Consider the following 56,060-nt stretch of genomic DNA (forward strand, 5'->3'; position numbering starts at 1 on the left):
GCGGTCTGACATTCAGCATTGATGCAAGCTGACCCGGCGCCATCGCGAGCAAGCTCGGCTCCCACAGTGGATCTTCAGTGGATATAAGTCTTGTGCCCGGCCGCAGCTCCCACAGGGGGTGTGTAACTTGAGGGTATAAAAAAGCCCCGCCAAGCATGACCAGGCGGGGCTTTTTACTGGGCGGTGGAATCAGGCGTGAGGTTTAGGCTCGTGCTCTTTTTCCAGGGCTTCAGTGTGGCGAGGTGCGACTTCTTCAGCGGAGTGCTGAGGTTCATCGATCGCCGGAGCCGATTCAACGGTAGCTGGTTCATCTGTGGTTTCAGCGGCCGGGGCAGGGGCTGCCTCGACTGCTTCCTCCACGGGTGCCGGTTCGGCGGCAGGCGCTTGAGCAGCGGCAGCGGCGGCCTGTTCGGCTTCCTTCTGCAGGCGCTCGGCTTCACGCTTGCGGCGACGCACTTCACGTGGGTCGTTCGGCGCGCGGCCGTTCGCGGTCAGGGCGCTGGCAGGTGCAGGCTCATCCACCGGTGCAGGTGCTTCGGCGGCCACAGGCGCCTCGACCACTGGAGCCGACTCGATCACTTCTGGTTCGGCTGCTTTCACCGGTTCTGGTGTCGGCTCTGCCTCAACGACGGGTGTCGGTGCGGTTGGCTCGGCGTGCCAGTTGAACGCGGTCTGCTCTTCGCGCACCGGCTCCGGTGCTTGTTCCTCGGCCGCCGTCTCGACCACAGGGTCAGCGACAACAACGGGTTGCTCGACGACCGGAGCAGGCTCGGCCTCGGCTTGAGGTTCGGCTTCACGAACCGGTGCAACTTCCACTTCTGGCGAAGCAGTCATTTCAACCGGGGTAGTGGCTTCGACCACAGGTGCTTCAACCGGCGTGTTTTCCACCGCAGTGGTGGCACGTTCGGCCTGTTCGTGAGCCTCGGCTTCGGCGGGAGCGCTGATCGAGCTGCTGGCAACCGCAGCGGTGACGGCCAGGCCGGCGGCCAGGTCGGCAGCGCTTGGCGCTTCGGCGTTCTCGGTGGATTCGGATGCTTCCGACCCTTCGATCACATTGCCGTTGGCGTCGCGTTGACGCTCACGACGGTTGCTGCGACGACGCTGGCCACGGGAGCGGCGGCGTGGACGATCGCCTTCGGCATTGTCCTGACCGTCTTCCTGCAGTTGCTCTTCGCTGTTCAGTACTTCGTCTTCGCTGGCAGCGGCGGCCTGCTCGGCGCGTGGCTGACGCTCTTCACGTGGTGGACGCGGTGCGCGCTCTTCGCGAGGTTGACGGGCCGGACGCTCTTCAGCGGTGGCGGCGGCAACGGCGGGGGCGGCATCCAGCGGTTCGCGCAGTTCACGAACACGTTCTTCACGCTCGCCACGTGGCTTGCGATCTTCACGAGGTGCGCGAGGCTGGCGTTCTTCACGCGGTGGACGCGCTGCGCGCTCTTCGCGGGCTACGGCTGGCGCTTCCTCACGGGCTTCGCGCGGCTGGCGTTCTTCACGTGGCTCACGTGGCGCGCGCTCTTCACGCGGTGCGCGTTCTTCGCGTGGCTTGCGCTCTTCGTCACGACGGCCGTTGCGGTTGCGGGTCTGTTGACGACCGTTGCGGCGCTCTTCGTTGCGGGCAGGGCGCTCGGTAGCAGCTGGCTTGCTGACAACGGTCGGCGCGGCCGGCTCTTCCTTGGTGGCGAACAGGCTGACCAGGGACTTCACCAGGCCTTTGAACAGGCTTGGTTCCGGCGCGGTGACAGGTGCCGGTGCCGGCGCGGCTGCTTCGGTCGGAACCGGTGCGTTGGCGCGGGCTGGAGCAGTCTTGACCGCGGCTTCCTGGCGAACCAGGGTGCGAGTGGCGGCAGCCGGCTGGACTTCTTCCACTTCGGCAGCGGCAGCAGCGATTTCGTAGCTGGTCTGATTGGTGTGGGCTTCCGGGCTGTCATCACGCAGACGCTGCACTTCGAAGTGTGGCGTCTCAAGGTGATCGTTCGGCAGGATGACGATGCGGGCACGGGTGCGCAGTTCGATCTTGGTGATCGAGTTGCGTTTTTCGTTAAGCAGGAACGCAGCCACCGGGATCGGCACCTGGGCACGCACTTCGGCGGTGCGGTCTTTCAGCGCTTCTTCTTCGATCAGGCGCAGGATCGCCAGGGACAGCGACTCGACGTCACGGATGATACCGGTGCCGTTGCAACGCGGGCAGACGATGCCGCTGCTCTCGCCCAGGGAAGGACGCAGGCGCTGACGGGACATTTCCAGCAGGCCAAAGCGCGAGATGCGACCGACCTGTACGCGAGCACGGTCGGCTTCCAGGCACTCACGGACCTTTTCTTCCACGGCGCGTTGGTTCTTGGCCGGGGTCATGTCGATGAAGTCGATGACGATCAGGCCGCCGATGTCGCGCAGGCGCAACTGACGGGCGATTTCTTCGGCGGCTTCAAGGTTGGTCTGCAGGGCGGTTTCTTCGATGTCGCTGCCTTTGGTGGCGCGCGCCGAGTTGATGTCGATGGACACCAGGGCTTCGGTCGGATCGATGACGATGGAGCCGCCAGATGGCAGTTCGACGACGCGCTGGAACGCAGTCTCGATCTGGCTTTCGATCTGGAAACGGTTGAACAGCGGAACGCTGTCTTCATAGAGCTTGATCTTGCTGGCGTACTGCGGCATCACCTGGCGAATGAAGGTCAGGGCTTCGTCCTGGGCTTCAACGCTGTCGATCAGCACTTCACCGATGTCCTGGCGCAGGTAATCGCGGATCGCGCGGATGATCACGTTGCTTTCCTGGTAGATCAGGAACGGCGCGGAGCGATCCAGCGAGGCTTCCTTGATGGCGGTCCACAGTTGCAGCAGGTAATCGAGGTCCCACTGCATTTCTTCGCTGCTGCGGCCCAGGCCGGCAGTGCGAACGATCAGGCCCATGTCGGCCGGGGCAACCAGGCCGTTGAGGGCCTCGCGCAGTTCATTGCGCTCTTCGCCTTCGATGCGGCGGGAGATGCCGCCGGCGCGAGGGTTGTTCGGCATCAGGACCAGATAACGGCCAGCCAGGCTGATGAAGGTGGTCAGGGCCGCGCCCTTGTTGCCACGTTCTTCTTTTTCGACCTGAACGATGACTTCCTGGCCTTCGCTCAGGACGTCCTTGATGTTGACGCGGCCTTCTGGGGCCTTCTTGAAGTATTCGCGGGAGATTTCTTTGAGGGGCAGGAAGCCGTGGCGCTCGGAGCCGAAATCGACAAAGGCAGCCTCAAGGCTTGGTTCGATGCGAGTAATCCGGCCTTTATAGATGTTGGCCTTCTTCTGCTCGCGTGCACCGGATTCGATATCCAGGTCGTAGAGGCGCTGGCCGTCTACCAGTGCAACACGCAACTCTTCGGGTTGAGTTGCGTTAATCAGCATTCTTTTCATGTAGTACCGTCGGTTTCCGGGCTGCCGGAAACGGCGTTCGGCACACACGACTTCTCACGGTCGGTGTCAGGTGCGTCATGGAAGTGGCCGGGCCATTCCAGTGTCCAGCGAGTTCGACCCAATGATGGCGAAGTCGCGACGGACGCGTCCTGCTTGCTGGCTGTTCAAGCACTCAGTCAGGAGGAGGAATCAACCGGCGCCTGTGGACGAGATGAAGCGTCTAAATATAAGCCTAGTGCTACACAGTCCGACGGTTGTACATCTCCACCCTACACGTATCCCTGATAATCGGGTGCTGCCGCGCGCAGAATCCGCAGCGGGTTGGCATTTACCGTGAGCTCCGAAAGGGGAGGTCACGCATCATGGCTAATTTAGGCGTTGTTTCCGAAGCTCTCGCTCGGGGTCGTTAGCGGGTGACTGCACTTTGTGAACTGGCCGTGAATGTGGCGTGCAAGGCGAGTCAAAACTCTGCTTTGCCGCGTATTTCAGGCCTCATGTCACCTGCGCTCGTTGCACCTGCGAACTCTGCCGTTATCTAGCAAAAGCCCCGTAGGACGGCCTCTCGTCCTCGTGAATTGCGTTGGTCAGGGCCGGTTTTTGACCGTTAGTCCGCTGTCCAGCCGCTTTTGGCGGCGTTCGCGACTATAGCAGCAATGATTAAGTGCTTCAATTCCATAAAAAATTGTTATCATCGCCGCCATGACGACTACTGCCCCTTCGACCCCTGGCGTTCAACTGCTCGAGGTCTCGCCGGAATATGCCGGCCAACGAATCGATAACTTCCTTCTAGCCCGACTCAAAGGCGTGCCCAAGACCTTGATCTATCGCATTTTGCGCAAGGGTGAAGTGCGGGTGAACAAAGGTCGGATCAAGCCCGAATACAAGCTTCAGGCGGGCGATATCGTGCGCGTGCCGCCGGTTCGCGTGCCCGAGCGCGATGAGCCTGTGCCCCTGGCCCAAGGGCTGTTGCAGCGCCTGGAAGCCTCGATCGTCTTCGAAGACAAAGCGCTGATCGTGCTCAACAAGCCTGCGGGCATTGCGGTTCACGGCGGCAGCGGCCTGAATTTCGGCGTGATCGAGGCCTTTCGTCAGTTGCGTCCCGACACCAAGGAGCTGGAACTGGTCCATCGCCTGGATCGCGACACCTCCGGCCTGCTGATGATCGCCAAGAAGCGCAGCATGTTGCGGCACTTGCATGAGCAACTGCGCGGCGATGGCGTCGACAAGCGCTACATGGCGCTGGTGCGCGGGCGCTGGGAGACATCCATCAAACAAGTCCGCGCGCCGTTGCTCAAGAGCAACCTGCGTTCCGGCGAGCGCATGGTGGAAGTCAACGAAGAAGGCAAGGAAGCGCTAACGGTGTTCAAGGTGCTGCGCCGCTTCGGCGATTTCGCCACCATGGTCGAGGCCAAGCCGGTGACTGGCCGCACCCACCAGATTCGCGTCCATACCCTGCATGCCGGGCATTGCATCGCCGGAGACAGCAAGTACGGTGACGACGATTTCAGCAGGGAAATCCGCGAGTTGGGTGGCAAGCGCCTGTTTCTCCATGCCTACATGCTGACCGTGCCGTTGCCCGATGGTGGCGAGCTGAAATTGCAGGCCCCGGTGGATGAAATGTGGGCCAAGACCGTGGAGCGGTTGAGTGCATCCTGAGTACAAGCTACTGATCTTCGATTGGGATGGCACTCTGGCGAACTCCATCGGTCGGATTGTGGAGGCAATGCATGTCGCCTCCGACCGGGCGGGGTTTGCCAGGTGTGATGATTTTGCCGTGAAAGGCATCATCGGCCTCGGCTTGCCGGAAGCGATTCGTAGCCTGTACCCGGAGATTGGCGACGATGAGCTGCTGGTTTTCCGTCAGTATTACGCCGACCACTACATTGCCTTGGAGGCCGAGCCTTCGCCGTTGTTTGACGGTGTGGTAGACACACTTGAGTCCCTGCGGGGTGAGGGGTATCGCCTGGCTGTCGCCACCGGCAAGGCCAGGCGTGGGCTGGATCGGGTATTGAAGTCCCATGGCTGGGAGGATTATTTCGATATCACCCGCGCCGCGGACGAGACCGCGAGCAAGCCGCATCCGTTGATGCTCGAACAGATCCTGGCCCACTGCGACATGCGGCCGGAACAGGCGTTGATGGTGGGCGATTCTTCGTTCGACCTGCAGATGGCGCGCAACGCCAGCATGGGATCGGTTGCTGTCAGTTACGGCGCGCAGACGATCGAGGCGCTGCGAGCATTCGAGCCGCGGCTGGCGATCGACCATTTTCCTGAATTGCACGCCTGGCTGAGCCAGCGGGCCAATTAAGTTTTTGCTGGGGATACAGGCATGACCGACGAATGGAAAGCACCGGCCAAGGCGAGCGCCGAGAGCGGTGACGATAAAAGCTGGAAGCTGTTGGAAAAGACCATGCTGGCCGGCGTGCAGGAGCAGCGTCGATCCCGCCGCTGGGGCATTTTCTTCAAGCTGCTGACGTTTGTTTATCTCTTTGTTGCGTTATTGCTGTTCACGCCACTGATGGATCTGGAAAAAAGTGCCGGGCGAGGTTCGGCATACACCGCGTTGATCGACATCGAAGGCATGATCGCCCATAAAGAGCCTGCCAGTGCGGACAATATCGTCGGTAGCTTGCGGGCTGCTTTCGAGGATCCCAAGGTCAAGGGCGTGGTGTTGCGCATCAACAGCCCGGGAGGCAGCCCGGTGCAGTCGGGGTATGTCTATGACGAGATCGTTCGGTTGCGCGCATTGCACCCGAACACCAAGGTCTACGCAGTCATTTCCGATCTGGGTGCTTCCGGTGCTTACTACATTGCCAGCGCGGCCGATCAGATCTATGCCGACAAAGCGAGCCTGGTGGGCTCCATTGGCGTGACGGCGGCCGGCTATGGTTTTGTCGGGACGATGGAAAAACTGGGCGTGGAGCGCCGGGTGTACACCTCTGGCGAGCACAAGTCGTTCCTTGATCCGTTCCAGCCGCAAAAGCCTGAAGAAACCGCGTTTTGGCAGGGCGTGCTCGATACGACTCACAAGCAATTCATCGCCAGCGTCAAGAAGGGGCGTGGTGAGCGCCTCAAAGACAAAGAGCATCCCGAGTTGTTCTCTGGTCTGGTTTGGTCTGGGGAGCAGGCCTTGCCGCTGGGTTTGATCGATGGCCTGGGCAGCGCCAGTTCGGTGGCGCGGGATGTGATCGGCGAAAAGGAGCTGGTGGACTTCACCATCGAGGAGTCGCCGTTTGATCGCTTCTCGAAGAAGCTGGGGGCGAGCATTGCCGAGCACCTGGCGATGTGGATGGGGTTCCAGGGGCCGACGTTGCGCTAGTTCGTTGGTTTGCGGCTAGAGGGCTTTATTTGTGGGGGCAGGGCTTGCTCCCACAAATAAATGCCCTCGCTACAAGTTGTCTGTTGGCTCAGGGAACCTGCACACCCTCTGCCAGCAACATATCCACAAGACGAATCAGCGGCAGGCCGATCAGGCTGGTGGCGTCCGGGCCTTCTGTGCTTTGGAACAGGCTCACGCCAAGCCCTTCGGCCTTGAAGCTGCCTGCGCAGTCATAAGGTTGCTCGGCCAGCAGGTAGCGTTCGACGCGTGCCGGGTCCAGCGTACGCATGTGGACGGTAAACGGAACGCAATCGACCTGACAGGTGCCGGTTTGGCTGTTGAGTAGCGCCAGACCGGTCAGAAAGGTAACCCTGGCGCCGCTGGCGGCCAGCAGTTGTTCGCGAGCGTTCTCGAAGGTATGGGGCTTGCCCAGAATGCGCTCACCGAGCACGGCCACCTGGTCCGAGCCGATGATCAGGTGCGTCGGGTGGCTGTCCGCCAGGGCCAAGGCTTTTTCCCGGGCCAGGCGTTTTACCAGGTCCAGTGCTGGCTCGCCAGGGCGATGGCTTTCGTCGATGTCCGGCGAGCTGCAGACGAACGGCAGTCCCAGACGGGCAAGCAATTGCCGGCGATACGCTGAGCTTGAGGCGAGTAATAAAGGCAGCATGGGCATCTCCAAAAAGCAGGGGCGAATTCTAGCGAGGCGCGCAAGTGACGGACAGGGCTGAATTTCCTTTGACATGGCCGGGTGCATCCCTATAATGCTGCGCCTATGTTGAATGACCCGATTCCACCTCACGTTGACCCGCGCAAATTGGCTGACCGTGGCACCACCCTTCAAGGTGAACTGCTGCTGGCCGATTTGAAGAGACTCTGCGACCCGCTTTCCGACGATGTCGGTACGGTCCAGGCCAAATTCGTTTTTGAACGAGATGAACGTAAATCTGTGGTAATTCACAGCTTTATCGACACTGAAGTCAAAATGGTTTGCCAGCGTTGTCTTGAGCTGGTCACCCTGCCGATCCACAGCGAATGCAGTTACGCCGTGGTGAAGGAGGGTGCGAATACCCAGTCGTTACCGAAAGGTTATGACGTGCTGGAACTGGGCGAAGATCCATTGGATCTGCAGTCACTGATCGAGGAGGAGCTTCTGCTCGCCTTGCCCATTGTGCCTGCTCATCATCCGGAAGAATGCCAGCAGCCGGCGGGAGCAGATGAGCCCGAACCGAGCGAGGACGAGGTAACGCGGTCCAACCCGTTCAGTGTATTGGCGCAGTTAAAGCGTGACCCAAACGTTTAGGAGTTAATCAATTATGGCTGTTCAGCAGAACAAAAAATCCCGCTCTGCCCGTGACATGCGTCGTTCGCACGACGCTCTCGAGGCTAGCACCCTGTCTGTAGAAAAAACCACCGGTGAAGTTCACCTGCGTCACCACGTATCGCCAGAAGGCGTATACCGTGGTCGTAAAGTGATCGACAAGGGCGCTGACGAGTAATCCTTGTCCGCTCAAGTCATCGCGATTGACGCAATGGGCGGGGACTTCGGTCCCCGCAGCATTGTTCAGGCCAGCCTTGCTTGTCTGAATGCGACGCCCTCGCTGCACCTGACCCTCGTCGGTCAACCCTCCCTTCTAGATGAAATGCTCAACGGCCAATCGGCTGTGGATCGTGCGCGCCTGACGATCGTCCCTGCGTCCGAAGTCATCACCATGGACGAAAAGCCCGCCCAGGTCCTGCGTGGCAAGCCTGATGCCTCGATGCGGGTGGCCCTTGAGCTGCTGCGCGATGGCAAGGTCCAGGCCTGTGTCAGTGCAGGCAATACCGGTGCGCTGATGGCATTGTCGCGTTACGTGCTCAAGACCCTGCCGGGTATCGACCGGCCGGCAATGGTCGCGGCTATCCCCACTCAGCGTGGTTTTTGCCAGTTGCTCGATCTGGGCGCCAACGTCGATTGCAGCGCCGAGCATCTACTGCAATTTGCAGTGATGGGTTCGGTCGCGGCTGAAACCCTGGGTATCGTGCGTCCTCGCGTGGCGCTGCTGAACATCGGTACCGAAGACATCAAGGGCAATCAGCAAGTCAAGCTGGCAGCCGCATTGTTGCAGGGCGCGCGGGGCATCAATTACATCGGTTTCGTCGAGGGCGACGGGTTGTACCGGGGCGAGGCGGACGTGGTGGTGTGCGACGGTTTTGTCGGCAATATTTTGCTCAAGTCCAGCGAGGGCCTGGCGACCATGATCGGCGCGCGCATCGAGAAACTGTTCAGGCAGAACCTGGCCTCACGGATGGTCGGTGCCCTGGCGTTGCCGTTGATGCGTCGGCTGCAGGCGGACCTGGCGCCGGCGCGGCATAACGGTGCAAGTTTTCTCGGGCTGCAGGGCATTGTGATCAAGAGTCATGGTTCGGCGGGCGTGCAGGGTTTTCAAAGCGCGATCAACCGGGCAGTGATCGAGATCCAGGAAAACCTGCCAGAGCGTCTTCATGGGCGCCTCGAAGATTTGTTAACTTAGGCGTTTTCGTCCGACAATGCTTAAATGTGACCGGTCGGTTCAACCCGCCATCCAACTGTCAGTTTTCTAGCGCCCCCAGGGGCGTCAAATTCTGACGACAAGATCATTAGGGGCTTTGTTTTCATGTCTGCTTCTCTCGCATTCGTCTTTCCAGGGCAGGGCTCGCAGTCCCTCGGCATGCTGGCCGAGTTGGGCGCGCAATACCCGCTGATCCTCGAAACATTCAAAGAAGCTTCCGATGCACTCGGTTACGACCTGTGGGCACTGACCCAGCAAGGGCCGGAAGAGCAACTCAATCAAACCGATAAAACCCAGCCGGCCATCCTGACCGCCTCGATCGCGCTCTGGCGCCTGTGGCTGGCCGAAGGGGGCGCGCGCCCGGCGTTCGTCGCCGGTCATAGTCTGGGCGAATACAGCGCCCTCGTGGCCGCCGGCAGCCTTAGCCTGGGCGACGCGGTGAAGCTGGTGGAGCGTCGTGGCCAACTGATGCAGGAGGCCGTTCCGGCCGGGCAGGGCGGCATGGCCGCGATCCTGGGCCTGGAGGATGCCGATGTACTGGCGGCCTGCGCCGAAGCTGCGCAAGGCGAGGTGGTCAGCGCGGTGAATTTCAATTCGCCGGGCCAGGTGGTGATAGCCGGTGCCAAGGCCGCTGTCGAGCGCGCCATTGAAGGGTGCAAGAGTCGTGGCGCCAAGCGCGCCATGCCACTGCCGGTCAGTGTGCCATCGCACTGCGAGCTGATGCGTCCGGCCGCCGAGCGTTTTGCCGAATCCATCGCCGCCATTGATTGGCAAGCGCCACAGATTCCAGTAGTACAGAATGTCAGCGGCGATGTGGCTGCGGATCTTGAGACCCTCAAGCGCGATCTGCTGGAGCAACTCTACAAGCCGGTTCGCTGGGTCGAATCGGTGCAGACCCTGGCTGCCAGGGGCGCGACCGAGCTGGTCGAGTGCGGTCCTGGCAAAGTGCTGGCCGGTCTGAACAAACGCTGCGCCGAAGGCGTGTCGACTTCCAATCTCAATACCCCAGACGCTTTCGCTGCCGCCCGTGCAGCGCAGGCCTGAACAGGAGAAGCTTGCATGAGTCTGCAAGGTAAAGTTGCACTGGTGACCGGTGCAAGCCGTGGCATCGGCCAGGCCATCGCCCTGGAACTGGGTCGTCAAGGCGCCATCGTTGTTGGCACCGCGACTTCCGCTTCGGGCGCCGAGCGCATCGCCGCGACCCTGAAGGAAAACGACATTCAAGGTACCGGTCTTGAACTGAACGTCACGAGTGATGAGTCCGTTGCGGCGGTGCTGGCAAGTATCCAGGAACAGTTTGGTGCGCCGGCGATCCTGGTCAATAATGCTGGCATCACCCGCGATAACCTGATGATGCGCATGAAAGATGACGAATGGTTCGACGTGATCGATACCAACCTGAACAGTCTGTACCGGCTGTCCAAGGGCGTTCTGCGTGGCATGACCAAGGCGCGTTGGGGCCGAATTATCAGTATCGGCTCGGTTGTGGGTGCCATGGGCAACGCAGGCCAAGTAAACTATGCTGCGGCCAAGGCCGGTCTGGAAGGTTTCAGCCGTGCGCTGGCTCGTGAAGTGGGTTCGCGCTCGATTACGGTAAACTCGGTCGCTCCGGGTTTCATCGATACCGACATGACCCGTGAACTGCCGGAAGCACAGCGTGAAGCCTTGTTGACGCAAATTCCGCTGGGTCGTCTGGGGCAAGCTCAAGAAATCGCGTCTGTGGTCGCTTTTCTTGCGTCGGACGGTGCGGCATACGTGACTGGGGCTACAATCCCGGTAAACGGCGGGATGTATATGAGTTAAATGTGACGGATTGCTTCAAATAAATGTCATACGAGCTGTCTAAAATCCGTTATAAAGCTGCAATCTATTTATAGGCGGCGGGCCATAGGGTTTGAGGAGTGAAGCTTTCGGTTGAAAAACCGAAAAGTCTTTCTATACACTTACCCACCGGCCAGCTGCCTGAATTTGTCCATTAGGAGTGAAAACAAGGTATGAGCACCATCGAAGAGCGCGTCAAGAAAATCGTTGCCGAGCAACTGGGCGTCAAAGAAGAAGAAGTGAAGAACGAAGCTTCCTTCGTTGAAGACCTGGGTGCCGACTCCCTTGACACCGTTGAGCTGGTGATGGCTCTGGAAGAGGAATTCGAGACCGAAATCCCTGACGAAGAAGCTGAAAAAATCACTACTGTTCAGCTGGCTATCGACTACATCAATGGCCATCAGGCGTAATCATTTTTAGTCGTCGCTAGCTGTCATGGAAAAACCGCACTGCCATCACGGCGTGCGGTTTTTTCTTTAGGCCTGATGCAAAGTCGTCATTAGAATAAAGGAGAGTGCTGTGTCGCGTAGACGCGTCGTAGTCACCGGTATGGGTATGTTGTCGCCACTGGGCACGGATGTGCCGAGCAGTTGGCAGGGCATTCTGGCTGGCCGTAGTGGCATTGGTCTGATCGAACACACCGACCTTTCTGCCTATTCCACCCGTTTTGGCGGCTCGGTAAAGGATTTCAATGTCGAGGAGTACCTGTCGGTCAAAGAGGCCCGCAAGCTCGACCTGTTCATTCAATACGGCCTGGCAGCCGGATTCCAGGCCGTACGTAACGCCGGGCTGGAAGTCACCGACGCCAACCGTGAACGGATCGGCGTGGCCATGGGGTCGGGTATTGGTGGCTTGACCAATATCGAAGAGACCAGCCGTACGCTACACGAGTCGGGGCCGCGACGGATTTCTCCGTTCTTTGTACCGGGCTCGATCATCAATATGATTTCCGGTTTCCTGTCCATCCACCTGGGTGTGCAGGGGCCTAACTACGCTATTGCTACAGCGTGTACCACGGGCACCCACTGCATTGGCATGGCCGCGCGCAATATCATGTACGACGAAGCCGATGTGATGATTGCCGGCGGCGCCGAGATGGCGGCCTGTGGGCTGGGCATGGGTGGCTTCGGCGCATCCCGTGCGCTGTCGACCCGCAACGACGAACCGAGCCGCGCCAGTCGGCCGTGGGACAAGGGCCGAGACGGCTTCGTATTGTCCGACGGTTCCGGTGCGCTGGTACTCGAAGAGCTGGAGCACGCCAAGGCGCGCGGCGCGACCATTTATGCCGAGCTGATCGGCTTTGGCACCAGCGGCGATGCGTATCACATGACGTCGCCGCCAGCCGATGGCGCCGGTGCTGCCCGCTGCATCACCAACGCCCTGCGTGACGCGAAGGTCAACGCCGAGCAGGTGCAGTACATCAACGCCCATGGCACTTCGACCCCGGCGGGCGATCTTGCCGAAGCCCAGGCAATCAAGACCGTGTTCGGCGAGCACGCCTACAAACTGGCGGTCAGCTCGACCAAGTCCATGACCGGCCACCTGTTGGGCGCCGCAGGCGCGGTGGAAGCGATCTTCAGCGTACTGGCGATCAACAGCCAGGTGGCTCCACCGACCATCAACCTCGATGAGCCGGACGAAGGTTGCGACCTGGACTTCGTACCGCACACGGCCCGTGGCATGGACATCGATGTGGTGCTGTCCAACTCCTTCGGTTTTGGCGGTACCAACGGCTCGCTGGTGTTCCGCCGGTTCGCCGGTTGATGGAAAGCTGGGTCGACGGTCAGCCTGCCGACGTTCTGTCGCTCAAGGACCGCGGCCTGGCTTACGGCGATGGGTTGTTCGAAACCATCGCCGTGCGCAATGGCGAACCCGTGTTGTCGGAACGTCATCTGCAGCGCCTGGCGCTTGGTTGCCAGCGGTTGGCGTTCAAGGTTGACATGGTTGCGCTTGCGGTTGAGTTGCGCGCCTACGCGCAACGCCTGGGTGACGGCGTACTTAAACTGATCGTGACCCGCGGTGACAGTCTTCGCGGTTATGGCGCTGATCCCTCGGCGGTGCCCCGGCGCATCCTGCTAGGCAGTCCACCTGCCTCCTATCCTGTAGCGCATGCCGAGCAGGGCGTGCGTCTGTTTCCTTGCACCACCCGTTTGTCCGAGCAACCCTTGCTGGCTGGTCTCAAGCACCTCAATCGTCTTGAGCAAGTGTTGGCTCGCGCCGAATGGAGCGACGCCGAGCATGCCGAAGGCTTGATGCTGGACACGTCCGGACGGGTGATCGAAGGCGTCTTCAGCAACCTCTTTCTGGTGCGCGATGGTGTATTGATCACAGCGGACCTGAGCCGTTGTGGCGTGGCCGGCGTGATGCGGGCCGAATTATTGTATCAAGCCGAGTCTCAAGGCATCGCCACGCAGGTCACCGACATCCGCCTCGAACAGCTGCACCAGGCCGACGAAGTCTTCGTCTGCAACAGCGTTTATGGCGTATGGCCGGTAAGCGCATGCGGTTCGGCGCGCTGGTCGGCCGGGCCGCTCACCCGTAAACTGCAAACCCTTGCCCGCACGCTATTGGATGTTTGATTCGTGAGACGTAAATTCTTGCTTCTGCTGGAAACCGGACTGGTTCTGGCGGTGCTGCTGTTGGGCACTTGCGCCTGGAAAATTCATTCGGCGTTGCAACAGCCGCTGAACATCACCCAGGAAGAACTGCTGGATGTCCCCAACGGGACCACCCCGACTGGAACTCTCAAGCGCCTCGAAGCCGATGGCCTGATCAGGGACGCTTTCTGGTTGCGGGTCTATTGGCGTTTCAACCTGGCCGGTCAACCGTTGCACTCCGGTGAATACCGGATGATGCCGGGCATGACGATGGAAGGCCTGATCGATGTCTGGAAGCGCGGGGAAGTGGTGCAATACAGCGTCACGCTGGTGGAGGGGTGGAATTTCCGCCAGGTTCGCGCAGCGCTGGCCAAGGATGAAAAGCTCCAGCAGACCCTCGCCGGCCTGAGCGACGGCGAAGTGATGGACCGCCTTGGTCATGCCGGGATATTCCCCGAAGGACGGTTCTTCCCGGACACCTATCGCTTCGTGCGTGGCACGTCGGATGCTGACCTGCTGAAAATTGCCTACAGCCGGCTCGAAGACGTGCTTGCCAAGGAGTGGGCGCAACGTGCCGCCGATTTACCTTACTCCCAACCCTATCAGGCGCTGATCATGGCGTCCCTGGTGGAAAAGGAAACCGGCGTGCCTGAGGAGCGCGGGCAGATCGCCGGTGTGTTCGTGCGCCGTATGCGCCTGGGCATGCTGCTGCAAACCGACCCTACCGTGATCTACGGGCTGGGCGAGCGCTACAACGGCAAACTCACCCGTGCTCATCTGAGGGAAGAAAACCCCTACAACACCTATCTGATTCCTGGCCTGCCACCGACGCCGATTGCGATGGTGGGGCGCGAAGCGATTCACGCCGCGTTGAACCCTGTGGCCGGTAACAGTCTTTACTTCGTCGCCCGTGGTGATGGCAGCCACGTGTTCTCCAATGATCTGGATGCGCACAATAACGCGGTGCGCGAATATCAGCTCAAGCGCCGAGCCGATTATCGCTCCAGTCCGGCCCCGATTGCACCGGACGAGGAGCCTGTCGACGAACCGAACGCCAGCGAGCCGCCGCGCTCGCAATGACTTTGTTTAAGGATCGCCCGTGACTGGCTTGTTTATAACGCTGGAAGGCCCTGAAGGCGCCGGCAAGAGCACCAACCGCGAATACCTGGCCGAATGCCTGCGAGCCGCTGGCATCGAAGTGGTGTTGACTCGCGAGCCCGGCGGTACCCCGCTGGCTGAAAGGATTCGCGAAGTGCTGCTGGCGCCGGTCGAAGAAGTCATGAATCCTGACACCGAGCTGCTGCTGGTGTTCGCCGCCCGGGCCCAACACCTGGCCGAAGTGATTCGCCCGGCGCTGGCCCGTGGTGCGGTGGTGCTCTGCGACCGTTTTACCGATTCGACCTATGCCTATCAGGGCGGTGGACGGGGCTTGTCCCTGGAGCGCATCGCGGCGCTGGAAACCTTCGTCCAGGGCGACCTGCGGCCGGACCTGACCCTGGTGTTCGATCTGCCGGTGGAAATCGGCCTGGCTCGCGCCAGCGCCCGGGGCCGGCTGGATCGTTTCGAGCTGGAAGGCCAGGCGTTCTTCAATGCGGTGCGCAATGCCTTTTTGAGCCGCGCCAAGGCTGATCCGGCGCGTTACCTGCTGATTGATGCCGCTCAACCATTGGCACGGGTCCAACAGGCCCTGGACGGTTTGTTACCGCGTTTGCTGGAGCGTGCCCGTGGCTGAAGCCTATCCCTGGCAGGACGGGCTCTGGCAGCAACTGGCCGGAAGGGCACAGCATGCCCATGCCTATCTGCTGCACGGCCCGGTCGGTATCGGCAAACGGGCGTTGGCCGAGCGTTTGATGGCCAGCCTGCTTTGCCAGCGCCCGGGTGTCTCGAACGCATGCGGTGAGTGCAAGTCCTGCCTGTTGCTCAAGGCCGGCAGTCATCCTGACAACTACGTGTTGGAACCGGAGGAGGCGGACAAGGCGATCAAGGTCGACCAGGTCCGGGATCTGGTCAGCTTCGTGGTCCAGACCTCGCAGATGGGCGGGCGCAAAGTGGTGCTGATCGAGCCGGTGGAGTCGATGAACATCAATGCGGCCAACGCCTTGCTCAAGAGTCTTGAAGAGCCTTCTGGCGATACCGTGCTGTTGCTGGTCAGTCACCAGCCGAGCCGCTTGCTGGCAACCATCAAAAGCCGTTGCGTGCAGCAGGCCTGTCCGTTGCCCAGTGAAACGATGAGCTTGAAGTGGTTGGCCGAGGCCTTGCCTGACAGCAGCGACGAAGAACGTGTCGAGCTGCTGACCCTTGCCGCCGGCTCGCCTTTGGCGGCTGTCAGCCTCCAGGCCCAGGGCGTGCGTGAACAACGGGCGCTGGTGGTGGATGGCGTGAAAAAGCTGCTCAAACAGCAGCAGTCCCCCACGCAACTGGCTGAAGGCTGGAACGCCATTCCGCTGCTTCTGCTGTTCGACTGGTTCTGTGATTGGTCGAGCCTGATCCTGCGCTACCAGCTCACCGAGGATGAGACCGGCCTGGGACTGACGGACATGCGCAAGGTGATCCAGTACCTGGCGCAAAAAAGCAGCCAGGATAAAATCTTGAACATTCAGGACTGGATTCTTGCCCAACGGCAGAAGGTGCTGAGCAAGGCGAACCTCAATCGGGTGCTGTTGCTTGAGGCGCTGTTGGTGCAATGGGCGAGTTTGCCTGGTCGAAACTGACAGACACTGCCTAAACTCAGCTCAATCGCAGCGGAGATCAGCATGAACGAACCTGTCAGTCCCGGTCCACGTAACGGTATTCTGTCCCTGACCATCAAGGACAAGTCGGTGCTCTACGCCGCCTACATGCCCTTCATCAAGAACGGTGGTCTGTTCATTCCTACCAACAAGAATTATCGCTTGGGCGATGAGGTGTTCATGCTGTTGAGCCTGATGGACGAAGCAGAGAAGATCCCGGTCGCCGGCAAGGTGATCTGGATGACGCCCAAAGGCGCCCAAGGCAACCGGGCTGCCGGTGTCGGTGTGCAGTTCAACGACGGCGACCACTCAGCCCGCAATCAGATTGAAACCCACCTGGCCGGAACCCTGAAGTCCGACCGTCCCACCCATACGATGTAGCCAGCCCTCTATGCTTGTAGATTCCCATTGTCACCTTGACCGGCTCGACCTCACGGCCCACGACGGCTCCCTGGATTCCGCGCTTGACGCCGCACGTCAGCGCGGGGTTGGGCACTTTCTGTGCATCGGCGTGAGCGCTGACAACGCTGCCGACGTCAAAGCCTTGGCCGAGCGCTATGAAGATGTCGACTGTTCGGTCGGCATTCACCCTCTGGATGTTCAACCCGATGCGACGCCGGCCCTGGGCTGGTTGTTGCGTGAGCTTGATCATCCGCGGGTGGTCGCCATTGGCGAAACCGGGCTGGATTATCACTACGAACCGCAGGCCGCCGAGGTTCAGCAGGCTTCGTTCCGGCTGCATCTGGAGGCTGCGCAACAGACCGGCAAACCGGTGATCATCCACACCCGCGGCGCCCGGGCCGACACCCTGGCCTTGTTGCGTGACGCCGCGCTGCCCCAGGCGGGTGTGCTGCATTGTTTCACCGAAGACTGGGACATGGCCAAGGCCGCGCTGGACATGGGGTATTACATTTCCTTGTCCGGGATTGTCACGTTCCGCAATGCCGACGCACTGCGGGACGTGGCCAGCAAAGTGCCGGTTGATCGCCTGTTGGTGGAAACCGATTCGCCGTACCTTGCGCCGATTCCGTATCGCGGCAAGCCGAACCTTCCGCAATACGTGCGGGAAGTGGCTGAATTTCTGGCGATGTTGCGCGGCGAGTCCTACGAGCGGTTTGCAGAGCAGACTACGGAAAACTTCAAACGGCTGTTTCCTTTGGCCCATGTCCGCTCGGTGCAAGCCTGAATTCCAGGCAAAAAAAACCCGGGTTCTGGGGGGTGAATCCGGGTTAAGACCATTAGGAGTAAAACAAAGGCACACGGTCCGTTGGTACCTTTACCGGCGCGTCACTTGGGGGAGATGTCGCGCCGACAGTTCAAGTATTGATCAGTATGCCGACGCGTCCAGTCTGGCCGGGACAGTTTTTAAACAAATTTGGAATACGCTCGCTTCGGATAAGTTCTCACTGCCGGCCAAAGCTTGCCGGTGGGGCGCAGGGATATGAAAACAGCAGGTCGGATCTGCACGATTTTATGAAGAACTGTGGTCGAGAACGGATGATCCGTGCATTTTTGCGTAAGTTAGGCATAATACTCGGCTTCGAATTTTGACCCTTCAGACCTTTTTCTTATGCACAAAGAACCCCGTAAGGTCCGTGAGTTTCGTCGCCGCGAGCAGGAAATTCTCGACACCGCGCTCAAGTTGTTCCTCGACCAGGGTGAAGACAGCGTCACCGTCGAGATGATTGCGGATGCCGTGGGTATCGGCAAAGGCACGATTTATAAACATTTCAAATCCAAGGCGGAGATCTACCTGCGCCTGATGCTTGATTACGAGCGCGATTTGAACGAGCTGCTGCATTCGGCCAATGTGGACAAGGACAAGGAGGCCCTATCCCGGGCCTACTTCGAATTCCGCATGCGCGATCCGCAACGGTATCGCTTGTTCGACCGCCTGGAAGAAAAGGTGGTCAAGGGCAACCAGGTGCCGGAGATGGTCGAGGAGCTGCACAAGATCCGCGCCTCGAACTTCGAACGCCTGACCCTGTTGATCAAGGGCCGGATCAGCGAAGGCAAGCTCGAAGACGTGCCGCCCTATTTCCACTACTGTGCCGCCTGGGCACTGGTGCACGGCGCAGTGGCGCTGTATCACTCGCCGTTCTGGAGCAACGTGCTGGAAGACCAGGAAGGTTTCTTCCAGTTCCTGATGGACATCGGCGTGCGCATGGGCAACAAGCGCAAGCGCGACACCGACGTTCCGAGCAGCTAAGTCATTCGGCTGCCTAATTGCGCCATGTCCGCTTACATGGCGCAGTGTCCCAGGAATATACTCAGGCTTGGCACTTGCGAAAACTTGAATTCTGGGTCAAGTTTCGTAAGTCCGATTCTTCTTTCGCCGGAGTGATCCATGATCGTTGACCGTCAAGGCAGGCGTTTTCGCAATTTGCGAATCAGCCTGACCTCAGCCTGCAATTACGCCTGTACCTACTGCGTGCCCAACGGCAAGCGGCTGGTGGCTGCGCAGGATGAACTGTCGGCCGAGGCCATGGCGCGCGGTGTGGCTTACCTGATCGAAGCTGCCGGTATCGAGCGGCTGCGTATTACCGGCGGCGAGCCGCTGGTCAGCCCCAAGCTTGAAAGCTTCATGACGGCGGTGGGGCAGATGGGCCTGGAAGACATCAGCCTGACCACCAACGGTCAGTTGCTGGCGAAAAAGCTGCCGTTGCTGGTAGACGCCGGCATCCGCCGGATCAACGTTTCCCTCGATACCTTGGACCCCGACGCGTTTCGCAGCATCGCCCGTGGCGGTGATTTGGCGACGGTGCTCGATGGCATGGACCAGGCTCGGGCGGCGGGGCTGAAGATCAAGGTCAACATGGTGCCGCTGCGCGGGCAGAACCTGGATCAGGTGATGCCATTGCTCGAGTACTGCCTGGAGCGCGGCTATGAGCTGCGCTTCATCGAGCTGATGCGCATGGGGCACCTGGCCAGCGACTCCAACGCGTTCCTGCAGCAATTCGTCAGCCTTCAACAGTTGCTGAGCCTGATTGGCGACCAGTACGAGTACCTGCAAGCCGACGCGCCGGTCGATGCTACCGCAGTGCGCTACGAAATCCCGGGGGTGGGGCACTTCGGCGTGATCGCCAACGAAAGCGTGCCGTTCTGCCGCACTTGCTCGCGGTTGCGGCTGTCCTCCACAGGCTGGTTGCATGGCTGCCTGTCGTCGAGCAACCGGCACTTTGTCGGCGATCTTCTGGATAAACCCCGTCATCAGGCATTGCCGGCCCTTCAGCGGCTGTTGGTCAAGGCGTTGGGAGACAAGCAGGAAGTGGCCTTTTCCGGCGGTGCAACCATCATGAAAATCATCGGTGGTTGACGAATACTATCGCGGGCAAGCCTTGCTCCCACAAGGTGAACACCGTGCCTGTGGGAGCAAGGCTTGCCCGCGATAGTAATTTCCCATTCACTTGGATGTGTCTGACACCCCCCATTTCGATGAGCTGGCGCAAAAGCTGCATCCCATGGCCATTCGCCGGTTTTCCGTCACCGGTTTTTGGAGGATAGGATGCGTAGCCTGGTTTTGCTGCTGGCCGTTTTGGCGCTTGGTGGCTGCATGAATGTCAGCGACATGGGGGAGGGCGTCCGCTATCACATGAGCGACGCCGGTTTGCTGGACCACAGCGACAGCCGTCGTGTGAATAATCTGCGTATCCAGCCGGATTCGTTCATCTACATCGCCCAGGGCGCCTTCGCGCCTCCCGGCAGTGCCTACCCGCGGCCCAATGTCGTCGCCGAAGAGGCCTTCAACGGTTTCATCGAGTATTTCCCCATGGTACGTCGCGCCCGCGTTCCTGAGGGACTGGACCAGGCCATGGGTGAAGCCCGAGCCGCCGGTGCTCACTACCTGCTGTATACGCGGTTCGCCAAGGCCGACAACCGCATCGGCAATACCGATGAGTGGCTGGATGAAGAGGCCGTGGACCGCTTGGGGGTCGACACCAGCGTCATTCAAATCATGTTGATCGAGACCAGCACCCAGTATTTGATTGATACTGCACGCATCAAGAGTCGTGGCGGTTTACTGACGTTGCACGACAAACAGCCAGAAGACCTGATCGCCCCCCCGTTGCGCGAGTATGCCCGCAGCCTGTTGGGAGTGAGCGACCAGTAAAACTCAAGGAGTCACCATGAGCGGACCGCAAAAAGCCAATGACCTACTGGGGCAGATCCCCAAGACCAAAGGTTTGCCGCCAGTCCACTTGTGGAACCCTGACTTCTGCGGCGATATCGACATGCGCATCGCCCGTGATGGCACCTGGTATTACCTGGGCACGCCTATCGGGCGAAAGCCTATGGTCAAGCTGTTCTCCACCATCATCCGCCGCGACGGCGATGATTACTTCCTGATCACTCCTGTGGAAAAAGTTGGCATCAAGGTCGACGATGCACCGTTTGTGGCGGTGACCCTGGAGGTTGAAGGGCAGGGTGAGCAGCAGCGACTGCGCTTCACCACCAATGTCGAGGAAACCACTGAGGCCGGCGGCGAACATCCGATGCGGGTGGTGATCGATCCGCAGACCCAGGAGCCCGCGCCCTACGTGCACGTACGTAGTAACCTCGAAGCGCTGATCCATCGCAATGTGTTCTACCAGTTGGTGGAGCTGGCGGTCAGCCGCGAGATTGATGGGCAGCGTTGGTTGGGCGTGTGGAGTGCCGGGGTATTTTTCCCGATAGGCCTGGAACCCTGATCCCTGTGGGAGCGAGCCTGCTCGCGATGACGGCAGCATGGTCAACCTTGTCTTAACTGATCCACCGCTATCGCGAGCAGGCTCGCTCCCACTCGGGTGAAGCCGTAAAATTCAAATTGACACCCAATCATATGATGATTAGTTTGGGCCTCTATAAGAAGTGGCCCACGGGGTATTCATGTCCAGCAGTTTTCACGCATCGACCGTCGATTGGCTGGGGGGCTGGATAGCCGCCGGTCAGGTCAAGCCTGGGCAGACTATCAAGGTTGAGGCCGATCTCGGCCAGCAACTGGGCGTCAGCCGCACGGTGATCCGCGAAGCGATCAAGACCCTGGTGGCCAAAGGCATGCTGGAAGTCGGACCCAAAGTCGGTACGCGGGTGTTGCCGGTGCGCCGCTGGAATCTGTTCGACCCGCAGGTGGTCGGTTGGCTGTCGCGTAGCGGCCTGCCGGAAAATTTTGTCGATGACCTGCTGGACCTGCGACGTACCATCGAACCGATGGCGGTGCGCTGGGCCTGTGAGCGCGCGACGGCTGATCAGGTGCAGGCGATTCGCCTGGCCTACCATGCCCTGGAGCGTGCGGTGGACAGCGGTGCCGATTACAACCGTGCCGACCAGTTCTTCCATGAGTGCATCCTCGCCGCCAGTCATAATCAATTCATCGAACAAATGGTCCCGGCCTTGGGCGCGCTGCTGGCGGTGTCGTTCGAGGTGTCTGCCGCCGACCCGGATGAGCTGCGCCGCACTTTGCCGATCCACAAGGATATTGCCGAAGCCATCGCTGCCCGTGATGCGGCGCGGGGCGTCTGGGCCTGCATGACCTTGATCGATAACGCTGACCTGGCCATCAAGCGTTTTTACCCTAACGTCATGGCCGGGCGGACAGAGACCGCCGGGCAAACAGGAAACAGGAGTTTTCAATGATGTGGACGGCTGTGACAGAGCACCGGGCGACATTAGGGGAGGGCCCCTTCTGGGATGAACCGACTCAAGCGCTGTATTGGGTCGACATTGCCGGTAAGCAGGCGCTGCGGCTGATCGGCGCCAATGTGCAGATCTGGCAGATGCCCGAGCATGTGTCCGCCTTCATCCCGACCCAGAGTGGCGATGCGCTGGTGACCCTCAGCAGTGGCGTCTACCGGTTGGATCTGGAGTCGCCGGGTCTGGAGCCGCGCCTGACACTGCTGTGCATGGCCGATCCCACGCCTGGCAATCGAGCCAACGAAGCCCGTTGCGATGCCTTGGGCCAGCTCTGGCTCGGCACCATGCAGAACAACATTGGTGAAGAGGGAGAAGACCTGCCCATTGAGCGGCGTTCCGGGGGGCTGTTTCGCATTGATACCGATGGCCGGGTCCTGCCGCTGTTGCGCAAGCGGGGCATTCCCAACACGCTGTTGTGGAGTCCTGATGGCACTACGGTGTATTTCGGCGAAAGTCTCGACGGCACGCTTTACCGACACTTCATCTATCCCGACGGCAGCCTGGCCCCCGCCGAGGTCTGGTTTGGTCCTCACCCGCGTGGCGGTCCCGACGGCTCGGCAATGGATGCCAGGGGCTATGTCTGGAATGCTCGCTGGGACGGCAGTTGCCTGCTGCGACTGGACCCGGACGGTCATGTTGATCGGGTGATCGAGTTGCCGGTCAGTCGCCCTACCAGCTGTGTGTTCGGTGGTGAAGACCTCAAGACGCTGTACATCACCAGTGCGGCGAGCCCGCTTAACCATCCACTTGACGGAGCGGTGCTGTCGATGCGAGTCGATGTGCCAGGGGTGAGCTGTACACGGTTTGCGGGTTAAATCCCAAAATATGGGATGTAAATATATATATTGAGATTATTTGCCGGTCGGGTTTATAGTCGGTTCCATCAGCGATACGCACTCACACTAAAAAAACAAGACAGGTGAAGTGATGCAACGATCTTCCTCCGTACCGCCTGGCGGCGTACGCGATTCCAAAAGCCTTTCGGCCGGTCATCTCTGGATGTCCGGTTTTCGTCGTGCCGACGGACAGGAGTCTTGAGTCATGGCCCAAACCCTGTCCTTGTCACCGATGCCCGAACCCCCGAAAGGCGAACGCCTGAAAAACAAAGTGGTGCTGTTGACCGGTGCCGCCCAAGGCATTGGCGAGGCGATCGTTGCGGTGTTCGCCTCGCAGCAGGCACGTTTGGTCATCAGTGACATCCAGGCCGAGAAGGTTGAGAAAGTCGCTGCCCTCTGGCGTGAACGCGGGGCGGATGTGCAGGCACTCAAAGCCGATGTGTCCAACCAGCGGGACCTGCATGCCATGGCCCGTCGTGCCGTCGAGCTGCACGGTCGCATTGACATTCTGGTGAACTGCGCGGGCGTAAACGTATTTCGTGACCCGCTGGAAATGACCGAGGAGGATTGGCGCCGCTGCTTCGCCATTGACCTGGACGGTGCCTGGTTCGGCTGCAAGGCGGTGTTGCCGCAGATGCTCGAACAGGGCGGGGGCAGCATCATCAATATCGCTTCGACTCATTCATCCCACATTATTCCCGGATGTTTCCCTTACCCGGTGGCCAAGCACGGTCTGCTCGGCCTGACCCGTGCATTGGGTATCGAATACGCGCCCAAAGGTGTGCGCGTGAATGCCATTGCGCCGGGTTACATCGAAACTCAATTGAATATCGACTATTGGAACGGCTTCGCCGATCCACATGCCGAACGCCAGCGTGCGCTGGATCTGCATCCGCCACGTCGCATCGGCCAGCCGATCGAAGTGGCAATGACGGCCGTGTTCCTGGCCAGTGATGAAGCACCTTTTATTAACGCCTCATGCATCACCATTGATGGTGGACGTTCGGTCATGTACCACGACTGAATATTCCGGGATTTCAGTCGGAAACTTCGCCTGTAATCCAATCATCATACGATATGACTATTTAGACCTATGCTGTGTAGCTACATGTTTGACCGCCCAGCCTGCGTATTTCCACTGATGTTGGAGCAGGGCCCTGGACGTTTTGGCTTTCAATAAAAAAAACAAGGAGACAGCTATGAATCATCGTCGTGGGATCCGTTCCCTGTGCCGTGCCGCCCTGGCGGTTACTGCGCTCAGCCTCAGCAGCAGCTTGCTGGCGGCCGAAGAAGTGAAGATCGGTTTTCTGGTCAAGCAGGCCGAGGAGCCCTGGTTCCAGACCGAATGGGCGTTCGCCGAAAAGGCCGGTAAGGACAGGGGCTTCACGGTGATCAAGATCGCCGTGCCCGACGGCGAGAAGACCCTCTCGGCCATCGACAGCCTCGCCGCTAACGGCGCCAAGGGGTTTGTTATCTGCCCACCGGACGTGGCCCTCGGCCCGGCCATCGTGGCCAAGGCCAAACTCAACGGTTTGAAAGTCATTGCCGTGGACGACCGTTTTGTCGACGCCAACGGCAAGTTCATGGAAGACGTGCCGTACCTGGGCATGGCCGCGTTCGAAGTAGGCCAGAAGCAGGGCGCGGCGATGGCCGCTGAAGCCAAAAACCGCGGTTGGGACTGGAAAGACACCTATGCCGTGATCAACACCTACAACGAACTGGATACCGGCAAGAAACGCACCGACGGTTCGGTCGATGCCCTGAAGAAGGCCGGCATGCCGGAGGACCATATCCTCTATTCGGCGCTCAAGACCCTCGACGTACCCGGCAGCATGGACGCCACCAACTCAGCCCTGGTGAAACTGCCTGGCGAGGCCAAAAACCTGATCATCGGCGGCATGAACGACAACACGGTGCTGGGCGGTGTGCGCGCCACCGAAAGCGCCGGGTTCAAGGCGGCCAATGTGATCGGGATCGGCATCAACGGCACCGACGCCATTGGCGAGTTGAAGAAAGCCGACAGTGGTTTCTTCGGTTCGATGCTGCCAAGCCCGCACATCGAAGGCTACAAGACCGCCGAGATGATGTACGAGTGGATCACCACCGGCAAGGAGCCACCGAAATACACCGCCATGGACGAGGTGACGCTGATCACCCGGGAGAACTTCAAGCAAGAGCTGGAGAAGATCGGCCTGTGGAACTGACGGTCGGTTGATTCAAAAGCGGCCCTGGCCTGATGAGTGCCGGGGTCGCTTGATCTCTGTGAGTTCGAGGTGGTTATGCAAGCGCAAACAGCGACACAGCAACACAACATTGGCGCCAGCCTGCGGTTCAACGGGATTGGCAAGTCCTTCCCCGGTGTGCAGGCGCTGGACAACATCAGTTTCGTTGCCCATCCGGGGCAGGTCCATGCCTTGATGGGCGAGAATGGTGCGGGCAAGTCCACGTTGCTGAAGATCCTCGGCGGTGCCTATATCCCCAGCAGCGGCGACCTGCAGATTGGCGAGCAGACGATGGCCTTCAAAGGCACCGCCGACAGCATTGCCAGCGGTGTGGCGGTGATCCACCAGGAGCTGCATCTGGTGCCGGAAATGACCGTTGCCGAAAATCTGTTCCTGGGACACTTGCCGGCCCGTTTCGGCCTGGTCAATCGTGGGCAACTGCGCCAGCAGGCGCTGGTGCTGCTCAAAGGCCTGGCCGACGAAATCGACCCCCAGGAAAAAGTCGGTCGCCTGTCCCTCGGCCAGCGCCAACTGGTGGAAATCGCCAAGGCCTTGTCCCGTGGCGCTCATGTCATTGCCTTCGATGAACCCACCAGCAGCCTCTCGGCACGGGAGATCGACCGCCTGATGGCAATCATCACCCGCCTGCGGGACGAGGGCAAAGTGGTGCTGTATGTCAGTCACCGCATGGAAGAGGTGTTCCGCATCTGTAACGCGGTCACGGTGTTCAAGGACGGCCGTTACGTGCGTACCTTCGAGAACATGAGCGAGTTGACCCACGATCAGTTGGTCACCTGCATGGTCGGTCGCGACATCCAGGACATCTACGATTATCGCGCCCGCGAGTGCGGCGACGTGGCGTTGCAGGTCGAGGGGCTACTCGGCCCGGGCCTGCGTGAGCCGGTGAGTTTCCAGGTGCATAAAGGCGAAATCCTCGGCCTGTTCGGGCTGGTTGGCGCCGGTCGTACCGAGTTGCTGCGCCTGCTCAGTGGGCTGGAACGCCAGACTGGCGGGCGCCTGGTTCTGCATGACCACGAGTTGAAACTGCGTTCGCCCCGGGATGCCATCGCCGCTGGCGTATTGCTCTGCCCGGAGGATCGCAAGAAGGAAGGCATCATGCCCCTGGCCAGCGTCGGCGAGAACATCAACATCAGCGCTCGCGGCGCACATTCCACCCTGGGTTGCCTGTTGCGGGGCGACTGGGAGCGGGGTAACGCCGACAAGCAGATCAAGGCGCTGAAAGTGAAGACACCGTCGGCGGGTCAGAAAATCATGTACCTGTCTGGCGGCAACCAACAGAAGGCGATTCTCGGCCGCTGGCTGTCGATGCCGATGAAAGTCCTGCTGCTGGACGAGCCCACGCGCGGTATCGACATCGGCGCCAAGGCCGAGATTTATCAGATCATCCATAACCTGGCGGCCGACGGCATTGCGGTGATTGTGGTGTCCAGCGATCTGATGGAAGTGATGGGCATATCCGACCGAATCCTGGTGCTCTGCGAAGGGGTTATGCGTGGCGAGCTGCCGCGTGACCAGGCCAACGAATCCAACCTGCTGCAACTGGCGCTGCCACGCCAACGCGTTGCCGACGCGACGAACTGAGAGGTAAACATGACCATTCAAAACAATGCACTGCCAACGGCACGCAAACCCCTGGACCTGCGGCGTTTCCTGGACGATTGGGTCATGCTGCTGGCCGCTGTCGCGATCTTCGTGCTCTGCACCCTGATGATCGATAACTTCCTCTCGCCGCTGAACATGCGTGGCCTGGGCCTGGCGATTTCCACCACGGGTATTGCGGCCTGCACCATGTTGTATTGCCTGGCTTCCGGGCACTTCGACCTGTCGGTGGGCTCGGTGATTGCCTGTGCCGGTGTGGTCGCGGCGGTGGTGATGCGTGACACCAACAGCGTGTTCCTCGGCGTCAGCGCAGCGCTGGTGATGGGGCTGATCGTCGGGCTGATCAATGGCATCGTCATTGCCAAGCTGCGGGTCAATGCGTTGATCACCACGCTGGCGACCATGCAGATCGTCCGGGGCCTGGCCTACATCTTTGCCAATGGCAAGGCGGTGGGCGTGTCCCAGGAATCCTTCTTCGTGTTCGGCAACGGCCAATTGTTCGGTGTGCCGGTGCCGATCCTGATCACCATCGTCTGCTTCCTGTTTTTCGGCTGGCTGCTGAACTACACCACCTACGGGCGCAACACCATGGCCATCGGTGGCAACCAGGAAGCGGCGTTGTTGGCGGGGGTGAACGTTGATCGCACTAAGATCATCATCTTTGCCGTTCATGGTGTGATCGGTGCCCTGGCGGGTGTGATCCTGGCCTCGCGCATGACCTCAGGTCAGCCAATGATCGGCCAGGGCTTCGAACTGACCGTGATCTCGGCTTGCGTGTTGGGCGGGGTGTCGTTGAGCGGCGGTATCGGCATGATTCGCCATGTCATCGCCGGGGTGCTGATTCTGGCGATTATTGAAAACGCGATGAACCTGAAGAACATCGACACCTTCTACCAGTACGTCATTCGTGGCTCGATCCTGTTGCTGGCGGTGGTGATCGACCGAATGAAACAACGCTGAAATTCGCGCCGACCGGGCCGGCCGCAATCGCGAGCAAGCTTTGCTCCCACAGGTTTTTTGGACGAGTACAACGCCTGCGCACGACTCGGGAAAAACGGTGGGAGCGAGCCTGCTCGCGATGACGGCGGCACATTCAGCATCCCGGCAAGCTGACCCGCCGCTATCGCGAGCAAGCTTTGCTCCCACAGGTTTTTTGGGCGAATACAGCGCCTGAGCACGACTCGAAAAACTGTGGGAGCGAGCCTGCTCGCGATGACGGCGGCACATTCAGCATCCCTGCAAGCTGACCCGCCGCTATCGCGAGCAAGCTTTGCTCCCACGGGTTTTTGGGCGAGTACAACGCCTGCGCACGACTCGGAAAAACTGTGGGAGCGGGCTTGCTCGCGAAGGCGTCGACCCTGACACCGACGATCAACCGGCCTTGCGCAATGCTTCAACCAATTCCTGCTTGCGCATTTTCGAGCGCCCGGGAATGTTCTTCGCCCGGGCTTCTTTCATCAGGCTGTCCACAGTCTGGGCGCCATGAGAAGCCTGGCTGCTACGCGGATGACCTTCGCGGGTCTTGGCTGCGCGGCGGGCCGATTCCTTGCGGTCGGTTTTCTTTTGCGCGGCCGGTTTTGCCTTCCCCGACCCACCGGACCGTTCGCCACCGCCGGACTGCTTGTTCACCGTCGCCCAGGCACGTGCCTCGGCCTTGTCCTCGGGCACACCCTTTTTCTCGTAACTGGCTTCAATGTGTTCGGCTTTGCGCTTTTGCTCGGCCGTGTATTTGTCTTTGCTTCCACGAGGCATAAGAAATCTCTCCTCAAGTGTGTGAGCAGAGCCACCCGCCAGGCGCGCGTCGCTCGCTCCCTGGGGTTACTGGCTGGCGCCACCCTCGGAACCCGAACCGCCGGTAGTGGTTTTTGAACCCGTGCCGGTTTCGGCATTATCGGGGGCATTGGAGTTCGGCGTATTCATGCCGCCCTGACGACCCGCATCATTGCCCTGCACCCGCGGATCGGTGCCGTTGGCGGGAGGCTGACCATTGTTCAAGCCACCGCCGGTACCGTCGGTGTTCAACTTGGGCATGCCTTCGGTCGCGGGGGAATTGGGCGCCTGTACCGGATCGGTCGGCCCGGTGCCGTCGGTGGTCGCCGCGAAAGCCGCCGAAGACAGCAGTGTGGCGAATGTGAATGCAGTCAGCCTTGATGAGATCATGATGTCGCCTCCATTTTTCAGAATGCTTGCCTGATTTTGGGCTGTCCTGAATCCGGGTTGGTGCCTCGCAGGCGACGAATGGTACTGCAGGAACCGTCACTCAAAATTCGTCTTTGAGATGTGACGAGCGCAGCGTGGCGGCTTAGTATGGCGCTTTCAATTGGCTACAAGGCCCGTTCATGTCGATCCAGATTCGTCCTGCGCAACCCAGCGATGCGCCTCAAATCCTTGCCTTCATCACTGAACTTGCCGATTACGAAAAGGCCCGTCACGAAGTCATCGCCAGTGTGGCGGACATTCAGCGCAGCCTGTTCAGCGAAGGCTCCACCGCCCATGGACTGATCTGTCTGCGTGATGGCGTGCCAATCGGTTATGCGGTGTTTTTCTTCAGTTATTCCACGTGGCTTGGCAGCAACTGCCTGTACCTCGAAGACCTGTACATCACGCCTGACCAGCGCGGCGGCGGGGCGGGGAAGACGTTGCTGCGTCACCTGGCGAAAATTGCCTGTGATAACGATTGCGGTCGCTTCGAGTGGAGCGTGCTGGACTGGAATACGCCGGCAATCGAGTTTTACAAATCCCTCGGCGCGCAACCCCAGGAAGAGTGGGTGCGCTACCGGATGGACGGCAAGGTGCTACGGGATTTCGCCCAAGGCAACTGAGCGGTTCATGAGTACGCGGCGCCTGCGTACTCGGCAAACCCCGGCCGTTGTTCGAGTCGTTTGCAATAAGCGGCCACGGCCGGGTAGTTCGGGCGTTCCATGGGCGTCTGACGCCAGCGATGCACCGACAGACCGATGAGTACATCCGCGAGGGAAAAATCCGCACCGGCCACGTAGGCATCACTGCGTTTCAATTGATCCTCCAGCAACCCCATCTTTTCGTTCCAGCCTTTGATCCCCGCGGCGATGCGTTGAGGGTCTTGGCAATCCGGATCTTTGCGCACCAGCGCGTAAAACGGATAACCCCAAGACGGGTTGAGTTCGGTCGCTTGCCAATCCATCCACTGCTCAACGCGCGCCCGGGCGGCCGCTTCGACGGGCAGCAGATCGCTACTTCCATGCTTGCCCACCAAGTAGCGGCAAATGGTGTTGGACTCCCAGAGCACACCATTCTCATCAATGATCACGGGTACTTGGGCGTTGGGGTTGAGGGCCAGGAATTCAGGATCATGGGTCGAAGCAAAACCGATGCCCCAGTCCTCGCGTTCATAAGCGACGTCCAGTTCCTGGCAGGTCCACAGCACTTTTCTGACATTGATAGAGGAAGTGCGACCGAGGATTTTCAGCAGTTGTCCCATAACCATTTCCCTGAGTTCTAAGGCGTCTGGCAGAGAACGTAGCAGGATTCGCGGGCAAATGGCGATTGGCTTCGCAGATGATGCTTATGTCCCAATATATGGGAGTGATATTTATATATTGAGATTATGCCGCGCCCAGGTTTATAGTCCGTGCACTCACTGCCAAAAAACAAAACAGGTGAAACGGATGCAGGCGCAATTGATTGCGCTCGATTGGGGGACCACCTCATTACGGGCTTACAAACTCGCCGCCGGTGGCGAGGTGCTCGAACAGCGCTCGCTGTCGTCGGGGATCATGCAGTTGCCCACCGGGCCGCGAACCGTGGCCGGTCGGGTGTGCGTCGACGGTTTTGAACTGGCCTTCGACGAGGCGTGCGGCGATTGGCTCGACGCCCAGCCAGGCCTGCCTGTGATCGCCTGCGGTATGGTCGGCAGTGCCCAGGGCTGGTGTGAAGTGCCTTACTGCGACACGCCTGCCAATGTCGCCAATCTAGGACATTCCCTGCAAACCATTCGCAGTCTTCGCGGTGTCGATGTGCACATCGTGCCGGGCGTGATTCAGCGTTCACGCTTGCCCAATGTCATGCGCGGCGAAGAAACCCAGGTGCTCGGCGCCTTGCACAGCCTGCCGAACGAGTCGGTGCTGATCGGCCTGCCTGGAAGCCATTCGAAATGGGTGGAAGTGGCCAACGGCTGCATCGTGCATTTCGACACTTTCATGACCGGCGAGATCTTCGCCGTGCTCAGCGACCACAGCATTCTTGGCCGCACCCAACAACGCGGCACGGCGTTCGATAGCCTGGCTTTTGATCGTGGTGTGCAGGTGGCGTTGTCGGTAGACGGCCAGATCGGCCCGTTGTCTACCGTGTTCAGTGCCCGCAGTCTGGGCTTGACTGGCGAGCTTAATGCCGGCGCCCAGGCAGATTACCTTTCCGGTCTCCTGATCGGTCATGAACTGACGGCCCTGGCCACCGTGCAACGCCGTCGGCGCGACAGCATCCATCTGCCAACGGTCGTGCTGATCGGCAACTCCCAACTCTGTATTCGTTATCAACGGGCTCTCGACGCCTGCGGTTTTGCCCGGGTGACCCTGGCCGAACAGGCCACCGAACGTGGTTTGTGGCAACTGGCCGTGGCGGCCGGGCTGCTCGATTCCACCGCCCCCTGAACCTGACTGGAGGACTGACATGCTCACACAAGCACTGGCGCACAACGGGTTGATCGCGATCCTGCGTGGTCTGCGTCCCGACGAGGCGGCAGCTATTGGCGAGGTCCTGTACAGCGCCGGATTTCGTGTCATCGAAGTGCCGCTCAATTCCCCCGAGCCGTACGAAAGCATCCGCATCCTGCGCAGTACCTTGCCTGCCGATTGCCTGATCGGTGCCGGTACGGTGCTGACCCCGGAACAGGTCGAGCAGGTGAAAGCCGCTGGCGGCCAAGTGATCGTCATGCCCCATAGCGATCCGAAGGTGCTGCGTGCGGCGAAAGCGGCGGGCTTGTATCTGTCGCCAGGCGTCGCTACGCCCACCGAAGCCTTTGCCGCACTGGCCGAAGGCGCCCACGTGCTGAAGATGTTTCCCGCCGAGCAAATGGGCCCGGCGGTGGTCAAGGCCTGGCTCGCGGTATTGCCGGCCGGAACCGTGCTGGTGCCGGTGGGCGGGATTACCCCGGACAACATGGCGGTGTTCGTCGAAGCCGGTGTCAAGGGTTTCGGCCTCGGGTCCGGGCTGTTCAAACCGGGCCTGACAGCGGATGAAGTGGCGGTGCGCGCCAAGGCCTACGTGGCCGCATGGAATGCCTTGAACTGAAGACTTTTCCAGCGCCTCGTGCGCTGCATCTGACAAGAGAGACAACAAGATGAAAATCACCAAGCTGACCACGTTTATCGTTCCGCCGCGCTGGTGCTTCCTCAAGGTCGAGACCGACGAAGGTGTCACCGGCTGGGGTGAACCCGTGGTCGAAGGCCGCGCCCACACGGTGGCGGCTGCCGTTGAGGAATTGTCCGACTACCTGATCGGCAAAGACCCACGCAACATCGAAGACATCTGGACCGTGCTGTATCGCGGCGGCTTCTATCGGGGCGGGGCGATTCACATGAGCGCCCTGGCCGGTATCGACCAGGCGTTGTGGGACATCAAGGGCAAGGCCTTGGGCGTGTCAGTCAGCGATTTGCTCGGCGGTCAGGTGCGCGACAAGATCCGCGTGTATTCGTGGATCGGCGGCGACCGTCCGGCGGACACCGCCCGCGCGGCGAAAGAAGCCGTGGCGCGGGGGTTCACGGCAGTGAAGATGAACGGCACCGAAGAGCTGCAATTTCTCGACACCTTTGAAAAGGTCGACCTGGCCCTGGCCAACGTCGCGGCGGTCCGGGACGCAGTCGGGCCGAACGTCGGCATCGGCGTGGACTTCCACGGTCGGGTGCACAAGCCGATGGCCAAGGTGCTGATGAAGGAACTCGATCCGTACAAGCTGATGTTTATCGAAGAGCCGGTGCTCAGTGAAAACTACGAAGCCCTCAAGGAATTGGCGCCGCTGACCAGCACTCCGATTGCCCTGGGCGAGCGGTTGTTCTCGCGCTGGGATTTCAAACGGGTGCTCAGCGAGGGCTACGTGGACATCATCCAGCCGGATGCGTCCCACGCCGGTGGCATCACCGAAACCCGCAAGATCGCCAACATGGCCGAGGCCTACGACGTGGCGCTGGCGCTGCACTGCCCGCTGGGCCCCATTGCCTTGGCGGCGTGCCTGCAATTGGATGCGGTCTGCTACAACGCGTTCATCCAGGAGCAGAGCCTGGGCATCCACTACAACGAGAGCAACGACCTGCTGGATTACATCAAGGATCCGCAGGTGTTCGACTATGACAAGGGCTTCGTGAAAATCCCTAACGGTCCAGGCCTGGGCATCGAGATCAATGAGGAGTACGTCATCGAACGCGCCGCCATCGGCCACCGCTGGCGCAACCCGATCTGGCGGCATGCCGATGGCAGTTTTGCCGAGTGGTGAGTCACGCCTGATCACTCTGATAGGAATCCTTTCAGGAGCAAAAGACTCCTGTGGAACAAGGGGCTCTGTGGGAGCAAGGCCCTGTGGGAGCAAGGCTTGCTCCCACAGGGTCTTGCTCAATCCTTGCCGTATTCGACAAATATAAAAAAGAGGCACTCACATGCAAGCGCACACCCTGAGCGCGCAAGCGTCGTTGGTGACGCCCAGCCGCAAGCGTTTTTTCATCATGGTCCTGCTGTTTATCACCGTGGTGATCAACTACCTGGACCGCAGCAACCTCTCGATCGCCGCCCCCGCGCTGACCAGTGAGCTGGGCATCGATCCAATCCACGTCGGGCTGATTTTCTCGGCGTTCGGCTGGACCTACGCCGCCATGCAGATTCCGGGTGGCTGGCTGGTGGACCGGGTGCCCCCGCGTATTCTGTATAGCGTTGCACTGCTGCTGTGGTCAGTGGCCACGGTGATGCTCGGTTTTGCCGCCAGCTTCATCGCGTTGTTCGTCCTGCGCATGGCGGTGGGGGCTCTGGAAGCGCCGGCCTACCCGATCAATAGCCGCGTGGTGACCACCTGGTTTCCTGAGCGCGAACGGGCCACGGCCATTGGTTTCTACACCTCGGGACAGTTCGTCGGGCTGGCCTTCCTGACGCCGGTATTGGCCTGGCTGCAACACGCATTCGGTTGGCACATGGTGTTTGTCGCCACGGGTGCGGTGGGGATCATCTGGGCGGTGATCTGGTACGCGGTGTATCGCGAGCCGCGGGATTTCAAAGGGGTCAACGCCGCCGAAATCGAACTGATCCGCGAAGGCGGCGGGTTGGTGGATATCCAGGCCGATACAGCCAAGGCCAAGGCCAAGTTCAGTTGGGCGGACCTGGGGATCGTCCTGACCCAGCGCAAGCTGTGGGGCATTTACCTGGGCCAGTTCTGCTTGAATTCCACGCTGTGGTTTTTTCTGACATGGTTCCCGACGTACCTGGTGAAATATCGCGGCATGGACTTCATCAAGTCTGGCCTGTTGGCATCGTTGCCGTTCCTCGCGGCGTTCGTCGGTGTGTTGTGTTCCGGGTTCTTCTCCGACTGGTTGATCCGTCGCGGTTCCACGGTGGGGTTCGCCCGCAAGCTGCCGATCATCGGCGGGTTGCTGATCTCTACGGCGATCATCGGCGCCAACTTCGTTGAGTCGACACCGCTGGTGATCGCTTTCCTGGCCCTGGCGTTCTTCGGCAATGGCCTGGCGTCGATTACCTGGTCGCTGGTGTCGACCCTGGCGCCAGCGCGGCTGCTCGGGCTGACGGGTGGGGTGTTCAATTTCATCGGTAACCTGTCGGCCATCGCCACGCCCATCGTCATTGGTTTCCTCGCCAGCGGCGATTCGTTTGCCCCGGCCATCACCTACATCGCCGTGCTGGCGTTGATTGGCGCGCTGTCCTACATCCTGCTGGTGGGGAAGGTCGAGCGCATCGTGTTGTAGTCCGACGGGGCGGGCGACCATAATGCCGCCCGTTCCCCGCTCACTGTTGAAGGCCGGATATGCAGCAAGACGATCCAAAAATCACCAAGGACGCGGCGCCCACAGGCACCCAGACACTGCTGCGTGGTCTGGGTGTGGTTCAGGCGGTCGCCAGCGGCGCCCGGGACCTGAAGGAAATCGCCCGGTTGATCGGCACTACCCGCAGCACCACCCATCGCCTGGCCAGTTGCCTGGTGGATGAGCGCTACCTGCGCGTGGTGCCACAAGTGGGTTATCTGTTGGGGCCGAAGCTGATCGAACTGGGTTTTCAGGCCCGGGAAGAGTTGCCGCTGGTGAGTCTGGCGGGGCCGTACCTGGACGAGTTGTCGGCGCTTACCGGTGACACCGTCCACCTGGCGATTCGCGAGGGCGACGAGGTGTTGTACCTGCTGAAAAATCCGGGGCGCAATGGCCCGGAAATGCGTTCGCGCGTGGGCCATCGCATGCCGCTGGCGCGTACCGGGATCGGTAAGGCACTGATGCTCGATGATTCTCAGGAGCAATGGAAAAGGCTGTATGAAATCAGCTTGCCGGCGGGTGGGAAGAATCAGTTCTGGCCCCAGCATCAGGAGCAATCCTGGGAGCAGTTCCAGCAGCGGATGGTGGAGTATGTAGCCGGCGGTTATGCCTTCGATCTGGAAGACAACGAGCCGTCGATTCGTTGCGTGGCGGCGCCGATCCGAGACGCCGGCAAGCATATCGTCGCCGGTATCAGCATCGCCAGCACCGTACCGTATATGCCGCTGGAAAAAATGGCCGAGCTGATTCCCCTGGTCAAAGGGGTCACAGCCCGGCTGTCGGCGGAACTTGGCGCGAAGGTCTGACGAGCATCAGGCTTTGAGCGTCGCCATGTCGATGACGAAGCGATACTTCACGTCGCCTGCGATCATGCGGCTGTAGGCCTCGTTGATGTGGCGGATGTCGAGCATTTCAATGTCGCAACTGATGTTGTGTTCGGCGCAGAAATCCAGCACTTCCTGGGTTTCGGCAACACCGCCGATCAACGAACCGGCCAGGACCCGACGGCCCATGATCAGTTTTGCCGCGTGTACCGGCGGATCGATCGGCTCGACCAGACCCACCAGGATGTGCACACCGTTGAAACGCAAGGTGTCGAGGTAGGGGTTGAGGTCGTGCTGTACCGGAATGGTGTCCAACAGGAAGTTGAAATGCCCGGCGGCAGCGGCCATCTGCTCGTCGTCGGTGGACACGATCACATGGTCGGCGCCCTGGCGACGGGCCTCCTCAGCCTTGCTCGCCGAGCGGGTGAACAGTGTTACTTCTGCGCCCATGGCTTTGGCGAACTTGATGCCCATGTGGCCGAGGCCGCCCATGCCCAGCACGCCGACCTTGTCGCCGGCCTTCACGCCGTAGTGCTTGAGGGGCGAGTAGGTGGTGATGCCGGCGCAGAGAATCGGCGCGGCGCCGGCCGGGTCGAGTGCTTCCGGGATGCGCAGCACAAAGTGCTCGCTGACCACGATGCTGTTGGAGTAACCGCCCATGGTGTGACCGCCGCTCACACGGTCCGGGCTGGCGTAGGTCTGCGTCATGCCCTGGTAACAGTATTGCTCCAGGTCAGCCCGACAGGCTTCGCACTCGCGACAGGAGTCGACCATGCAGCCAACGCCGACCAGGTCGCCAATGTTATAGCGGGTGACATTCGCACCGACGGCGGTGACTTTTCCGACGATCTCATGGCCGGGCATCAACGGATAAACGGCAATGCCCCATTCATTGCGGGCCTGGTGGATGTCGGAATGGCATACGCCACAGTAGAGAATGTCGATCGCCACATCGTCGGCGCGCGGGCTGCGGCGTTCGAACTTCATCGGGGCGAGGGGAGTGGTGGGCGATTGGGCGGCATATCCGATAGCAGTGTACATAATGGACCTCGCTAAGCAGTGAACGGTGAGGTGGACCATTGTGGGAGTCATGTCGGTTCGCGGCGATGGCGATTCCTACGCGTGTCATGCCTATTCCTCCGACATTGGCTATGGTTTGATCCTACGAAGCATTAGACCTGCGATGATGCTTTCATCCCTTTTTTCGTGAAGCTTTTCCCATGTTGTTGACCCGTCATCTTGATGCCAATGCCACTTTGGTTTCGCTGATTGAACCCCTGGCGACCCGCGACGGATTCGTGCCCACGCAGTTGCCGGGCGTACAGGTGCTCAGGGCCAGCCAGGACGTCGCCCGTGGTCCACAACTCTACGAGCCGAGTCTGGTGATCATTGCCCAGGGCAGCAAACTGGCGTTCCTGGGGCCTCGCACGCTGGAGTACGGTGCAGGGCACTATTTGATCCAGGCGCTGCCGGTGCCGTTTGAATGTGAAACCTACGCCCTGCCCAATGCTCCGCTGCTGGGGGTTTCCGTGGCAATTGATCGGGCGATGCTAGGTGAGCTGGTGCTGGCCATGGGACTGGTGCCGGGGCGCAGCCTTGCACCGCAAACCCCGGAGTCCATGACGTGTGTGGTGCTCGATGACGCCATGCGTGGATGTGTCGAGCGCTTGTTGCACTGCCTGCACGATCCGCTGGAATGCCAGGTCATGGGGCGGGCGCGGTTGCGGGAGTTGCTGTTCGTCGCCTTGCGCGGGCCTCAGGCCGACGTGCTGCGCGCGCTGGTGGAGCAGCAAGGCCAGTTTGCCCGGATTGCCGCGGCCTTGAGTCATTTGCATGCGCACTTCACCGAGCCGCTGAACGTCGAGACGCTGGCCAGTTGCGCGAACATGAGTGCTTCGACCTTCCATGAACATTTCAAACGCAGCACGCTGTTGTCGCCGGTGCAGTACCTCAAGCGACTGCGCCTGCTCAAGGCTCAGCGGTTGCTGCTGATCGAGGGCATGGGCGTGGCCCAGGTTGCGCATCAGGTGGGGTATCAGAGTTCGTCGCAGTTCAGCCGGGAGTACAAGCGTTACTTCGAGCGCAGTCCGGGGGAGGAGCGCGTGGCGTGATCCACTCAGGATTCCTTGTGGGAGCGAGCCTGCTCGCGATAGCGGTTTATCATTCAAGATGAATGTCGACTGACACACCGCTATCGCGAGCAGGCTCGCTCCCACATGGGGTCGGTGTGGTTGTCAGAGTCGCAGGCAACAAAAAGGCCCCCATGTCGGGAGCCTTGATGTTCAGCGAATCGGCTTACATGTTCGGGTAAGTCGGCCCGCCAGCGCCTTCCGGCGAAACCCATGTGATGTTCTGTGCAGGGTCCTTGATGTCACAGGTCTTGCAGTGAACACAGTTCTGGGCGTTGATCTGGAAGCGCTTCTCGCCATCTTCCTGGGTCACCACTTCGTACACCCCGGCCGGGCAATAGCGTTGAGCCGGTTCGTCGTACAGCGGCAGGTTCTTGCTGATCGGGATGCTTGGGTCGGTCAGCTTCAGGTGGCAGGGCTGTTCTTCTTCATGGTTGGTACCGGAGATGAACACCGAGCTGAGTTTGTCGAAGCTGATCTTGCCGTCCGGTTTCGGGTAGTCGATCTTCTTGCAGTCAGCCGCCAGTTTCAGGCAGGCATAGTCTGGCTTGTTGTCATGCAGGGTGAAGGGCAGCTTGCCGGCGAAGATGTTCTGGTCGAGCCAGTTGAAGCCGCCGCCGATGATAGCGCCGTACTTGTGGATCGCCGCGCCGAAGTTGCGGCTGGCGAACAACTCTTCATACAGCCAGCTGGCCTTGAACGCGTCAACGTAGGAAGTCAGTTCATCCGCGCCTTCGGAGCCCGCGAACAGCGAATCGGCCACCGCATCAGCGGCGAGCATGCCGGACTTCATGGCGGTGTGGCTGCCCTTGATCTTGGCGAAGTTCAGGGTGCCGAGGTCGCAACCGATCAGCGCGCCGCCCTTGAAAACCATTTTTGGCAGCGAATTCAGACCGCCCTTGCAGATGGCGCGGGCGCCGTAGCTGACACGCTTGCCGCCTTCCAGGTACTGCTTGAGCACCGGGTGATGCTTGAGGCGCTGGAACTCATCGAACGGCGACAGGAAAGTGTTGCTGTAGGACAGGTCGACGATCAGGCCGACCACCACCTGGTTGTTTTCCAGGTGATAAAGGAAAGAGCCGCCGGTATTTTCGCTGCCCATGATGTCCAGCGGCCAGCCGGCGGTGTGCACCACCAGGCCGGGTTGGTGCTTGGCCGGGTCGATTTCCCAGATTTCCTTCAGGCCGATGCCGTAGTGCTGGGCATCGGCGTCGCTGTCCAGGTTGAAGCGCTTGATCAGTTGCTTGCCGATATGACCACGGCAGCCTTCGGCGAACAGCGTGTATTTGCCGCGCAGCTCCATGCCAGGGGTGTAGAGGCCTTCCTTCGGCTTGCCTTCGCGGTCGACACCCAGGTCGCCGGTAATGATCCCGCGTACTACGCCGTTCTCGTCGAACAGCGCTTCCTGGGCGGCGAAGCCCGGGTAGATTTCCACGCCCAGGTTCTCGGCCTGCTGGGCCAGCCAGCGGCACAGGTTGCCCAGGGAAATAATATAGTTGCCTTCGTTGTGCATGGTCTTGGGCACAAAGAAGTCAGGGATTTTGCTCGCGGTCTCGGCGTTTCTCAGGACATAAATATCATCGCGCACAACCTCCGTGTTCAGCGGGGCACCGAGCGCTTTCCAGTCCGGGAACAGTTCGTTCAGGGCGCGGGGTTCGAATACCGCGCCGGAAAGAATGTGCGCACCGACTTCGGAGCCTTTTTCGACCACGCAGACGCTGATTTCCTTACCGGCTTCGGCGGCCTTCTGTTTCAGTCGGCAAGCGGCAGACAGGCCAGCGGGGCCGGCACCGACGATGACCACGTCGAATTCCATGTATTCGCGTTCCACAGGCTATCTCCTACTCAAGGCTCAACAGTTTTTTCTAATTGGAGGTTTGGCGTTGCATCCATGATCTGCTTCGCGAAATCGACGAAAGCGGCGATGAATGACCCGCGGTTCTCTCTTAAGCGGCGCATTATATCTACACCACTCTCAGGGTCCAATACAAACGTTTGTTTGAAATAGCCGCAGGCCAGATAAATCACTGACGTACGGCTTATGACTGACCATTTTGCCGTATTGACCGGAATGGGCGTTCCGGTCAAGATACGGGCGGTTTTGCGCTCGCCGTAGGCTGACTGTTGGTTCCAAGAGCACCTCTAAAGACAGGGCGAAGGCAGCACAAAGTGACGTATTGCGTGGTTCGGACGCGCAGTTTACACGCCGCGATAATGAATGACTCGTCGGTCATCACTGACTAACGGTCTTCACTCCCGTGAGCAAGGTCATGTGTGGTTCATGCCGGCGTTTTTAGAGGTGCCCTTGCGCCCATGAGCATCAACCGCCAGGTTCGCCTAGGCGACTTTCTTTTCACCGGAGAGTAACGAGGAATCCATGAAGGTTCTTGTAGCTGTCAAACGAGTGGTCGACTATAACGTCAAGGTTCGCGTCAAGGCGGACAACTCCGGCGTCGACCTCGCCAACGTCAAGATGTCGATGAACCCTTTCTGCGAAATCGCCGTAGAAGAAGCCGTACGCCTGAAAGAAAAAGGCGTGGCGACTGAGATCGTCGTCGTCTCCATCGGCCCGACTACCGCCCAGGAGCAACTGCGCACCGCGCTGGCGCTGGGTGCTGATCGCGCCATCCTCGTCGAATCCGCCGAAGACCTGACTTCCCTGGCCGTGGCCAAGCTGCTCAAGGCCGTTGTCGACAAGGAACAGCCACAGCTGGTGATCCTTGGCAAACAAGCCATCGACAGCGACAACAACCAGACCGGCCAGATGCTCGCGGCATTGAGCGGCTACGGTCAGGGCACGTTCGCGTCCAAGGTTGAAGTGTCCGGCGACAGCGTTGCCGTGACTCGCGAAATCGACGGTGGCGCGCAGACGGTTTCCCTGAAACTGCCGGCCATCGTCACCACCGACCTGCGTTTGAACGAGCCGCGCTACGCGTCCCTGCCAAACATCATGAAAGCCAAGAAGAAGCCGCTTGAAGTGCTGACTCCTGACGCTTTGGGCGTTTCCACCGCCTCCACCAACAAGACCCTCAAAGTTGAAGCGCCGGCTGCACGCAGCGCGGGCATCAAGGTCAAGTCGGTGGCTGAACTGGTCGAGAAACTGAAAAACGAAGCGAAGGTGATCTGATCATGACTATCCTCGTAATCGCCGAACACGATAACAAGGCGCTGGCTCCGGCTACGCTGAACACCGTTGCTGCTGCCGCTAAAATCGGTGGCGATATTCACGTGCTGGTTGCTGGCCAGGGCGTCGGCGCCGTGGCTGAAGCCGCTGCGAAAATCGCTGGCGTGGCAAAAGTGCTGTCGGCCGACAACGCGGCCTATGCGCACCAGTTGCCGGAAAACGTCGCTCCGCTGGTAACCGAACTGGGCAACGGCTACAGCCACATCCTGGCTGCCGCCACGTCCAACGGCAAAAACATCTTGCCGCGCGTTGCCGCTGCACTGGACGTCGACCAGATCTCCGAGATCATCTCGGTGGAAAGCGCCGACACCTTCAAGCGCCCGATCTATGCCGGTAACGCCATTGCTACCGTGCAATCCAATGCGGCGGTCAAGGTCATCACCGTACGTGCTACCGGTTTCGACCCGGTTGCCGCCGAAGGTGGTTCGGCTGCCGTTGAAGCGGTGGGTGCAGCCCATGACGCCGGTATCTCCAGCTTCGTCAACGAAGAACTGGCCAAGTCCGATCGTCCGGAGCTGACCGCTGCCAAGATCGTCGTTTCCGGCGGGCGTGGCATGCAGAACGGTGACAACTTCAAGCACCTGTACGCCCTGGCCGACAAGCTGGGTGCTGCTGTCGGCGCTTCCCGCGCCGCGGTCGACGCAGGTTTTGTACCCAACGACATGCAGGTCGGCCAGACCGGCAAGATCGTTGCGCCACAGCTGTACATCGCCGTCGGTATCTCCGGCGCGATCCAGCACCTGGCCGGCATGAAAGACTCCAAGGTGATCGTCGCGATCAACAAGGACGAAGAAGCGCCGATCTTCCAGGTGGCCGACTATGGCCTGGTAGCGGACTTGTTCGAAGCCATCCCTGAGCTGGAGAAGCTGGTCTAAACCGGCGTCTTCACTTATAAAGAGCCCGGCCCTTTGGCCGGGTTTTTTATTATCTGCACGTTGTTGTCACTGCAAGGGGAGCATATCGCCATGGATCTTCGCCGTTTGGCTGGCGTGTCGTTACTGTGGGCGTTGGCTGTCGTGCCAGGTCTGTCTGTCGCCGCCGGCAAATGTGAACGCCTGATCGCCACCGGTAGCCCGGATGCGCCGCCCTACCTGTGGCAAGACCCCCAGGATCCCAAGCACCTGATCGGCGCCGGTGCCGACCTGCTGGCGCAAGTGGCGGCGGAACTGGGGATCAAGATTGAACTGCTCTATGCGGGTAAGCGCGCCCAGGCACTCGACGAAGTGCGCAGCGGACGCATGGACCTGCTCGTCGACGCCCCACTGACAAGGAGCGGGCTTGAGGCCCTGGACTACGTTCATCCGCCCCAGCTGAAAAATGATTACCTGGTTTGGACCCGCAAGGATTCGACACTGCTCGTCAATCAAGCCGAGGACCTTCATGGCCATCCCGGGGCGCTGTCGCAGAAGGCGCGAATGACCCAGGCATTCGGCATTTTTGCCGAGCAGCAATTGTCCCTGACCCGTACACCCAACCTGACTGAAGCCTTTCAGAAACTGCTGCTGGGGGAGGTGGAGTATGTCCTGGCAGGGCGATACTCGGGCCTGGCGATGGCCCAGGCATTGGGCATGGCCAATGACCTGCAGGCCGCGCCGCAACCGGTAGATACCCCGGGGCTGTTCCTCGCGGTTTCCCATAACTCCGCCTGCAATGACCCATGGTTGCGCGGACAGCTGGCGCAAAAGATGACAGAATTGGCCGCGTCCGGCCTGACGGAGGCTGTGTTGCAGCGCAATACCGAGCGTTGGAAAACACAGTTGCAGCCACCTGTCGGTGCCCCAAAACAGTAGGGAACATTAGTGACTATTCGACCTCTTTTCGCTGCCCTGGCCGTTCTGGCTCTGGCGGGTTGCGCAGCCGATCCGGCGCCGAATGAACAGATCCGCCTGACCGAACAGGCCCTGGAACAAGCCCGGGCCGTGGGCGCCACATCCGAAGAAGTGCCTGAGTTGAAACTCGCCGAAGAAAAGTTCGCCCGCGCCAGTTCAAACATGGCCGACGAGTCGTTCAAGAAGGCACGCATGCGCGCCGAGCAAGCCGAACTGGATGCACGCCTGGCCGAAGCGAAGGTGCTGACGCTCAAGAGCGAGGAACAACTGAACGTGCTCAACACCCGCATCGAGCGTTTGCGCAAACAGCTGAGGGATGATGCCCAATGAAGCAGTCCCAAGTATTTGGCGGCCTGATCCTCGCGGGCCTGGCCAGCTTGTACGGTTGCGCGGGTCAGCGCAGCGAAGTGGCGCTGGAAAAGGCGGGTGCCGACTTCCAGAAGGTCAAAGAAGATTCCAATGTATTGCGTGCCGCGCCCAAGGACGTGATCCGCGCCGGCGAGTCCCTGGCCCGGGCCGATCGCCTGTCCAGCTACTGGGGCAGCGGTGAGGATGTGCTGCATTACGCCTACCTGAGCCAGCGTTACAGTGCGATTGCCCGTGAGCACAGCAACCAGGTGCTCAACGAAGAGCGCGCGGCGAAGCTCGAACTGGAACGCCAGCGCCTGCAACTGGCCCTGCGCGAGTCCAAGCTGCTGAGCGTCCAGCAACAGGGCAAGTGGCTGGAAGAGCAGATCATGGCGATGGCGACCACTCAGACCGATCGCGGCCTGGTGATGACGCTCGGTGACGTGCTGTTCGACACCGGCCAAGCGCAGTTGAAGAACTCGGCCAACCGGGTTGTGCTCAAGATCGTGCAATTCTTGCAGCTCAACCCCAAGCGTGTGGTGCGTATTGAAGGTTACACCGACAGCACCGGCGGCAAGCAGGAAAACCTCAAGCTGTCCCGTAACCGGGCCCAAGCGGTGGCGGATGTGCTGGTGGACTTGGGGATCGACGAAAAGCGTATCCATGTCGAAGGCTACGGTGATGAGTTCCCGGTGGACGTCAACGCTTCCGAGCGTGGTCGGGCACAGAACCGTCGCGTTGAAATTGTGTTCTCCGACGAGAAAGGTCAGCTCGGCGCCGCCCGCTAGGGGCTGCGTTGCTGGAAAGCCCGGCCCCTTTAGAGGCGCCGGGTTTTTTTTGGCCTGCGGATCAGTGATTAATGAGTACAGTTGGGGCTATCACTGCACTGTACGGTCGAGTAATCTGGCAACTGTCCCAGTACACTTCTAAACTGTTCCGGTATTGTCACTCACAAGAATAAAATGCCCGTGAAATCGAGTGCTGCGTCATGACCAACCTCTTGCTCTATCAACGTATTGCCCAACAATTGGCTGAAGACATCCGGCGTGGTGTGTACCAGCCCGGTGAGCGTGTGCCTTCGGTGCGCAAGATGAGCTCACAGCTCAATGTCAGCCATGCGACGGTGCTGCAGGCCTACGCCAACCTTGAAGATCAGGGGCTGATCCGCGCGCGGCCACAATCGGGTTACTACGTGCACCAAACCCCGGCCCTGACGGCACCGACGCCGGACATCGCCCGGGTCGAGCGCCCGGGGCTGGTCACGCGCAGCAGCATCATTCAGCAGGTATTGGTCGAGTCACGCCGCGAAGGGGTATTTCCCCTGGGAGCGGCGGTGCCAAGTGTCGACTACCTGCCTGTACGGGCCCTGCACCAGCAATTGGCGAAGGTGACGCGCTTCCACAGCCCGCGGGCGTTCAGCTACATGTTCAGCCCGGGCTTCGAGCCCTTGCGGCGCCAGGTGGCGATACGCATGCGCGATGCTGGCGTCGTTGTGGATCCCTCGGAGGTAGTCATTACCCACGGCTGCGTGGATGCGCTGCAAATGTCCTTGCGTGTGCTGACCCGGCCAGGAGACCTGATCGCCGCCGAGTCACCCACCTACTACGGCCTGCTGCAATTGGCGGATCTGCTGGGCCTCAAGGTCATCGAGATCCCCAGCGACCCGGTCACCGGCATGAGCCTGGAAGCCCTGCAACTGGCGGCCAACCAGTGGTCGATCAAGGCGTTGGTGCTGACCACGCGCTTGAGCAATCCCCTCGGCGGGACGATGCCCGAGGAGCGGCAAAAGCAACTGTTGCGCCTGGCTTCGGATTTCGACATCCAGATCGTCGAAGACGATATTTACGGCGAGTTGATGTTCGAACAGGGTCGCACCAAGGCGCTCAAGGCCTATGACCGGTTGGACCGGGTCATCTACTGTTCGAGTTTTTCCAAGACATTGTCGCCAGGCGTGCGTATCGGCTGGATGATCGCTGGCAAGTTCCAGCAGGAAATCCAGCGGCTCCAGACCTTCAGCACGCACTCGGCGTGCAGCGTCACGCAGATGGGCATCGCGGCGTACCTGGAAAATGGCGGCTATGACCGGCACTTGCGTTATATCCGCCAGGAGTACCGCAAAAACCTCAGCGCCTTTCAGTTGGCAGTGCAGCAATACTTTCCCGAGGGCACACAAATGAGCCGTCCCACCGGCGGTTTCATTCTGTGGGTCAGCCTGCCAGGGCGGGTCAACACCCAGGAGTTGCATGTGCGGGCGCTGCAGCAAGGTATCAGCATTGCGCCAGGCTTGATTTTCAGTAACACCGAGCAGTTCAACCACTGCATCCGCCTGAATTGCGGTACGCCTTGGAACCGTGAGGCCGAACGGGCCTTGATGACGCTAGGCCTGCTGGCCACCCAACTGTGCCAGGAGACTGCCAGCGGTTTTTGATAGAAACGGGTGGACCCGGTCTGATGTGCTTGTCAGCGACGGATTAACAAGCGAGCATGGGGATCTCTGTCGTAAGTGCCGTAGTGTCTATGAAAGCCATTGCTCCTGCCGCCTGGGTTTTGATCGGCCTGTTGACTGCCTTCCATTCGGAAGGTGTCGTGGCTGCGTCGGCGCAGGAGAAGCCGGCCGCCAGCGCCACTAAAAACACCTCGAAAAAAAAACCGGCTGTTGTTAAAAAAACGCCTGTAAAAAAAGCCGCAGCGGCGAAGAAAAAACGTGCCCCTGTCGCCTCCAAGAGCAAATCTGCCCGCGAGGTCGCCAAGACCCGGTTACCGCCGGCCAAGCTGGATTTGAGCCTGCCTCAAGACCTGGTTGAGAATCTGCAGCCTCCGGGTGCGGTGCCGTTACCCAAGCGTGAACCTTTATTGCCGTCCATGTTTGGAGAAAAGCCGGGACCGTTTCAACTCAATGGCCGTTTGCTGAGCAATGAAATGCAACTGCCGCTGCGCAATCAAGAGCGCAATGAAGTGGAAGGCGCGGCGCTGGAGTTCGAATTCAAGCAGTAATCCTGTGCAGCGCGTCGCTGACTGTATGGTCACCCTGTTGTGATAGAAAAAACACCTGAACGGTAATTTAAAACGAGTGTTTTAGCCGTTACCCTGTATCTGTTACCAATCATTACTTGTCGTGAGGATGTCGTCGTCATGAAATGCCGTGAAGGCTGTGGCGCCTGCTGCATCGCCCCTTCCATCAGTTCGCCGATTCCGGGTATGCCCCAAGGCAAACCGGCGGGAGAACGTTGCGTGCAGTTGTCGGTCGATAATCTGTGCCGGATCTTCGGCCAGCCGGAGCGGCCGATGGTGTGCTCGGCGTTCGAGGCCGACATCGAAGTCTGTGGCAACAGCACTGAAGACGCCATCCGGCTGATCGGTTGGTGGGAGCAAATCACGGCAGCGTAATGGGGCAAGTCCGGAACTTCGACAACAAGGAAAACAATTATGGGTTCGCTGCATCGTATGGCTGTGTTGTGTGGTTTGACCGTGTTGCTGGCAACGGCAACCGCCCAGGCAGAAGACTGGAAAGTCGCCAAGGAAGAGGACGGCATCAAGGTTTCACTCAGTGAAGTGGCCGGTTCCAAGTATAAGGCCTACCAAGGCGTGACCGTCATGAAAACCACCATGGCCAAGCTGCAAGCGCTTCAGGAGGACGTTTCGGCCGCCTGTGCCTGGATTCACGAATGCAAAAGCCAGGAGTTGCTCAAGCATGAAGGTGACCAGAGCTGGACCTACACCCAGTTCAACACGCCCTGGCCGGTTACCCCGCGGGACTCGGTGTTGCAAGTGACCACCGTCAAAGGTGCCGATGGCAGCCTGACCCGCAACCTCAAAGGTGTGCCAACCTATTTGCCTGAAAAAAAGGGCTTTGTGCGGGTCACTCAAGTCGACGGCTTCTGGAAATTCACGCCCAAGGACGCCGGTCAGATCGAAGTGATCTACCAGGTCCACACCGAACCGGGTGGCGATGTTCCTTCCTGGCTGGCCAACAAATTCGTGGTGGATGCGCCGTTCAACACCTTGAAGGCCTTGAAAGAACTTGCCGAAAAATAATCGTCGGCGCTGCATGAAAAAACCGCCTGTGAGGCGGTTTTTTTATGCGTGCCGTCCAACGCCTGAGTGGAACGATTGTTCAGCCCTCAATGTCGAGATAAAGGTAAGCCTGGCCCTGAATCGATCAAGGAGACACCGATGCAAAAGTGGGAAATCACTTTCGTTGATGACCACGGCGAAGCCATCGCCGAGCGGTTCGACTATGACCAGGAGCCCACCATGGAGCAGGCTGCCCAATTGATTCGGCAAAAGCTGCTTCCCGTTCCCGCCAAGCTTGATCTCAATGACCTGGAGGGTCGCACCGCAGACCCCACCGTCAAGAATCTCAAGTCCCAGCACAGTATAGAAATCATCAGCATTACACCGATTTCATGAAGTCACTGCCTGGCCCCGCTTGGCAGTGACCACGACTTACGGCTACTCTGCAATTGAGATCAGCGAAAGGATCGCTTAGGTCCGGTCTTGTCAGCTACATGCTTGTGTCCCGACGGTAATTTGATGCCGTATCGCTGCAACCCAAGGGTTGCCCGCACGGGAAGACGGAAAGTCTATCCATCGGTTTGAGGAGGACGTTTCATGAGCACAGCCTATCAAGAAGACATCAGCACCAGCGTGCTTCGCCGCATGAAAGAAGGCGGTTTCGATTTCTCACAATTTCATCCCATCGAGTTCTACGCCATTTTCCCGGATGAGGAGCGGGCGCGCAGGGCAGCAGGTCAATTTCGGGGTGAGTCATTGAATGCACAGATCAGCGCACGGGACGACGGCGCCTGGTCATTGGAGTTGAGCCGGGTGATGTACGCCACCTACGATGACATTGGAGACTTCGAACAAAACTTCGAAGCGGTGGTGGAGCCTTTGGGCGGCATCATCGAAGGTTGGGGTGTCAAACAGGAAATACGGCGTCTGCACGCCTGACAACTCATTCACGCAACCGAGCAACGGCTGACCTATGTGTCGGCCGTTTTCATAAGGTGTGCTCCTACAAGGTCACCTCAGCCACAAAACCGACTTCATGGGGCCAACGGCTGTTTACGCCCCGCCATGTGCTTGAGATACCCCACCAGCAGATCCAGCTCCGAATCCGGCAGCACCGTGGCCGAGAACCCCGGCATCTTCCCTTGGGGCCAGCGACGCAGGCTTTGTGGGTCGCGGATATAGCGCTTGAGGAAATCCCCGGAAAAGTACTCGGTAGGATTGAAGGGGATGTTCAGATCCGGGCCAAACTGCGCGTCGCCTGCGCCGTTGAGCCGATGGCAAGCCAGGCAGTTTTTCTGGAACAGTTCGAAGCCCTTATAGACTGGATCATCCTGGGACACCGTGGACGCTGGCAGCAGGGCAGGGAAGCGCTCGGCTACCGCTGACAGGCGCTTGATGGTTGCCACCGCGTACGGCCATTGTTCGGGGCTGATGTGACCTGCCTGGGGGTTGGTCCAGACCAGGTAGAACGGCCCGGCGCTACCCTTGCCTTCACCCAGCGGGGGCCAGGGTTGGGCTGGGTTTTCAATCGCCAGCCAAGCTCGAGCACCGTTTGTGTTAAGTAACGGTGCTGCGGGCAATTCGGCGGCAAATCCGTCCAGCGCCACGGCCTGGAGATGGTCGTCGGGCTCGACGCCAGTCAACAGCGCTGTCAGCGGCACGGCGCGATAATTCATCGGTTTTTTGTAGGAAACATCTTCAGCGATCTGGATCGTTCGGGCTTCCGGGTGCTGGAGCAGTTCTTCGGTCTGCCAGGTGCGAGCAGTCGTGCCCAGCTCCAGCACCAGCTGCGCGGCAAACAAGGGCGTGCTGAGCAGCAACGCCCCGAACACAATGAGAGCTTTCACGAGTATCGTCTTCCATGTCGAGGGAGTGCCGCAAAGGTTGGCACAGCCACCGCGGCTCGAACAGCGAACGCGTCACATTTTTTGACGATGCAAGCGCTACCGCTTGCTGATGATACAGGCTCCCGCGCGCAGGATTCAGCCGATCACCTTGGTGATATTCGGCACAATCAACAGCAGCGTCGTGGCGAAGAGAATGAGTCCGGCTTGGCGAACTTTCGAATGTTTGAACATGGCTGACCCGCCTTTTTTGTTATTTCCTGAGGCCAGCCTGCATATCTCCTGACGGCTGGCGTTGCACTTCCTGTCTGACAAGCGCCTCGGCAAAACCCGACGACTATCTTGTACAAGGATTACATTAGGGGCCGCAGCCGCCTTGGCTTAGATCCAATTCGTATCAGTTTGCTTCTGTCTGCTCTTAAAAAGATATGAGGCCTAGTGCCACCTTCGTGAAGGCCCTTTTGCTAGACACTTTGCTCACCTGAATCGGTTAACCCGATAGCATGCTACCGTTCGTCTGAGCGTGGCCGTCAACGTCGTTGAGCACTGCGGTCATTGAATCCCGCGCCGCTGGGCTTATGGTTGGAGCCATTGCATTGTCCCAGTGGTTTGAGGATGTCATGACCGAAGCTTTGATTTTCGACGCATTACGCACCCCCCGTGGCAAGGGCAAGGCCGATGGCGCTTTGCACAGCGTCAAGCCGGTGAATCTGGTGGGCGGCCTGCTCAATGCCCTGCAGCAGCGTATGGGCCTGGACACCAGTCAGGTAGACGACATTGTGCTCGGTTGCGTGACGCCGATAGGTGATCAGGGCGCCGACATCGCCAAGACCGCCGCGCTGATCGCTGACTGGGATGTCAGCGTGGCAGGCGTGCAGCTCAACCGGTTCTGCGCCTCGGGCCTGGAGGCGGTGAACCTGGCGGCCATGAAAGTGCGCTCCGGGTTCGAGGATCTGGTGGTGGCCGGAGGTGTCGAATCCATGTCTCGCGTGCCCATGGGCAGCGACGGCGGCGCTTGGGCGCTGGATCCCCAATCCAACCTGCAGGGCCACTTCACGCCTCAGGGCATCGGCGCCGACCTGATCGCAACTTTGGAGGGCTTCAGTCGCGAGGACGTCGATGCGTTCGCGTTGCACTCCCAGCAAAAGGCCGCCCGGGCCCGAGCCGACGGCTCGTTCAACAAATCCCTGGTGGCGGTGCGGGATCAGAATGGCATCGTGCTGCTGGATCATGACGAATTCATCCGCGCTGACTCGACCCTGGAGGGCCTGGGCAAGCTCAAGCCGAGTTTCGAAGCCATGGGCCAGATGGGCTTCGACGCTACGGCGCTGCGGGTCTACAGCCATGTGGAACGGATCCACCATGTCCACACGCCGGGCAACAGTTCCGGCATCGTCGATGGGGCGGCGCTGATGCTGATCGGTTCCGAAGCCAAGGGGCAGGCGCTGGGGTTGCAACCGCGGGCGCGGATTGTCGCCACGGCTGTCACCAGCACCGACCCGACCATCATGCTCACCGGCCCGGCGCCGGCTACTCGCAAAGCTCTGGTCAAGGCTGGGCTGCGGGTGGAGGACATCGACCTGTTCGAAGTCAACGAAGCCTTCGCCTCGGTGGTGCTCAAGTTCATCAAGGACATGGCCATCGACCCCGCCAAGGTCAACGTCAACGGCGGCTCCATCGCCATGGGGCATCCCTTGGGGGCTACAGGCTGCGCAATCCTCGGCACCTTGCTTGATGAGTTGGAGGCGCGTCGCCTGCGCTATGGCCTGGCGACCCTGTGTGTCGGCGGCGGCATGGGCATTGCCACCGTTATCGAACGTCTCTGAGCCCCGACTTCAAGGAATACTTTTCATGAGCGATGCCATCCGTTACGAAGCCGGCCAGGACCGGATCGTGGTCCTGACCCTGGACCTGCCAGGCCAGAATGCCAACACCATGAATGCGACGTACCGCGAGGCCATGGCCGCCTGCGTTGCCCGGCTGACTGCCGAAAAAGACGCGATTGCCGGGGTGATCATTACCTCGGCCAAGAAAACCTTCTTCGCTGGCGGCGACCTCAACGAACTGGTCAAGGTCGGTAAACCCCAAGCCAAGGCATTCTATGACATGGTTCTCGGGCTCAAGGCGCAACTGCGTGCCCTGGAAACCCTGGGAAAACCGGTGGTGGCGGCCATCAATGGCGCGGCCCTGGGCGGCGGCTGGGAAATCTGCCTGGCTTGCCATCATCGTGTGGCAGTGGATCACCCATCGGTGCAGATTGGCCTGCCGGAAGTCACTCTGGGCCTGTTGCCGGGCGGCGGTGGGGTGGTGCGGATGGTGCGGTTGCTTGGCTTGGAAAAGGCCTTGCCGTATCTGCTCGAGGGTAAGAAATTGCGCCCGCAACAGGCGCTGCAGGCCGGTCTGATCGATGAGCTCGCGGTGGATCGCGAGGACCTGCTGAACAAGTCCAGGGCCTGGATTCTCGCTAACCCCAGCGTGGTCCAGCCTTGGGACACGAAGGGCTATCAGCTCCCAGGTGGCACGCCGTCTCATCCGAAAGTCGCGCAAATGCTGGCAATAGCACCTTCGATCCTGCGTAACAAAACCCAGGGTTGCCTGCCCGCGCCGGAGAAAATTCTCTGCGCGGCGGTGGAAGGTGCCCAGGTGGATTTCGATACCGCCCAGGTGATCGAAACCCGCTACTTCACCGAGCTGACCAGCGGCCAGGTGGCCAAGAACCTGATTGGCACTCTCTGGTTCCAGCTCAACGAAATCAAGGCCGGTGGTTCGCGCCCGCAGGGCTTTGCACCTCATCTGACGCAAAAAGTCGGGGTGCTCGGCGCCGGCATGATGGGGGCAGGTATCGCTTACGTCAGCGCCATGGCCAGCATTGAGGTGGTACTCAAGGACGTCAGCCTTGCCGCCGCCGAGAAGGGCAAGGCCCGTGCGGCGGCGCTGTTGGATAAGCAGGTCGCCCGCGGGCAGCTTCCCGCCGAACAGCGCGACGCCACGCTGGCGCGGATTCAAGCCACTGACAGCGACGCAGACCTGGCCGGATGCGATTTGGTCATTGAGGCCGTATTTGAAGATCGCGGCCTGAAAGCCAGTGTCTCAGCCGCTGCGCGAGCGGTTGTTGGGGCGGACGCGGTGATCGCCTCCAACACCTCGACCTTGCCCATCACCGGCCTGGCGACGGCTGTGCCGGACCAGACGAAGTTCATCGGCCTGCATTTCTTCAGCCCGGTGGAGAAAATGCCTCTGGTGGAAATCATCAAGGGCGCCCGCACCAGCGACGAGACCCTGGCACGAGGTTTCGATTTCGTTCTGCAAATCAACAAGACGCCGATTGTGGTCAACGACAGTCGTGGCTTCTTCACCTCCCGGGTATTCGGCACCTTTACCAACGAAGGCATCGCCATGCTGGGTGAGGGCGTGAGCGCACCGATGATCGAGACCGAGGCGCGCAAGGCCGGGATGCCGACTGGACCTCTGGCGATCTCTGACGAAGTTTCCCTCAGCCTGATGAGCCATATCCGTGAGCAAACCGCCAAGGACCTGCAAGCGGAAGGGAAAGCGCCGATCGAGCACCCCGCGTTCGCCGTGATTGACTTGCTGCTCAACGAATACAAACGACCGGGAAAAGCCGTCGGGGGCGGTTTCTATGAGTACCCGGCCGACGGGCAAAAGCACCTGTGGCCGGCACTCAAAAGCCGTTTCGAGAAAACCGACGGGCAGATTTCGCCACAGGACATCCGCGATCGCCTGCTGTTCATCCAGGCCCTGGAAACCGTGCGCTGTGTGGAGGAGGGCGTGCTCACTTCGACGGCGGACGCCAACGTCGGCTCGATCTTCGGTATCGGTTTCGCAGCCTGGACCGGCGGTGCGTTGCAGTTTATCAACCAGTACGGCCTGCAGGATTTTGTCGCCCGCGCTCAGTACCTGGCCGAGCAGTATGGCGAGCGTTTCTCGCCACCGGGCTTGTTACTGGAGAAAGCCGCCAGGCAAGAACTGTTCTGACTGGCAGGGAAGGGGCTTGCCTTGGGACGGTGTTTCAAGGCACGCTCAGGGTGTGCATTATTCCCATCATCGTGTCAGGTATTTTTTATGTCGCTGCGCATCTGCATTTTGGAAACCGATATCTTGCGTGCGGAACTGATCGACCAATATCAGGGTTACGGGCAGATGTTCCAGCGCCTGTTTTCACAACAGCCCGTCGCGGCTGAGTTCATTGTGTATAACGTTATGCAGGGGCAATACCCCAACGATGATGAGCAGTTCGACGCGTACCTGGTGACCGGCAGCAAAGCCGACTCCTTCGGCACCGACCCCTGGATTCAAACCCTCAAGACCTTCCTGCTGGACCGCTACCAGCGAGGCGACAAGTTACTGGGCGTGTGCTTCGGTCATCAACTGCTGGCGCTGTTGCTGGGCGGCAAGGCCGAGCGCGCCACTCAGGGCTGGGGCGTGGGCACGCACCGCTACAAGCTCGCGGCCAAGGCACCATGGATGAGCCCGGTGATGGAAGAACTGACCCTGCTGATCAGTCACCAGGACCAGGTCACCGAATTGCCGGAAAACGCCACAGTCATCGCGTCCAGCGATTTTTGCCCGTTCGCCGCCTACCACATCAACGATCAGGTGCTGTGCTTCCAGGGCCACCCGGAATTCATCCACGATTATTCCCGGGCGTTGCTGGAGATTCGCCAGCAACACCTTGGCGAGCAGATCTACAGTCAAGGCATGGCCAGTCTTGAACAGGCGCATCACGGCACAACAGTGGCTGAATGGATGATGCGTTTTGTCGAGCATAAGCTTTGATCTACAAGCTACAAGCTACAAGCTACAAGCGCTGCGGCCTGAGCTTGCAGCTTGCAGCTGCTCTACTACTACAACCACCCCGAACGCTTGAAGCTCCCCCACAACGCAGTACAGCCCACCGCAATAAACCCCAACACCAGAAAATACCCGTAGTGCCAGGTCAACTCCGGCATGTTCTCGAAGTTCATCCCATAGATTCCGGCCACCGCCGTGGGGAACGCCAGGATCGCCGCCCACGCCGCGAACTTGCGCTGCACCACGCTCTGGCGCGATGCTTCGAGCAGCACGCCGATTTCAATGGTCTGGCTGGCAATGTCCGCCAGCGTCGCCAGGTCTTCCATTTGCCGCGTGACATGAATCTGCACATCGCGGAAATACGGGCTCATGTTTTTGTCGATGAAGGGAAAGTCCAGTCTTTGCAGTTCTTCGCTGATTTCCACCATGGGTGCTGCATAACGGCGCAGGCGTAATACGTCACGGCGCAAGCAGTGCAAGTTCTGAATATCCCGCTCGTTCAGGGCACTGCACAGCACGTTGCGCTCAAGTTCATCGATCTCGGCATGAATGGCTTCACCCACTGGCTGGTAGTTTTCAATGACGAAATCCAGGATGGCATAGAGGACGAAATCTTCCCCATGCTCCAGCAGAATGGGCCGCGCCTCACAGCGTTGTCGCACATGAGCGTAGGACGCCGAGTGGCCATTGCGGGCGGTGATGATGTAGCCGTTGCCAGCGAAGATATGAGTTTCGATGAACTGCAGCTTGCCGTCCTTGCGCACCGGCGAATACGTGACGATAAACAGCGCATCGCCAAAGGTCTCCAGCTTGGGGCGGCTGTGCTTCTCCATCGCGTCTTCAATCGCCAATTCATGCAGGTTGAATTGACGTTGCAGGTTGGTCAGCTCCTGGGCAGTGGGCTCTTCAAGGCCGATCCAGACAAAATGACCGGGTTTGGCTGCCCAGGTACTGCCTTCGTCGAGGGTGATGTTGGTGACTTTCTTACCGGCGCTGTAAACCGCAGCAGCAACGACTCTACCCATGATGGTGGTTCACTTCTTCTTGGAAAATGGCAGTGGCAGGCAATCTGTAGCTTAGTGTGCCCTGCTGCTTGAGAGTCAGCAAAATCCGCTGAGTTCGCCGGTAGAGTCAAATGCCATACGGGTGGAATCAGAATCGTGCGGGTTTTTGTGGTGAGGGGATAAATCCCCTCGCCACAGGGTTATGTGCCCGGCTGGCTATTGTTTAACGGGCTCGTTAAACAGCCTGCACCTGCCGGTCCATCACCGCGATGCACTCGCGCATCTGTTCACGGCATTGGGCGATGAGCTGGGGCATGTCGTCCAGGCTCAACCCCGCCGTGGGAATGGCCGGTAGCGAGCGTATGAGGATGTCGCCGCTTCGCCAGCGATTGAGGCGCATGTGCTTGATGTAACTGCTGGCGCACACCGGAACAATCGGCACCCCAGCGGCTATCGCCATCTGGAACGCGCCTTTCTTGAATGGCAGCAGATCCTCGCCAAGATTGCGTGTGCCTTCCGGGAACACCCAGATTGATGTGTCCTCATGCTGCAAGGTATGAGTGGTGGTCAACATCGACTGGCGCGCCTTGATCGCGTTGCCCCGGTCGATCAGCACATTGCCCGCCAGCCAGAACAACTGCCCGAACAACGGCACCCACTTCAGGCTCTTCTTGCCGATGCACACGGTGCGATACGGCACCACGTTGCCGAACACGAACAGGTCATAGTTGGATTGGTGGTTGGCAATGATCACGCAGCTCTGGGATTTATTCACCAGCGTGTCGACCTCGGCCTTTACCCGCAGACGCAAAATGCACATGGCGGGCCACGCATACAGCCTGGCGCATAAACGGCTGTTGTCCGGATTGAACGGGCGACACAGCCCCAGGATCACCCCGAGCACACCCGCCAGCACAAAATGCAGACCCATCAACAACATACGCAATAAAAACAGCATCTACAGGCCCCATCGGGACAAAAGGTGGCGCAGTGTACGGATGTGCACTGTTTTCGGCAATTGCCGCTATAGATGTAGGAGATGGGCGATGTTTGAGCGCATGTTTCCGAATAACGTGACAGAAGCAGGCTAGAGCGGTTGTCGGTTTTTAAACGGAGCCTGTAAGAAAAAGCCCGACGCAGAGGTCGGGCTTTTCGTTTTGCGCTGTGAAGCGCTAACCCATGTGCTCCTGATCCAGCAGGATTGCACTGTCCAGCGTCTCCAGCAGAGCCTTGCGCACTTTCAGCTTGGTGTTCTTGTGGGCGGTCATGTTGATTTTTTTCAACTGACGCGCGGCCTCCAGCGCCGCGCCCTGCAGTTCTTCGGCTGATACCACCTTGTCGAGGAAACCGGC

General features: G+C 59.9%; 58 protein-coding genes (1 of these 58 running past the window's edge). 47 read left to right on the forward strand and 11 right to left on the reverse strand.

Translation table 11 applies throughout. From position 1 onward, the window contains the following. Nucleotides 1-189 precede the first annotated feature (189 nt). Nucleotides 190-3,384 (reverse strand): ribonuclease E, encoded by a 3,195-nt coding sequence (gene rne / locus MA884_RS23965; protein WP_256232840.1) that lies wholly within the window; start codon nt 3,382-3,384, stop codon nt 190-192. A 699-nt stretch (nt 3,385-4,083) separates the two neighbouring features. Here rne and rluC point away from each other — a divergent pair. Genes rluC through MA884_RS23980 form a run of 3 tightly spaced genes read left to right on the forward strand, consistent with a single transcriptional unit; the run spans nt 4,084 to nt 6,703 of the window. Then, a complete protein-coding gene (rluC, locus tag MA884_RS23970) occupies nt 4,084-5,040 on the forward strand; it encodes a 23S rRNA pseudouridine(955/2504/2580) synthase RluC (RefSeq protein ID WP_256232841.1) in 957 nt (318 codons plus the stop codon). After that, nucleotides 5,030-5,692, forward strand: coding sequence for an HAD-IA family hydrolase (locus MA884_RS23975; protein WP_256232842.1), 663 nt, complete (start codon nt 5,030-5,032; stop codon nt 5,690-5,692). Before rluC ends, MA884_RS23975 begins: the two co-directional genes overlap by 11 nt. A 21-nt stretch (nt 5,693-5,713) precedes the next feature. Then, a complete protein-coding gene (locus MA884_RS23980) occupies nt 5,714-6,703 on the forward strand; it encodes a S49 family peptidase (RefSeq protein WP_256232843.1) in 990 nt (329 codons plus the stop codon). 88 nt (nt 6,704-6,791) lie between these two features. Here the strand turns inward: MA884_RS23980 and MA884_RS23985 are convergent, their stop codons facing one another. Next, entirely contained in the window at nt 6,792-7,370 is a 579-nt protein-coding gene (locus tag MA884_RS23985; protein ID WP_256232844.1) for a nucleoside triphosphate pyrophosphatase, read from the reverse strand. A 105-nt stretch (nt 7,371-7,475) separates the two neighbouring features. On the opposite strand from MA884_RS23985, the gene MA884_RS23990 reads away from it, so the two are divergent. The 23 genes from MA884_RS23990 to araH all read left to right on the forward strand — a co-directional run bounded on the left by MA884_RS23990 (nt 7,476) and on the right by araH (nt 27,686). Further along, entirely contained in the window at nt 7,476-8,003 is a 528-nt protein-coding gene (locus MA884_RS23990) for a YceD family protein (RefSeq protein WP_003204262.1), read from the forward strand. A 13-nt stretch (nt 8,004-8,016) separates the two neighbouring features. Next, the gene (rpmF, locus tag MA884_RS23995) at nt 8,017-8,199 is read left to right on the forward strand and encodes a 50S ribosomal protein L32 (RefSeq protein WP_003179396.1); all 183 of its coding nucleotides are present in this window, start codon (nt 8,017-8,019) and stop codon (nt 8,197-8,199) included. Nucleotides 8,200-8,202: 3 nt separating this feature from the next. Next, nucleotides 8,203-9,213 (forward strand): phosphate acyltransferase PlsX, encoded by a 1,011-nt coding sequence (gene plsX / locus MA884_RS24000; RefSeq protein ID WP_256232845.1) that lies wholly within the window; start codon nt 8,203-8,205, stop codon nt 9,211-9,213. Nucleotides 9,214-9,336: 123 nt separating this feature from the next. Next, complete coding sequence (fabD, locus tag MA884_RS24005) at nt 9,337-10,275, forward strand: ACP S-malonyltransferase (protein ID WP_256232846.1); 939 nt, start codon at nt 9,337-9,339, stop codon at nt 10,273-10,275. A 15-nt stretch (nt 10,276-10,290) separates the two neighbouring features. Further along, nucleotides 10,291-11,034, forward strand: coding sequence for a 3-oxoacyl-ACP reductase FabG (gene fabG, locus MA884_RS24010; RefSeq protein ID WP_025214858.1), 744 nt, complete (start codon nt 10,291-10,293; stop codon nt 11,032-11,034). A gap of 191 nt (nt 11,035-11,225) precedes the next feature. Beyond that, nucleotides 11,226-11,462 carry an acyl carrier protein gene (acpP, locus tag MA884_RS24015; RefSeq protein WP_256232847.1) on the forward strand — a complete coding sequence of 79 codons (237 nt, stop codon included), beginning with the start codon at nt 11,226-11,228 and terminating at the stop codon, nt 11,460-11,462. Between the two features lie 109 nt (nt 11,463-11,571). After that, nucleotides 11,572-12,816 carry a beta-ketoacyl-ACP synthase II gene (gene fabF, locus MA884_RS24020; protein ID WP_256232848.1) on the forward strand — a complete coding sequence of 415 codons (1,245 nt, stop codon included), beginning with the start codon at nt 11,572-11,574 and terminating at the stop codon, nt 12,814-12,816. Further along, nucleotides 12,816-13,631, forward strand: coding sequence for an aminodeoxychorismate lyase (pabC, locus tag MA884_RS24025; RefSeq protein ID WP_256232849.1), 816 nt, complete (start codon nt 12,816-12,818; stop codon nt 13,629-13,631). The genes fabF and pabC overlap by 1 nt, the downstream gene beginning before the upstream one ends. A 3-nt stretch (nt 13,632-13,634) precedes the next feature. Further along, the gene (gene mltG, locus MA884_RS24030) at nt 13,635-14,729 is read left to right on the forward strand and encodes an endolytic transglycosylase MltG (RefSeq protein ID WP_256232850.1); all 1,095 of its coding nucleotides are present in this window, start codon (nt 13,635-13,637) and stop codon (nt 14,727-14,729) included. 19 nt (nt 14,730-14,748) lie between these two features. Further along, complete coding sequence (gene tmk, locus MA884_RS24035) at nt 14,749-15,381, forward strand: dTMP kinase (RefSeq protein ID WP_256232851.1); 633 nt, start codon at nt 14,749-14,751, stop codon at nt 15,379-15,381. After that, entirely contained in the window at nt 15,374-16,360 is a 987-nt protein-coding gene (locus MA884_RS24040; RefSeq protein WP_256232852.1) for a DNA polymerase III subunit delta', read from the forward strand. The genes tmk and MA884_RS24040 overlap by 8 nt, the downstream gene beginning before the upstream one ends. A gap of 42 nt (nt 16,361-16,402) precedes the next feature. Beyond that, complete coding sequence (locus tag MA884_RS24045; RefSeq protein WP_047228204.1) at nt 16,403-16,759, forward strand: PilZ domain-containing protein; 357 nt, start codon at nt 16,403-16,405, stop codon at nt 16,757-16,759. 10 nt (nt 16,760-16,769) lie between these two features. Beyond that, a complete protein-coding gene (locus tag MA884_RS24050) occupies nt 16,770-17,564 on the forward strand; it encodes a TatD family hydrolase (protein WP_256232853.1) in 795 nt (264 codons plus the stop codon). 384 nt (nt 17,565-17,948) lie between these two features. After that, nucleotides 17,949-18,587, forward strand: a complete 639-nt coding sequence (locus MA884_RS24055; RefSeq protein ID WP_256232854.1) for a TetR/AcrR family transcriptional regulator — start codon at nt 17,949-17,951, stop codon at nt 18,585-18,587. A 138-nt stretch (nt 18,588-18,725) separates the two neighbouring features. Next, entirely contained in the window at nt 18,726-19,694 is a 969-nt protein-coding gene (locus MA884_RS24060; RefSeq protein WP_256232855.1) for a GTP 3',8-cyclase MoaA, read from the forward strand. A gap of 189 nt (nt 19,695-19,883) precedes the next feature. After that, nucleotides 19,884-20,489 carry a DUF4823 domain-containing protein gene (locus MA884_RS24065; RefSeq protein ID WP_047228207.1) on the forward strand — a complete coding sequence of 202 codons (606 nt, stop codon included), beginning with the start codon at nt 19,884-19,886 and terminating at the stop codon, nt 20,487-20,489. A gap of 16 nt (nt 20,490-20,505) precedes the next feature. Then, the gene (locus MA884_RS24070) at nt 20,506-21,066 is read left to right on the forward strand and encodes a DUF1285 domain-containing protein (RefSeq protein WP_256232856.1); all 561 of its coding nucleotides are present in this window, start codon (nt 20,506-20,508) and stop codon (nt 21,064-21,066) included. A 178-nt stretch (nt 21,067-21,244) separates the two neighbouring features. Then, nucleotides 21,245-21,991, forward strand: a complete 747-nt coding sequence (locus MA884_RS24075; RefSeq protein ID WP_256232857.1) for a FadR/GntR family transcriptional regulator — start codon at nt 21,245-21,247, stop codon at nt 21,989-21,991. Beyond that, a complete protein-coding gene (locus MA884_RS24080; protein ID WP_256232858.1) occupies nt 21,988-22,863 on the forward strand; it encodes an SMP-30/gluconolactonase/LRE family protein in 876 nt (291 codons plus the stop codon). The genes MA884_RS24075 and MA884_RS24080 overlap by 4 nt, the downstream gene beginning before the upstream one ends. Before the next feature lie 226 nt (nt 22,864-23,089). After that, complete coding sequence (locus MA884_RS24085) at nt 23,090-23,908, forward strand: SDR family oxidoreductase (RefSeq protein WP_256232859.1); 819 nt, start codon at nt 23,090-23,092, stop codon at nt 23,906-23,908. 175 nt (nt 23,909-24,083) lie between these two features. Continuing rightward, the gene (locus tag MA884_RS24090) at nt 24,084-25,088 is read left to right on the forward strand and encodes a substrate-binding domain-containing protein (RefSeq protein ID WP_256232860.1); all 1,005 of its coding nucleotides are present in this window, start codon (nt 24,084-24,086) and stop codon (nt 25,086-25,088) included. A gap of 75 nt (nt 25,089-25,163) precedes the next feature. Next, nucleotides 25,164-26,708 carry an L-arabinose ABC transporter ATP-binding protein AraG gene (gene araG, locus MA884_RS24095; protein ID WP_256232861.1) on the forward strand — a complete coding sequence of 515 codons (1,545 nt, stop codon included), beginning with the start codon at nt 25,164-25,166 and terminating at the stop codon, nt 26,706-26,708. A 9-nt stretch (nt 26,709-26,717) separates the two neighbouring features. After that, entirely contained in the window at nt 26,718-27,686 is a 969-nt protein-coding gene (araH, locus tag MA884_RS24100) for an L-arabinose ABC transporter permease AraH (protein WP_256232862.1), read from the forward strand. Nucleotides 27,687-28,097: 411 nt separating this feature from the next. On the opposite strand, the gene MA884_RS24105 is transcribed toward araH, so the two are convergent. Both MA884_RS24105 and MA884_RS24110 read right to left on the reverse strand, forming a co-directional pair. Then, complete coding sequence (locus tag MA884_RS24105; protein ID WP_256232863.1) at nt 28,098-28,478, reverse strand: Rho termination factor N-terminal domain-containing protein; 381 nt, start codon at nt 28,476-28,478, stop codon at nt 28,098-28,100. 66 nt (nt 28,479-28,544) lie between these two features. Then, nucleotides 28,545-28,886 carry a hypothetical protein gene (locus MA884_RS24110; RefSeq protein ID WP_256232864.1) on the reverse strand — a complete coding sequence of 114 codons (342 nt, stop codon included), beginning with the start codon at nt 28,884-28,886 and terminating at the stop codon, nt 28,545-28,547. Between the two features lie 179 nt (nt 28,887-29,065). On the opposite strand from MA884_RS24110, the gene MA884_RS24115 reads away from it, so the two are divergent. Further along, nucleotides 29,066-29,548, forward strand: coding sequence for a GNAT family N-acetyltransferase (locus tag MA884_RS24115; RefSeq protein WP_256232865.1), 483 nt, complete (start codon nt 29,066-29,068; stop codon nt 29,546-29,548). A gap of 5 nt (nt 29,549-29,553) precedes the next feature. Here MA884_RS24115 and MA884_RS24120 read toward each other — a convergent pair whose 3' ends face one another. Then, a complete protein-coding gene (locus MA884_RS24120; RefSeq protein ID WP_256232866.1) occupies nt 29,554-30,186 on the reverse strand; it encodes a glutathione S-transferase family protein in 633 nt (210 codons plus the stop codon). Nucleotides 30,187-30,373: 187 nt separating this feature from the next. On the opposite strand from MA884_RS24120, the gene MA884_RS24125 reads away from it, so the two are divergent. The 5 genes from MA884_RS24125 (at nt 30,374) to MA884_RS24145 (ending at nt 35,526) form a co-directional block, all read left to right on the forward strand. After that, nucleotides 30,374-31,354 (forward strand): 2-dehydro-3-deoxygalactonokinase, encoded by a 981-nt coding sequence (locus MA884_RS24125; RefSeq protein WP_256232867.1) that lies wholly within the window; start codon nt 30,374-30,376, stop codon nt 31,352-31,354. 19 nt (nt 31,355-31,373) lie between these two features. Continuing rightward, nucleotides 31,374-31,994 (forward strand): 2-dehydro-3-deoxy-6-phosphogalactonate aldolase, encoded by a 621-nt coding sequence (locus MA884_RS24130; RefSeq protein WP_256232868.1) that lies wholly within the window; start codon nt 31,374-31,376, stop codon nt 31,992-31,994. 49 nt (nt 31,995-32,043) lie between these two features. After that, entirely contained in the window at nt 32,044-33,192 is a 1,149-nt protein-coding gene (gene dgoD / locus MA884_RS24135; protein WP_003179439.1) for a galactonate dehydratase, read from the forward strand. A 160-nt stretch (nt 33,193-33,352) separates the two neighbouring features. Beyond that, on the forward strand, nt 33,353-34,663 hold the full coding sequence (locus tag MA884_RS24140; RefSeq protein ID WP_256232869.1) for an MFS transporter: 1,311 nt from the start codon (nt 33,353-33,355) through the stop codon (nt 34,661-34,663). Nucleotides 34,664-34,722: 59 nt separating this feature from the next. Continuing rightward, nucleotides 34,723-35,526 carry an IclR family transcriptional regulator gene (locus tag MA884_RS24145; protein ID WP_092399999.1) on the forward strand — a complete coding sequence of 268 codons (804 nt, stop codon included), beginning with the start codon at nt 34,723-34,725 and terminating at the stop codon, nt 35,524-35,526. Nucleotides 35,527-35,532: 6 nt separating this feature from the next. Here the strand turns inward: MA884_RS24145 and MA884_RS24150 are convergent, their stop codons facing one another. After that, nucleotides 35,533-36,585, reverse strand: coding sequence for an NAD(P)-dependent alcohol dehydrogenase (locus MA884_RS24150; protein ID WP_256232870.1), 1,053 nt, complete (start codon nt 36,583-36,585; stop codon nt 35,533-35,535). 179 nt (nt 36,586-36,764) lie between these two features. On the opposite strand from MA884_RS24150, the gene MA884_RS24155 reads away from it, so the two are divergent. Further along, nucleotides 36,765-37,655, forward strand: a complete 891-nt coding sequence (locus MA884_RS24155) for an AraC family transcriptional regulator (protein ID WP_256232871.1) — start codon at nt 36,765-36,767, stop codon at nt 37,653-37,655. 184 nt (nt 37,656-37,839) lie between these two features. On the opposite strand, the gene MA884_RS24160 is transcribed toward MA884_RS24155, so the two are convergent. Next, on the reverse strand, nt 37,840-39,504 hold the full coding sequence (locus tag MA884_RS24160; protein ID WP_256232872.1) for an electron transfer flavoprotein-ubiquinone oxidoreductase: 1,665 nt from the start codon (nt 39,502-39,504) through the stop codon (nt 37,840-37,842). Between the two features lie 546 nt (nt 39,505-40,050). On the opposite strand from MA884_RS24160, the gene MA884_RS24165 reads away from it, so the two are divergent. The 11 genes from MA884_RS24165 to MA884_RS24215 all read left to right on the forward strand — a co-directional run bounded on the left by MA884_RS24165 (nt 40,051) and on the right by MA884_RS24215 (nt 47,987). Further along, the gene (locus tag MA884_RS24165) at nt 40,051-40,800 is read left to right on the forward strand and encodes an electron transfer flavoprotein subunit beta/FixA family protein (protein WP_007908338.1); all 750 of its coding nucleotides are present in this window, start codon (nt 40,051-40,053) and stop codon (nt 40,798-40,800) included. A 2-nt stretch (nt 40,801-40,802) separates the two neighbouring features. Then, entirely contained in the window at nt 40,803-41,732 is a 930-nt protein-coding gene (locus tag MA884_RS24170; protein WP_256232873.1) for an electron transfer flavoprotein subunit alpha/FixB family protein, read from the forward strand. A 90-nt stretch (nt 41,733-41,822) separates the two neighbouring features. Next, nucleotides 41,823-42,647 (forward strand): ABC transporter substrate-binding protein, encoded by an 825-nt coding sequence (locus tag MA884_RS24175; protein ID WP_256232874.1) that lies wholly within the window; start codon nt 41,823-41,825, stop codon nt 42,645-42,647. A gap of 9 nt (nt 42,648-42,656) precedes the next feature. Then, nucleotides 42,657-43,016, forward strand: coding sequence for a DUF4398 domain-containing protein (locus MA884_RS24180; protein WP_256232875.1), 360 nt, complete (start codon nt 42,657-42,659; stop codon nt 43,014-43,016). After that, complete coding sequence (locus tag MA884_RS24185; RefSeq protein WP_256232876.1) at nt 43,013-43,822, forward strand: OmpA family protein; 810 nt, start codon at nt 43,013-43,015, stop codon at nt 43,820-43,822. The genes MA884_RS24180 and MA884_RS24185 overlap by 4 nt, the downstream gene beginning before the upstream one ends. Before the next feature lie 200 nt (nt 43,823-44,022). Continuing rightward, the gene (locus MA884_RS24190; RefSeq protein WP_256232877.1) at nt 44,023-45,462 is read left to right on the forward strand and encodes a PLP-dependent aminotransferase family protein; all 1,440 of its coding nucleotides are present in this window, start codon (nt 44,023-44,025) and stop codon (nt 45,460-45,462) included. Between the two features lie 89 nt (nt 45,463-45,551). Next, nucleotides 45,552-46,028: a translation initiation factor 2 gene (locus MA884_RS24195; RefSeq protein ID WP_256232878.1), complete on the forward strand. Its 477-nt coding sequence runs from the start codon at nt 45,552-45,554 to the stop codon at nt 46,026-46,028. Nucleotides 46,029-46,166: 138 nt separating this feature from the next. Further along, nucleotides 46,167-46,421, forward strand: coding sequence for a YkgJ family cysteine cluster protein (locus tag MA884_RS24200; protein WP_256232879.1), 255 nt, complete (start codon nt 46,167-46,169; stop codon nt 46,419-46,421). A gap of 39 nt (nt 46,422-46,460) precedes the next feature. Then, on the forward strand, nt 46,461-47,069 hold the full coding sequence (locus MA884_RS24205; RefSeq protein ID WP_256232880.1) for an START domain-containing protein: 609 nt from the start codon (nt 46,461-46,463) through the stop codon (nt 47,067-47,069). Nucleotides 47,070-47,207: 138 nt separating this feature from the next. After that, the gene (locus tag MA884_RS24210; protein WP_256232881.1) at nt 47,208-47,444 is read left to right on the forward strand and encodes a hypothetical protein; all 237 of its coding nucleotides are present in this window, start codon (nt 47,208-47,210) and stop codon (nt 47,442-47,444) included. Nucleotides 47,445-47,645: 201 nt separating this feature from the next. Beyond that, entirely contained in the window at nt 47,646-47,987 is a 342-nt protein-coding gene (locus MA884_RS24215; protein WP_047228234.1) for a ribonuclease E inhibitor RraB, read from the forward strand. A 95-nt stretch (nt 47,988-48,082) separates the two neighbouring features. Here MA884_RS24215 and MA884_RS24220 read toward each other — a convergent pair whose 3' ends face one another. Further along, complete coding sequence (locus MA884_RS24220) at nt 48,083-48,895, reverse strand: cytochrome c (RefSeq protein WP_256232882.1); 813 nt, start codon at nt 48,893-48,895, stop codon at nt 48,083-48,085. Between the two features lie 617 nt (nt 48,896-49,512). Here MA884_RS24220 and MA884_RS24225 point away from each other — a divergent pair. The 3 genes from MA884_RS24225 (at nt 49,513) to MA884_RS24235 (ending at nt 53,689) form a co-directional block, all read left to right on the forward strand. Further along, nucleotides 49,513-50,718, forward strand: a complete 1,206-nt coding sequence (locus tag MA884_RS24225; RefSeq protein ID WP_256232883.1) for an acetyl-CoA C-acetyltransferase — start codon at nt 49,513-49,515, stop codon at nt 50,716-50,718. Between the two features lie 25 nt (nt 50,719-50,743). Next, nucleotides 50,744-52,888 carry a 3-hydroxyacyl-CoA dehydrogenase NAD-binding domain-containing protein gene (locus MA884_RS24230; protein ID WP_256232884.1) on the forward strand — a complete coding sequence of 715 codons (2,145 nt, stop codon included), beginning with the start codon at nt 50,744-50,746 and terminating at the stop codon, nt 52,886-52,888. 87 nt (nt 52,889-52,975) lie between these two features. Further along, nucleotides 52,976-53,689, forward strand: coding sequence for an amidotransferase (locus MA884_RS24235; RefSeq protein ID WP_256232885.1), 714 nt, complete (start codon nt 52,976-52,978; stop codon nt 53,687-53,689). Nucleotides 53,690-53,757: 68 nt separating this feature from the next. On the opposite strand, the gene MA884_RS24240 is transcribed toward MA884_RS24235, so the two are convergent. The 3 genes from MA884_RS24240 to MA884_RS24250 all read right to left on the reverse strand — a co-directional run. Next, nucleotides 53,758-54,729 carry a magnesium and cobalt transport protein CorA gene (locus MA884_RS24240; RefSeq protein WP_256232886.1) on the reverse strand — a complete coding sequence of 324 codons (972 nt, stop codon included), beginning with the start codon at nt 54,727-54,729 and terminating at the stop codon, nt 53,758-53,760. 214 nt (nt 54,730-54,943) lie between these two features. After that, entirely contained in the window at nt 54,944-55,666 is a 723-nt protein-coding gene (locus MA884_RS24245; protein ID WP_256232887.1) for a 1-acyl-sn-glycerol-3-phosphate acyltransferase, read from the reverse strand. Between the two features lie 214 nt (nt 55,667-55,880). Then, nucleotides 55,881-56,060, reverse strand: partial view of a crotonase/enoyl-CoA hydratase family protein gene (locus tag MA884_RS24250; RefSeq protein ID WP_256232888.1) — the end only. Its footprint extends 510 nt past the window's final position; 180 of the gene's 690 nt are visible here — the last part of the coding sequence; its start codon lies off the right edge, out of view; its stop codon occupies nt 55,881-55,883.

It is taken from the genome of Pseudomonas sp. Q11 (genome assembly GCF_024494355.1).
GTDB classification, from domain to species: domain Bacteria; phylum Pseudomonadota; class Gammaproteobacteria; order Pseudomonadales; family Pseudomonadaceae; genus Aquipseudomonas; species Aquipseudomonas hefeiensis.

What these genes read in the sequence shown, in the direction of transcription:
- MA884_RS24165 (WP_007908338.1), top strand. Translation starts at nt 40,051, where the DNA reads ATGAAGGTTCTTGTAGCTGTCAAACGAGTGGTCGACTATAACGTCAAG.
- MA884_RS24230 (WP_256232884.1), top strand. Translation starts at nt 50,744, where the DNA reads ATGAGCGATGCCATCCGTTACGAAGCCGGCCAGGACCGGATCGTGGTC.
- MA884_RS24210 (WP_256232881.1), top strand. Translation starts at nt 47,208, where the DNA reads ATGCAAAAGTGGGAAATCACTTTCGTTGATGACCACGGCGAAGCCATC.
- MA884_RS24195 (WP_256232878.1), top strand. Translation starts at nt 45,552, where the DNA reads ATGAAAGCCATTGCTCCTGCCGCCTGGGTTTTGATCGGCCTGTTGACT.
- MA884_RS24105 (WP_256232863.1), bottom strand. Translation starts at nt 28,478, where the DNA reads ATGCCTCGTGGAAGCAAAGACAAATACACGGCCGAGCAAAAGCGCAAA.
- MA884_RS24140 (WP_256232869.1), top strand. Translation starts at nt 33,353, where the DNA reads ATGCAAGCGCACACCCTGAGCGCGCAAGCGTCGTTGGTGACGCCCAGC.
- MA884_RS24170 (WP_256232873.1), top strand. Translation starts at nt 40,803, where the DNA reads ATGACTATCCTCGTAATCGCCGAACACGATAACAAGGCGCTGGCTCCG.
- MA884_RS24190 (WP_256232877.1), top strand. Translation starts at nt 44,023, where the DNA reads ATGACCAACCTCTTGCTCTATCAACGTATTGCCCAACAATTGGCTGAA.
- MA884_RS24150 (WP_256232870.1), bottom strand. Translation starts at nt 36,585, where the DNA reads ATGTACACTGCTATCGGATATGCCGCCCAATCGCCCACCACTCCCCTC.
- MA884_RS24060 (WP_256232855.1), top strand. Translation starts at nt 18,726, where the DNA reads ATGATCGTTGACCGTCAAGGCAGGCGTTTTCGCAATTTGCGAATCAGC.
- MA884_RS24225 (WP_256232883.1), top strand. Translation starts at nt 49,513, where the DNA reads ATGACCGAAGCTTTGATTTTCGACGCATTACGCACCCCCCGTGGCAAG.
- MA884_RS24245 (WP_256232887.1), bottom strand. Translation starts at nt 55,666, where the DNA reads ATGCTGTTTTTATTGCGTATGTTGTTGATGGGTCTGCATTTTGTGCTG.
- MA884_RS24130 (WP_256232868.1), top strand. Translation starts at nt 31,374, where the DNA reads ATGCTCACACAAGCACTGGCGCACAACGGGTTGATCGCGATCCTGCGT.
- fabG (WP_025214858.1), top strand. Translation starts at nt 10,291, where the DNA reads ATGAGTCTGCAAGGTAAAGTTGCACTGGTGACCGGTGCAAGCCGTGGC.
- MA884_RS24240 (WP_256232886.1), bottom strand. Translation starts at nt 54,729, where the DNA reads ATGGGTAGAGTCGTTGCTGCTGCGGTTTACAGCGCCGGTAAGAAAGTC.
- MA884_RS24205 (WP_256232880.1), top strand. Translation starts at nt 46,461, where the DNA reads ATGGGTTCGCTGCATCGTATGGCTGTGTTGTGTGGTTTGACCGTGTTG.
- acpP (WP_256232847.1), top strand. Translation starts at nt 11,226, where the DNA reads ATGAGCACCATCGAAGAGCGCGTCAAGAAAATCGTTGCCGAGCAACTG.
- MA884_RS24085 (WP_256232859.1), top strand. Translation starts at nt 23,090, where the DNA reads ATGGCCCAAACCCTGTCCTTGTCACCGATGCCCGAACCCCCGAAAGGC.
- MA884_RS24115 (WP_256232865.1), top strand. Translation starts at nt 29,066, where the DNA reads ATGTCGATCCAGATTCGTCCTGCGCAACCCAGCGATGCGCCTCAAATC.
- rluC (WP_256232841.1), top strand. Translation starts at nt 4,084, where the DNA reads ATGACGACTACTGCCCCTTCGACCCCTGGCGTTCAACTGCTCGAGGTC.
- MA884_RS24080 (WP_256232858.1), top strand. Translation starts at nt 21,988, where the DNA reads ATGATGTGGACGGCTGTGACAGAGCACCGGGCGACATTAGGGGAGGGC.
- MA884_RS24215 (WP_047228234.1), top strand. Translation starts at nt 47,646, where the DNA reads ATGAGCACAGCCTATCAAGAAGACATCAGCACCAGCGTGCTTCGCCGC.
- araH (WP_256232862.1), top strand. Translation starts at nt 26,718, where the DNA reads ATGACCATTCAAAACAATGCACTGCCAACGGCACGCAAACCCCTGGAC.
- MA884_RS24145 (WP_092399999.1), top strand. Translation starts at nt 34,723, where the DNA reads ATGCAGCAAGACGATCCAAAAATCACCAAGGACGCGGCGCCCACAGGC.
- araG (WP_256232861.1), top strand. Translation starts at nt 25,164, where the DNA reads ATGCAAGCGCAAACAGCGACACAGCAACACAACATTGGCGCCAGCCTG.
- MA884_RS23990 (WP_003204262.1), top strand. Translation starts at nt 7,476, where the DNA reads ATGTTGAATGACCCGATTCCACCTCACGTTGACCCGCGCAAATTGGCT.
- MA884_RS24235 (WP_256232885.1), top strand. Translation starts at nt 52,976, where the DNA reads ATGTCGCTGCGCATCTGCATTTTGGAAACCGATATCTTGCGTGCGGAA.
- MA884_RS24090 (WP_256232860.1), top strand. Translation starts at nt 24,084, where the DNA reads ATGAATCATCGTCGTGGGATCCGTTCCCTGTGCCGTGCCGCCCTGGCG.
- MA884_RS24075 (WP_256232857.1), top strand. Translation starts at nt 21,245, where the DNA reads ATGTCCAGCAGTTTTCACGCATCGACCGTCGATTGGCTGGGGGGCTGG.
- MA884_RS24200 (WP_256232879.1), top strand. Translation starts at nt 46,167, where the DNA reads ATGAAATGCCGTGAAGGCTGTGGCGCCTGCTGCATCGCCCCTTCCATC.
- MA884_RS23980 (WP_256232843.1), top strand. Translation starts at nt 5,714, where the DNA reads ATGACCGACGAATGGAAAGCACCGGCCAAGGCGAGCGCCGAGAGCGGT.
- MA884_RS24050 (WP_256232853.1), top strand. Translation starts at nt 16,770, where the DNA reads ATGCTTGTAGATTCCCATTGTCACCTTGACCGGCTCGACCTCACGGCC.
- MA884_RS24120 (WP_256232866.1), bottom strand. Translation starts at nt 30,186, where the DNA reads ATGGGACAACTGCTGAAAATCCTCGGTCGCACTTCCTCTATCAATGTC.
- fabD (WP_256232846.1), top strand. Translation starts at nt 9,337, where the DNA reads ATGTCTGCTTCTCTCGCATTCGTCTTTCCAGGGCAGGGCTCGCAGTCC.
- MA884_RS24070 (WP_256232856.1), top strand. Translation starts at nt 20,506, where the DNA reads ATGAGCGGACCGCAAAAAGCCAATGACCTACTGGGGCAGATCCCCAAG.
- MA884_RS24110 (WP_256232864.1), bottom strand. Translation starts at nt 28,886, where the DNA reads ATGATCTCATCAAGGCTGACTGCATTCACATTCGCCACACTGCTGTCT.
- MA884_RS24125 (WP_256232867.1), top strand. Translation starts at nt 30,374, where the DNA reads ATGCAGGCGCAATTGATTGCGCTCGATTGGGGGACCACCTCATTACGG.
- MA884_RS23985 (WP_256232844.1), bottom strand. Translation starts at nt 7,370, where the DNA reads ATGCTGCCTTTATTACTCGCCTCAAGCTCAGCGTATCGCCGGCAATTG.
- MA884_RS24055 (WP_256232854.1), top strand. Translation starts at nt 17,949, where the DNA reads ATGCACAAAGAACCCCGTAAGGTCCGTGAGTTTCGTCGCCGCGAGCAG.
- rne (WP_256232840.1), bottom strand. Translation starts at nt 3,384, where the DNA reads ATGAAAAGAATGCTGATTAACGCAACTCAACCCGAAGAGTTGCGTGTT.
- rpmF (WP_003179396.1), top strand. Translation starts at nt 8,017, where the DNA reads ATGGCTGTTCAGCAGAACAAAAAATCCCGCTCTGCCCGTGACATGCGT.
- MA884_RS24065 (WP_047228207.1), top strand. Translation starts at nt 19,884, where the DNA reads ATGCGTAGCCTGGTTTTGCTGCTGGCCGTTTTGGCGCTTGGTGGCTGC.
- pabC (WP_256232849.1), top strand. Translation starts at nt 12,816, where the DNA reads ATGGAAAGCTGGGTCGACGGTCAGCCTGCCGACGTTCTGTCGCTCAAG.
- MA884_RS24175 (WP_256232874.1), top strand. Translation starts at nt 41,823, where the DNA reads ATGGATCTTCGCCGTTTGGCTGGCGTGTCGTTACTGTGGGCGTTGGCT.
- MA884_RS24045 (WP_047228204.1), top strand. Translation starts at nt 16,403, where the DNA reads ATGAACGAACCTGTCAGTCCCGGTCCACGTAACGGTATTCTGTCCCTG.
- MA884_RS24155 (WP_256232871.1), top strand. Translation starts at nt 36,765, where the DNA reads ATGTTGTTGACCCGTCATCTTGATGCCAATGCCACTTTGGTTTCGCTG.
- MA884_RS24185 (WP_256232876.1), top strand. Translation starts at nt 43,013, where the DNA reads ATGAAGCAGTCCCAAGTATTTGGCGGCCTGATCCTCGCGGGCCTGGCC.
- dgoD (WP_003179439.1), top strand. Translation starts at nt 32,044, where the DNA reads ATGAAAATCACCAAGCTGACCACGTTTATCGTTCCGCCGCGCTGGTGC.